The organism is Methylobacterium sp. Leaf399 (assembly GCF_001424525.1).
Lineage (GTDB): Bacteria > Pseudomonadota > Alphaproteobacteria > Rhizobiales > Beijerinckiaceae > Methylobacterium.
Genome location: NZ_LMQK01000006.1, coordinates 1 through 56,505, shown reverse-complemented (window position 1 = coordinate 56,505; position 56,505 = coordinate 1). Strand labels below are relative to the sequence as shown.

At 71.8% G+C, this 56,505-nt stretch carries 45 protein-coding genes, 1 tRNA gene and 1 pseudogene (1 of these 47 only partly in view); 25 read left to right on the top strand and 22 right to left on the bottom strand.

Annotation, left to right across the window (positions count from 1 at the left end):
- A protein-coding gene (locus ASG40_RS21080; protein ID WP_156387603.1) for a hypothetical protein crosses the window boundary here: on the top strand, positions 1–142 show its 3' portion. 29 nt of this gene lie to the left of the window's left edge; only the last 142 of its 171 coding nucleotides appear in the window; the start codon falls outside the window, past its left edge; it ends in the stop codon at positions 140–142.
- A gap of 173 nt (positions 143–315) precedes the next feature.
- Here the strand turns inward: ASG40_RS21080 and ASG40_RS06700 are convergent, their stop codons facing one another.
- Entirely contained in the window at positions 316–1,665 is a 1,350-nt protein-coding gene (locus ASG40_RS06700; protein WP_055882842.1) for an Nramp family divalent metal transporter, read from the bottom strand.
- Positions 1,666–2,087: 422 nt separating this feature from the next.
- On the opposite strand from ASG40_RS06700, the gene ASG40_RS06695 reads away from it, so the two are divergent.
- Positions 2,088–3,041 carry a DUF2865 domain-containing protein gene (locus tag ASG40_RS06695; protein ID WP_055882774.1) on the top strand — a complete coding sequence of 318 codons (954 nt, stop codon included), beginning with the start codon at positions 2,088–2,090 and terminating at the stop codon, positions 3,039–3,041.
- An 88-nt stretch (positions 3,042–3,129) separates the two neighbouring features.
- On the top strand, positions 3,130–4,068 hold the full coding sequence (locus tag ASG40_RS06690; protein ID WP_055882772.1) for an MBL fold metallo-hydrolase: 939 nt from the start codon (positions 3,130–3,132) through the stop codon (positions 4,066–4,068).
- A 112-nt stretch (positions 4,069–4,180) separates the two neighbouring features.
- Here ASG40_RS06690 and ASG40_RS06685 read toward each other — a convergent pair whose 3' ends face one another.
- Positions 4,181–4,960, bottom strand: coding sequence for a DUF1499 domain-containing protein (locus ASG40_RS06685; protein ID WP_055882769.1), 780 nt, complete (start codon positions 4,958–4,960; stop codon positions 4,181–4,183).
- Positions 4,961–5,170: 210 nt separating this feature from the next.
- On the opposite strand from ASG40_RS06685, the gene ASG40_RS06680 reads away from it, so the two are divergent.
- Positions 5,171–5,662 (top strand): MarR family winged helix-turn-helix transcriptional regulator, encoded by a 492-nt coding sequence (locus ASG40_RS06680; protein ID WP_055882840.1) that lies wholly within the window; start codon positions 5,171–5,173, stop codon positions 5,660–5,662.
- Between the two features lie 11 nt (positions 5,663–5,673).
- On the opposite strand, the gene ASG40_RS06675 is transcribed toward ASG40_RS06680, so the two are convergent.
- Entirely contained in the window at positions 5,674–6,390 is a 717-nt protein-coding gene (locus tag ASG40_RS06675; protein ID WP_055882767.1) for an HAD family hydrolase, read from the bottom strand.
- Positions 6,387–6,932 carry a hypothetical protein gene (locus ASG40_RS06670; protein ID WP_055882765.1) on the bottom strand — a complete coding sequence of 182 codons (546 nt, stop codon included), beginning with the start codon at positions 6,930–6,932 and terminating at the stop codon, positions 6,387–6,389. Before ASG40_RS06670 ends, ASG40_RS06675 begins: the two co-directional genes overlap by 4 nt.
- 117 nt (positions 6,933–7,049) lie before the next feature.
- On the opposite strand from ASG40_RS06670, the gene ASG40_RS06665 reads away from it, so the two are divergent.
- The 3 genes from ASG40_RS06665 to ASG40_RS06655 all read left to right on the top strand — a co-directional run bounded on the left by ASG40_RS06665 (position 7,050) and on the right by ASG40_RS06655 (position 10,147).
- Positions 7,050–8,438, top strand: coding sequence for an aminotransferase (locus ASG40_RS06665; RefSeq protein WP_055882763.1), 1,389 nt, complete (start codon positions 7,050–7,052; stop codon positions 8,436–8,438).
- 286 nt (positions 8,439–8,724) lie between these two features.
- Positions 8,725–8,937 (top strand): hypothetical protein, encoded by a 213-nt coding sequence (locus ASG40_RS06660; protein ID WP_055882760.1) that lies wholly within the window; start codon positions 8,725–8,727, stop codon positions 8,935–8,937.
- 268 nt (positions 8,938–9,205) lie between these two features.
- Positions 9,206–10,147, top strand: a complete 942-nt coding sequence (locus ASG40_RS06655) for a metallophosphoesterase (protein WP_055882758.1) — start codon at positions 9,206–9,208, stop codon at positions 10,145–10,147.
- 53 nt (positions 10,148–10,200) lie between these two features.
- Here ASG40_RS06655 and ASG40_RS06650 read toward each other — a convergent pair whose 3' ends face one another.
- The 5 genes from ASG40_RS06650 to ASG40_RS06630 form a co-directional block, all read right to left on the bottom strand.
- Positions 10,201–12,624 (bottom strand): penicillin-binding protein 1A, encoded by a 2,424-nt coding sequence (locus ASG40_RS06650; protein WP_055882756.1) that lies wholly within the window; start codon positions 12,622–12,624, stop codon positions 10,201–10,203.
- Between the two features lie 177 nt (positions 12,625–12,801).
- Positions 12,802–14,046, bottom strand: coding sequence for an N-acetylmuramoyl-L-alanine amidase (locus ASG40_RS06645; protein ID WP_055882754.1), 1,245 nt, complete (start codon positions 14,044–14,046; stop codon positions 12,802–12,804).
- 101 nt (positions 14,047–14,147) lie between these two features.
- Positions 14,148–15,545, bottom strand: a complete 1,398-nt coding sequence (locus ASG40_RS06640) for an amino acid permease (RefSeq protein WP_055882751.1) — start codon at positions 15,543–15,545, stop codon at positions 14,148–14,150.
- Positions 15,546–15,749: 204 nt separating this feature from the next.
- Positions 15,750–16,340, bottom strand: coding sequence for a GNAT family N-acetyltransferase (locus ASG40_RS06635; RefSeq protein ID WP_055882749.1), 591 nt, complete (start codon positions 16,338–16,340; stop codon positions 15,750–15,752).
- 308 nt (positions 16,341–16,648) lie between these two features.
- Positions 16,649–17,884 (bottom strand): glycerophosphodiester phosphodiesterase family protein, encoded by a 1,236-nt coding sequence (locus tag ASG40_RS06630; protein WP_055882747.1) that lies wholly within the window; start codon positions 17,882–17,884, stop codon positions 16,649–16,651.
- 283 nt (positions 17,885–18,167) lie between these two features.
- On the opposite strand from ASG40_RS06630, the gene rpsO reads away from it, so the two are divergent.
- The 3 genes from rpsO (at position 18,168) to ASG40_RS06615 (ending at position 21,709) form a co-directional block, all read left to right on the top strand.
- Positions 18,168–18,437 carry a 30S ribosomal protein S15 gene (gene rpsO, locus ASG40_RS06625; RefSeq protein WP_055882745.1) on the top strand — a complete coding sequence of 90 codons (270 nt, stop codon included), beginning with the start codon at positions 18,168–18,170 and terminating at the stop codon, positions 18,435–18,437.
- 218 nt (positions 18,438–18,655) lie between these two features.
- Complete coding sequence (pnp, locus tag ASG40_RS06620) at positions 18,656–20,863, top strand: polyribonucleotide nucleotidyltransferase (protein ID WP_055882743.1); 2,208 nt, start codon at positions 18,656–18,658, stop codon at positions 20,861–20,863.
- 201 nt (positions 20,864–21,064) lie between these two features.
- Positions 21,065–21,709 carry a glutathione S-transferase family protein gene (locus ASG40_RS06615; RefSeq protein WP_055882741.1) on the top strand — a complete coding sequence of 215 codons (645 nt, stop codon included), beginning with the start codon at positions 21,065–21,067 and terminating at the stop codon, positions 21,707–21,709.
- A gap of 33 nt (positions 21,710–21,742) precedes the next feature.
- On the opposite strand, the gene mutL is transcribed toward ASG40_RS06615, so the two are convergent.
- Positions 21,743–23,701: a DNA mismatch repair endonuclease MutL gene (mutL, locus tag ASG40_RS06610; protein ID WP_055882739.1), complete on the bottom strand. Its 1,959-nt coding sequence runs from the start codon at positions 23,699–23,701 to the stop codon at positions 21,743–21,745.
- A 91-nt stretch (positions 23,702–23,792) separates the two neighbouring features.
- Between mutL and ASG40_RS06605 the strand changes: the two genes are divergently transcribed.
- Entirely contained in the window at positions 23,793–24,113 is a 321-nt protein-coding gene (locus ASG40_RS06605; protein ID WP_055882736.1) for a type II toxin-antitoxin system RelE/ParE family toxin, read from the top strand.
- A complete protein-coding gene (locus ASG40_RS06600) occupies positions 24,110–24,400 on the top strand; it encodes a helix-turn-helix domain-containing protein (protein ID WP_055882734.1) in 291 nt (96 codons plus the stop codon). The genes ASG40_RS06605 and ASG40_RS06600 overlap by 4 nt, the downstream gene beginning before the upstream one ends.
- A gap of 47 nt (positions 24,401–24,447) precedes the next feature.
- On the opposite strand, the gene ASG40_RS06595 is transcribed toward ASG40_RS06600, so the two are convergent.
- Positions 24,448–25,266, bottom strand: a complete 819-nt coding sequence (locus ASG40_RS06595; protein WP_055882733.1) for a hypothetical protein — start codon at positions 25,264–25,266, stop codon at positions 24,448–24,450.
- On the bottom strand, positions 25,263–25,712 hold the full coding sequence (locus ASG40_RS06590) for an ABA4-like family protein (protein WP_055882730.1): 450 nt from the start codon (positions 25,710–25,712) through the stop codon (positions 25,263–25,265). The genes ASG40_RS06595 and ASG40_RS06590 overlap by 4 nt, the downstream gene beginning before the upstream one ends.
- Positions 25,713–25,751: 39 nt before the next feature.
- Here ASG40_RS06590 and ASG40_RS06585 point away from each other — a divergent pair, with 39 nt between their 5' ends.
- Positions 25,752–26,381: a TetR/AcrR family transcriptional regulator gene (locus ASG40_RS06585; protein ID WP_055882728.1), complete on the top strand. Its 630-nt coding sequence runs from the start codon at positions 25,752–25,754 to the stop codon at positions 26,379–26,381.
- A gap of 40 nt (positions 26,382–26,421) precedes the next feature.
- On the opposite strand, the gene ASG40_RS06580 is transcribed toward ASG40_RS06585, so the two are convergent.
- Positions 26,422–27,441, bottom strand: a complete 1,020-nt coding sequence (locus ASG40_RS06580) for a KpsF/GutQ family sugar-phosphate isomerase (RefSeq protein WP_082494338.1) — start codon at positions 27,439–27,441, stop codon at positions 26,422–26,424.
- A 206-nt stretch (positions 27,442–27,647) separates the two neighbouring features.
- Between ASG40_RS06580 and ASG40_RS06575 the strand changes: the two genes are divergently transcribed.
- Positions 27,648–29,342, top strand: coding sequence for an outer membrane beta-barrel protein (locus tag ASG40_RS06575; RefSeq protein ID WP_055882727.1), 1,695 nt, complete (start codon positions 27,648–27,650; stop codon positions 29,340–29,342).
- Positions 29,343–29,354: 12 nt separating this feature from the next.
- Here ASG40_RS06575 and ASG40_RS06570 read toward each other — a convergent pair whose 3' ends face one another.
- Entirely contained in the window at positions 29,355–29,927 is a 573-nt protein-coding gene (locus ASG40_RS06570; RefSeq protein WP_055882725.1) for an AprI/Inh family metalloprotease inhibitor, read from the bottom strand.
- Between the two features lie 329 nt (positions 29,928–30,256).
- Between ASG40_RS06570 and ASG40_RS06565 the strand changes: the two genes are divergently transcribed.
- The gene (locus ASG40_RS06565; protein WP_055882724.1) at positions 30,257–30,520 is read left to right on the top strand and encodes a hypothetical protein; all 264 of its coding nucleotides are present in this window, start codon (positions 30,257–30,259) and stop codon (positions 30,518–30,520) included.
- Positions 30,521–30,607: 87 nt separating this feature from the next.
- Here ASG40_RS06565 and ASG40_RS06560 read toward each other — a convergent pair whose 3' ends face one another.
- On the bottom strand, positions 30,608–30,982 hold the full coding sequence (locus ASG40_RS06560; protein ID WP_055882722.1) for a DUF6481 family protein: 375 nt from the start codon (positions 30,980–30,982) through the stop codon (positions 30,608–30,610).
- A gap of 675 nt (positions 30,983–31,657) precedes the next feature.
- On the opposite strand from ASG40_RS06560, the gene ASG40_RS06555 reads away from it, so the two are divergent.
- The 6 genes from ASG40_RS06555 (at position 31,658) to ASG40_RS06530 (ending at position 39,736) form a co-directional block, all read left to right on the top strand.
- A complete protein-coding gene (locus ASG40_RS06555; protein WP_244472263.1) occupies positions 31,658–33,595 on the top strand; it encodes an autotransporter assembly complex protein TamA in 1,938 nt (645 codons plus the stop codon).
- The gene (locus ASG40_RS06550; protein WP_082523938.1) at positions 33,595–37,968 is read left to right on the top strand and encodes a translocation/assembly module TamB domain-containing protein; all 4,374 of its coding nucleotides are present in this window, start codon (positions 33,595–33,597) and stop codon (positions 37,966–37,968) included. Before ASG40_RS06555 ends, ASG40_RS06550 begins: the two co-directional genes overlap by 1 nt.
- Positions 37,969–37,987: 19 nt before the next feature.
- Positions 37,988–38,491, top strand: coding sequence for a peptide deformylase (locus tag ASG40_RS06545; RefSeq protein WP_055882718.1), 504 nt, complete (start codon positions 37,988–37,990; stop codon positions 38,489–38,491).
- 95 nt (positions 38,492–38,586) lie between these two features.
- Entirely contained in the window at positions 38,587–38,934 is a 348-nt protein-coding gene (locus ASG40_RS06540) for a hypothetical protein (RefSeq protein ID WP_156387601.1), read from the top strand.
- Between the two features lie 88 nt (positions 38,935–39,022).
- Positions 39,023–39,316: a hypothetical protein gene (locus ASG40_RS06535; protein WP_055882714.1), complete on the top strand. Its 294-nt coding sequence runs from the start codon at positions 39,023–39,025 to the stop codon at positions 39,314–39,316.
- A 201-nt stretch (positions 39,317–39,517) separates the two neighbouring features.
- Positions 39,518–39,736: a hypothetical protein gene (locus ASG40_RS06530; protein ID WP_055882834.1), complete on the top strand. Its 219-nt coding sequence runs from the start codon at positions 39,518–39,520 to the stop codon at positions 39,734–39,736.
- Between the two features lie 9 nt (positions 39,737–39,745).
- Here ASG40_RS06530 and ASG40_RS06525 read toward each other — a convergent pair whose 3' ends face one another.
- The 6 genes from ASG40_RS06525 to ASG40_RS06500 all read right to left on the bottom strand — a co-directional run bounded on the left by ASG40_RS06525 (position 39,746) and on the right by ASG40_RS06500 (position 43,330).
- The gene (locus ASG40_RS06525) at positions 39,746–40,048 is read right to left on the bottom strand and encodes a hypothetical protein (RefSeq protein ID WP_055882712.1); all 303 of its coding nucleotides are present in this window, start codon (positions 40,046–40,048) and stop codon (positions 39,746–39,748) included.
- A 167-nt stretch (positions 40,049–40,215) separates the two neighbouring features.
- On the bottom strand, positions 40,216–40,716 hold the full coding sequence (locus tag ASG40_RS21610; protein WP_055882710.1) for a DUF2934 domain-containing protein: 501 nt from the start codon (positions 40,714–40,716) through the stop codon (positions 40,216–40,218).
- A gap of 100 nt (positions 40,717–40,816) precedes the next feature.
- Positions 40,817–41,191: a hypothetical protein gene (locus ASG40_RS06515; RefSeq protein ID WP_055882708.1), complete on the bottom strand. Its 375-nt coding sequence runs from the start codon at positions 41,189–41,191 to the stop codon at positions 40,817–40,819.
- Between the two features lie 127 nt (positions 41,192–41,318).
- Complete coding sequence (locus ASG40_RS06510) at positions 41,319–41,621, bottom strand: hypothetical protein (protein WP_055882706.1); 303 nt, start codon at positions 41,619–41,621, stop codon at positions 41,319–41,321.
- A gap of 117 nt (positions 41,622–41,738) precedes the next feature.
- Positions 41,739–43,040, bottom strand: coding sequence for an arsenic transporter (locus ASG40_RS06505; RefSeq protein WP_082523937.1), 1,302 nt, complete (start codon positions 43,038–43,040; stop codon positions 41,739–41,741).
- Positions 43,041–43,255: 215 nt separating this feature from the next.
- Positions 43,256–43,330: transfer RNA gene (locus ASG40_RS06500), tRNA-Val, on the bottom strand.
- A 288-nt stretch (positions 43,331–43,618) separates the two neighbouring features.
- Between ASG40_RS06500 and ASG40_RS06495 the strand changes: the two genes are divergently transcribed.
- The 4 genes from ASG40_RS06495 (at position 43,619) to ASG40_RS06480 (ending at position 56,227) form a co-directional block, all read left to right on the top strand.
- Positions 43,619–44,668 (top strand): hypothetical protein, encoded by a 1,050-nt coding sequence (locus tag ASG40_RS06495; RefSeq protein ID WP_055882705.1) that lies wholly within the window; start codon positions 43,619–43,621, stop codon positions 44,666–44,668.
- Positions 44,669–44,745: 77 nt separating this feature from the next.
- Positions 44,746–46,854 (top strand): glycosyltransferase family 2 protein, encoded by a 2,109-nt coding sequence (locus ASG40_RS06490; RefSeq protein WP_082523941.1) that lies wholly within the window; start codon positions 44,746–44,748, stop codon positions 46,852–46,854.
- Positions 46,855–47,438: 584 nt separating this feature from the next.
- The gene (locus tag ASG40_RS06485) at positions 47,439–54,851 is read left to right on the top strand and encodes a type I polyketide synthase (RefSeq protein WP_156387600.1); all 7,413 of its coding nucleotides are present in this window, start codon (positions 47,439–47,441) and stop codon (positions 54,849–54,851) included.
- The gene (locus tag ASG40_RS06480; RefSeq protein WP_055882698.1) at positions 54,848–56,227 is read left to right on the top strand and encodes an aminotransferase class I/II-fold pyridoxal phosphate-dependent enzyme; all 1,380 of its coding nucleotides are present in this window, start codon (positions 54,848–54,850) and stop codon (positions 56,225–56,227) included. The genes ASG40_RS06485 and ASG40_RS06480 overlap by 4 nt, the downstream gene beginning before the upstream one ends.
- A 127-nt stretch (positions 56,228–56,354) precedes the next feature.
- Here ASG40_RS06480 and ASG40_RS22065 read toward each other — a convergent pair.
- Positions 56,355–56,505, bottom strand: a pseudogene (locus ASG40_RS22065) (polysaccharide biosynthesis/export family protein); the annotation flags it as partial.

The window sequence follows — 56,505 nt, the reverse complement described above, 5'->3', positions numbered from 1 at the left end:
GACCGGCCTCGGACGCCTCATCAAGGCTTTGGATTCGGCCTCCGAGGCCCTCGTGAAGGGCCTCGACCGGATGCTGGGCGGCGCCGTGGCGACGCCGCAGCCCATTCCCGTCCGGGTGTCGCGCGGGCGTCGCATCCGTTAGGCTGCCGCGGTCCGGATGCCCCGGCCGGGCGAAAAGGGGCGACGGTGAGCGCCACTGGCTCGCTCGACTGATGTCGATGACGGAACGCTCGGCTCGGATGGTATCCGGGCCGAAGTGCTGTTCGAGGGGTCGAAATGACCCTGGGCGGCGTGGCGCGATCGGGCGCCCGTGAATCAGGCGCCCATGAAGGTGTCGAACAGGAGCTTCAGGTTGAGGGTCACGATCAGGCCCGCGATCGACCAGGACAGTCCCTTGAGCCAGCCCGGGATGACGAGGGCGCCCATCTTGCTCCGATCGGACACGAACCGCACCAGGGGGATCACCGCGAACGGCAGCTGCATCGAGAGCACCACCTGGCTCAGCACGAGCAGCCGCGCGGTGCCCTGCTCGCCATAGAGGGCGGTGACGACCACCACCGGGACGATGGCGATGCCGCGGGTGATGAGCCGGCGCGCCCAATCGGGAATGCGGAGCCGCAGGAAGCCTTCCATCACGATCTGGCCGGCGAGGGTCGCCGTCACCGTCGAGTTGAGGCCCGAGGCCAGCAGCGCCAACGCGAACAGGGTCGAGGCGATCCCGACCCCGAGCAGCGGCGAGAGCAGCTCGTAGGCCTGCTCGATCTCCTCGACGTTAATGCGGCCGTTGGCATGGAACACCGAGGCCGCCATGATCAGGATCGCGGCGTTGACGAACAGCGCCAGCATCAGGGCGATGGTCGAATCGGTCACCGCGAAACGCAGCGCCCCGCGCCGCCCCTCCTCGGTGCGCGGATAGGCGCGCGTCTGGACGATGGAGGAGTGGAGGTAGAGGTTGTGGGGCATCACGGTGGCCCCGACGATGCCGATGGCGATGTAGAGGGCGGCGGGGTTGGTGACGATCTCGGCCGAGGGCAGGAACCCGGCCAGGAGGTCCTTCATCACCGGCGCCGCCATCGCGATCTGGATGGCGAAGCATACGAAGATCACGACGAGCAGCGCGATCACGAAGGCTTCGAGGGCGCGAAAGCCCCGGCGCAGCAGCAGCAGGACCAGGAAGACGTCGAGGGCGGTGATGACCGCGCCCAGCACCAGGGGAATGCCGAACAAGAGCTTCAAGGCGATGGCGGTGCCGATCACCTCCGCGAGATCGCAGGCGATGATCGCCGCCTCGCACAGGAGCCAGAGCACGAAAGCGACGGGGCGCGAATAATGGTCGCGGCAGGCCTGCGCGAGGTCGCGTCCGGTGGCGATGCCGAGGCGGGCGGCCAGCGCCTGCAGCACGATCGCCATCAGGTTCGAGAGCAGGATGACGAACAGCAGCGTGTAGCCGAACTGCGAGCCGCCGGCGATGTCGGTGGCCCAGTTGCCGGGGTCCATGTAGCCCACCGAGATCATGTAGCCGGGGCCCATGAAGCCGAGCAGGCGTCGCAGCCACGAGCCCGTGGCCAGGACCGGCACGCTGCCGTTCAGCGCGCCCAGGCTCGGTACGGCCTCCGTCCCACGGTCGAATTGCCAGGCCTTGTCCCGGTCCGCGCGGTCCGTCATGCCGAAGGTCTTCCAAAGAAAGCGGGTCGGACGTGCCCCGGGCGCGCCGTGGCGGTTCATAGCATGGGCTATAATCAAGGCAAGCGGCTAAGTCTGTCGCCGCCGGCGCTCCGGAAAGGCACGATTCGCGCCCTTCCGCCGGAGCGGCGCCGGCCTGGGTCCACGAGGCGGCTCCCGCGCGCGGGATCGGCGGGGTGACGCTAACCCAACCACGTAACCACGTGACCTAACCAAGATTTCGCATCGCCGCGATTGTCCTCCCCCTCGGTTGTCCTGCCCCATTGCAAGAGGCGTTAAGCTCCCCTTAATCGTCTTCGAGATGCGCGGGATCGCGCGAGGCGTCGGCCCGGCCGGCACTCCGGAAGAGGAATATCCCGAGGATGGATTGGCAACGCTGGGCACCGTCGAAGACTGGCCGGCAGATGCTCGGGACGGCGACCGCCGGGCTGATCCTCGGTCTCGGCGGCATGACCGTCGCCACGAGCTTCGTGCAGGCGTCCGAGCGCGGCGGCATCGGCGCGTTCTTCGAGTCGTTGTTCGGCGTAGCCCCCGGCCCCGCCCCCGCACCGGTCCCCGTTGTGCGTCCGTCGCCCCGCCCGGGCCGGTATTCGTCGCTGCCCGACGCCCGTCGCGTCGGTGCCGCGGCCACACCGCGCTGGACGCCGCGCCCGGTGGCCGCAGCCCCGAGCCGGACACGGCCGCGTCCTCCACGCGCCGAGCGCGCCTCGGCCGCCCTCACGGCATCGGCCCTGGGCTCGCGCACCGTCTGCGTGCGGGCCTGCGACGGCTACCTGTTCCCGGTGGGCCGCCTGAGGGACAAGCGCGACCTGCCGGTCCACCAGGCCGCCTGCGCGGCCGCCTGCCCGAATGCGCCGACCGCCCTCTACACCCTCGGCGGCGGTGAGACGGAGCTCGACCGCGCCGTCAGCCTCACCGGGCAGCCCTATGCCAGGCTGGCCTCGGCCAACCTGTTCCGGGTGAAGCGGGTGGACCAGTGCTCCTGCCAGCCCGAGGGCGTGGCCGCCGCTCCCCTGCCCCTCGATCGCGACCTGACCCTCCGGGCCGGTGACGTGGTGGCGACGAACGCCAGCGCCCGTGTCGTCGTCAAGGCTCGCAGCGGCGGCTTCGAGGTGGTGGACTTCCGCCAGGCCAAGGGTCTGTCGCGCCGCGCCCGCCTGGAGATCGACGCCAAGGTCGACGTGATCCGCCGCGAGGCCGACGCGCGGGCCTTCCGCAAGACCCTGCGTACCGCCGAGCGCGGCGCCCGCGTCCAGCTCGCGCAGGTCGGCGGGTTCCAGCCCCTCGCTCCTCCGATCGAGGTGGAGCCGGCCTTCAGCGCGGTGCGCGTGGTGGTGCCCTCGCCGTTCAAGCCCTGAGGGCGAGACCCCTGCTGCCGACCGGGCGGCCTTGATCTCGTCCGGCATCTGCGCCCAAGGCTGGCGAGAGGATGCGGGCCGAGGCGTGATGACGAACGAGCGACAGGATGGGGACGCCGCGCCGGATCTCGACGCCGGGCTTCCGCGAAGCGGCGTGACCGAGCGGGTCTCCCCTTTGGTGCGGCGGCTGGTCTGCCCCAACGGCAGCCCGTTCACGGCGAGCGGCACCTGCAGCTACGTCGTCGGGTCCGGCGAGGTCGCGATCGTCGATCCCGGCCCGGCCGACGCCGGCCATATCGATGCGCTCCTCGCCGCGATCGCCGGCGAGCGGCTGACGCAGATCGTCGTCACCCACACTCACCGCGACCATTCGCCGGGTGCACGCCTGCTCCAGGCCCGTACCGGCGCCCCCGTCGTCGGCTGCGGCCCCCATGTCGCGGCCCGGCCGCTCGCCGAGGGCGAGATCCGCCTCGATGCCGGCGCCGACCGCGACCACCGCCCGGACCGGGTGCTGGCGGACGGCGAGGCGGTGGAAGGACCGGGCTGGACCCTGCGGGCCGTGGCCACGCCCGGCCACACCATGAACCACCTCGCCTTCAGCCTCCCCGAGGATTCCGCCCTGTTCTCGGGGGACCACGTGATGGCGTGGTCGACCACCATCGTGGCGCCGCCGGACGGATCGATGCGAGCCTACATGGCCTCCCTCGACGCCCTGCGCGAGCGGGAGGAGACGGTGTTCTGGCCCGGCCACGGCGGCCCGGTGCGCGAGCCCCGGCGGTTCGTGCGGGCGCTCTGGGGCCATCGGCGCCAGCGCGAGACCGCCATCCGCGCCCGCCTCCTAGCCGGCGACCGCGACGTGCTGGCCGTCGTCCGTGCGATCTACCAGGGACTGAGCCCCGCGCTCGTCGGCGCGGCGGCGCTGTCGGTCTTCGCCCATCTCGAGGATTTGTGCGAACGCGGCCTCGTGGCCACGGACGGCCTGCCCCGCCTCGACGGCCGCTACGAGCCGGTGGCGGAGGCCGGCTGACGGGACGCCTCATAATTTCCCGTTCATCGCTTCGTGATGCGGAAATGGGCTTCGCTCAGGCGCCGCGCGGGCTTGGTGATACGGTTCCCGCGTGAATCGAGCGGGAACCGTATCACTTCACCGCGATGGCGAGTTTCGTCACCTCGTCGAGATAGGCGCGGATGCGGTCGGCATTGGCGCCGAGGTCGCGCGGCCCGATGCGCGAGGCGGAGCGCACGTCGATGCGGGCGCCGTCGGCGCGGGGCCGCACCCGGACCGTGACGTCGTCGGCGAGGTTGAGGACGAGGCCGCGCGCCACCGCCTCGATCCGGCCGTTGCCGACCCTGCCGCCGGGACGGATCGCCTCGACGATCTGCCACTTGCTGTTCACCGCCGCCTTGCGGGCGAGCTCGAAGGCCTCGTCGGCGCCGATGTCGAGGGTCAGCGGCGCCACCTGGGGATAGGCCGCCCGCTGCCTCGCCCGCACCGTCGCCCCGGGGTCGGGCGGATAGCGTCCCGCGCGCGCCGCGAAGGCTGCGCGCGACCGCGAAAAGGCCGGTGGGTTGTCGGTGTCCGTGCTCACGTCGGTCAGCGCGGGCAGCCGCAGTCCGCGGATCGCCGCGAAGGCGGGATAGGCGAGGACGAGGCTCGCCACCACGAGGCCGGCGATGGCACCGCCGAGCCCCTGCGCGCCCTCGCGCCAGACCCGCAGCAGGGCGAACCCCGCCAGGACCACCGCCGCCAGCGCCAGCAGCGGGCCCGTCGACAGCGCCACCAGGGCGGGGCCCGCCTCGGCGCGTTGGTCGCGCACCAGCACCACCGCCAGCAGGGTGACGAGCAGCGCCAGCCATGCCGTCAGCCGGGCCATGGCGCCGGCGCGGGTCACGGGAACCTCGATGTGCAGGCGACGCATGGGAGAAGCACGAACGCTGGTGGACGGGATCGGTCGTGTCGGCCGGACGGAGGGGGCCGTGGTCGACCCTGCTTAGCGCCCCGTCGGCGCGGAGGCCAGCCGCGCCGGTCCGCATCCCGGTCCACCGTATCCTGGAGACACCGCCCTGGACATCCGGCTCAAGCCCATGCGGCTATCGGCTTGTACCGGTTCTGCTATAGCGGCCAGATCATGAACGCACCGCTGGTCCAGACCGCTTCGACCTCGCCCGTGACGGCGTCCGCCGATCCGCTCCGCGTCTGGTTCCGCTTCATCCGCCTGAACCGTCGCGTGTCGGCCGCCGTCGCGGTGGAGCTGCGCGCGATCGGCCTCTCGATTCCGCAGTTCGACGTCCTGTCGACGCTCACCGAGCGCGAGGGTCTGACCCAGCAGGACCTGGCCGCCCGGCTCTACGTCACCAAGGGCAACGTCTCGGGGCTGATCGATCGGCTGGTCGAGGCGGGGTCGGTGGAGCGCCGGGCGATCCCCGGTGACCGGCGCTCCTATGCGCTCCACCTGACGCCGGCCGGCAGCGAGCTCGCCGGGCGGGGCATCGCCATCCAGGAGGCCTATGTCGCCCGCACCCTCGGGCGGCTGGCGCCGGAGGACATCGCCGAGTTCGAACGGCTCGTTCTGAAGTGGCGGGACCTGGCGCGCAGCGAAGGGCCGGGCCACGGCGGCTGAACGGAATGGCCCTAGCCGAGTGTCGCCAGGAGATCGGGCAGGTCCGCGATGGAGCCGATGACGTGGTCGGCGAGGGACGCGAGCGAGCCGCGTGCGGCGTCCCCGGCCGGGCCGGTCAGGACGGCGACGGCCATCGCCCCGGCCGCCCGCGCCGCCAGGAGGTCGTCGGCCGAATCGCCGACCACGGCGATCCGTCCGGGGCGCACCGAAAGATGCGCGGCGAAGGCGTCCACCATCCCCGGGCCTGGCTTGCGCCCGTAACCGGAATCGTGGCCGGCGACGAAGGCGCAATGCGGCGCGAGCCCCAGGGTGCGGGCCTGCGCCCGTGCCGAGGCCTCGGCGTCGTTCGTGGCGATGCCCACGCCGAAGCCGGCGGCCACGAGACGGCGCGCGATCACGGCCGGTTCGCCGATGGGCGTCAGGAAACGCAGGCCCTCCTTCCGGAACAGGCGTTCGATCTCGGCGAAGAAGTCCGCGCCCGCCGGGCGCTCCAGTGCCGCCGCCCATAGCGGCCCGAACACCGCCGCCGCGCCGGTCAGAAGCGGCGAGGTCGGCAGGAAGCGGCGCTCGTCCACGACGAAGTGGCTCGCGGCGACGAGGCGATCGAGGGCGGCGCCCTCCCCGCCCGAGAGGCGGATCATCACCGCGTGCGCCGCGGGCCCCCACGTCCGGTCGACATCGACCAGCGTGCCGTCCTTGTCGAACAGGATGCCGGCGAGCCGGCTCACGGCGGGGAACCATCGGCGACCCGCTCGACCTCGATCACCATCCCCGCCGGTGTCATGCGCTCGCGGGTGACCACGCGGTCGCCCGCCTCCATCACGCCCAGGGCCACGTCGCGGTCGGGCAGCACCACCGTGGTGGCCTTGTCGAGGTGGACGAGGACATGGCGCTTCTGGGCCAGGGACGCCGCCGCCCAGCGCCGGAGCTGGCCGAGGTAGGGCTCGCGCCGCCACGCCGCCGGCTGGCCCGGATCGACCTGCACGTTCATGTTGCGGGTCACCGGATCGAGGCTGAGCACCATCTTGGCCTTGTCCGGCTTCCATTCCGGCCCGAGCCAGGCCTCCGTCATCCAGAGGCAGTGGAAGGCGCGGCAATGGTCGGGCCGGGTCTCGTGGATGGCGCAGCCCCTGCCCTGCTTCGTATGCCGGCACCATTGCCCGGCCCGGCTCTCCACGGCGGGCACGTCGTAGACCTTGCAGCACAGGGTGCAGGTGCCGCAGGCCCGCCCCGGGGCGGGCGTGGCGACGTAGGCGGCGGGATCGAGCATGGTTTCTCGGGTCATTCGCTGCGCTGAACGGACGTGTTGGTGCCGGGACGGCGGGTCGTTACTGTGGCGGGACGACGGGGCCGAGCCGGCCCGCATCCTCCAGGCATGGGCGACCCAATGCTCTCGAACCTCGCGGCCCGCGACGTCGAAACCCTGATCCATCCCTACACCAACCTCGCGACCTTCCGCGAGACCGGACCGCTGGTGCTGGAACGCGGACACGGCGTCTGGGTCTACGACAGCGACGGCCGGCCCTATCTCGAAGGCATGGCGGGCCTGTGGTGCACTGCGCTGGGCTATTCGAACGAGGAACTGGTGGAGGCCGCCAGCGAGCAGATGTCGCGCCTGCCCTTCACGCACCTGTTCTCGGGCCGCAGCCACGACCCGGCGATCGAACTCGCCGAGACCCTCAAGGAGCTGATGCCGATCCCGACCTCGAAGGTGTTCTTCACCTCCTCGGGGTCCGAGGCCAACGACACCCAGGTCAAGCTGACCTGGTACATGAACAACGCGCTCGGCCGGCCGAGGAAGAAGAAGATCATCGCCCGCCAGCGCGGCTACCACGGCGTCACCGTCGCCACCGCCTCGATGACCGGCCTGCCGGCCAATCACGCCGACTGGGACCTGCCCCTGCCCGGCTTCCTCCACACCGCCTGCCCGCACCACTACCGGTTCGCCGAAGCGGGCGAGACGGAAGGTGCGTTCTCGCAGCGCCTGGCCGACGAACTCGAGGCGCTGATCCTGGCGGAGGACCCGGAGACGGTGGCCGCCTTCATCGCCGAGCCGGTGATGGGGGCGGGCGGCGCCATCGCCCCGCCCGCCGGCTACTTCGCGGCGATCCAGGCGGTGCTCGCCCGCTACGACGTCCGCTTCATCGCCGACGAGGTCATCTGCGGCTTCGGGCGGCTCGGCACCTGGTTCGGGTCCGAGGCCCTGGGGATGCGCCCCGATACCCTGTCCTTCGCCAAGGCGGTGACCTCCGGCTACATGCCGCTGGGCGGCATCAGCATCGACGAGCCCCTCTACAGGCTGATGGTCTCGCAGAGCGCCAAGCTCGGCACCTTCGGTCACGGCACCACCTACTCCGGGCATCCGGTCGCCTGTGCGGTCGCCCTCAAGACCATCGCGATCCTCAAGCGCGACCGCATCGTCGAGGGCGTGGCGCAGAAGGCGCCCCAGTTCCAGGCGCGGCTGTCGGCGCTCGCCGACCACCCCATCGTCGGCGAGGCCCGCGGCATCGGCCTGATCGGCGGGGTCGAGATCGTGGCCGACAAGCGCTCCAAGCGGCAGTACGAGCCCAAGGCCGGCGTCGCGGCCCGCTGTGTCGCCTTCGCGCAGGCCGAAGGCCTGATCGTGCGCTTCCTCGCCGGCGACCGGGTCGCGGTGTGCCCGCCCCTGGTGATCTCCCGCGAGGAGATCGACACCCTGTTCGACCGGCTCACCCGTGCCCTCGACCGCACTGAGGCGTGGATCGCCGCCGAGGGCCTGCAGGCGGCCCCGCTCTGAGGTCGCGCCCCGCCACGATGTCGCCGCGATCGTCCGGGTCGCGCAAGTATAGTGTGCAATGCATCATCGGCCTTCCGCAATGCAGCAGCGTGCCTCTACGCACTCGTCGCCGGCTGTAGTCTCGGGCGAAGCGTATCACCTTAATCTTTCGTTCATCTTCCAAGGCGGCTAATGAACGTCTGGGTTGCCGGTCGGTGAGCGGCGACCCATCGCATGATCCACGATCGCCGGAACGGATGCGAGGTTCCGACGGCGGTCCGGCCAGGCCATACAGGACACGTCTTCCATGTACCCCTCAGCCCAGACCCCGAGCGACACCGCCCAGGGCAAGCGCCGCTCGACCGCCTCGAACCTCGGCCGCGACGGTTTCCGGCCGGTGGCGCTGCCGGCCCTCGCCGCCGCCGTCCAGGCCTCGGCCGCGGTCAAGCCGGCAGTGCGCAAGGACGGCTGCGCGGTCATCGCCGCCCGCCTCCTGCACGAGGACGCGCCGCTGGTCTGACGCGCGGACGCTCCCTCCCCGCGCGAGCCCTCCCCCCGCGCGTGCCCTCCCCCGCGCGAGGCCTCGCCGGGCGATGGGTGAATGCGCGGGTTTCGCGACGCCGCGATTGTCGGTTCGTCAAGGTTTGGCTCGCTAGCGTCGCTCGCGGTCCATCGGCTCGACCTGCCGCGAATCAGCCGCGATGGCAGGCGATGTCCTGCGTGAGCGGTCGAAGGGATCGGCGGTCGGATCGTCGGCTGCACCACATCTGACACGGGGTTGAGGGCCGATGCTGATCCTGCCGAGCCGGCGGCAGTTCCTGGGTGGCCTCGGCGGCGCGGTGGCGCTCGGGGGCGCCACGGGTGCCTACGCCTTCGGGATCGAGCCGCGTTTCCGGCTCGTCGTCACCCCCTATGCGCCGGTGCTGCCGAACTGGACGCCCGGCCTGAACCTGCGCGTGGCGGTGCTGGCCGATTTCCATATCGGCGAGCCTTACATGCCCCTCGACCGGGTCGCCGAGATCGTCGAGACCACCAACGCCCTCAAGCCCGACCTCGTGCTGATGCTCGGCGACTATCCGGCCGGGCCCGGCGTCGCCTGGCGCGACGTGCCGCTGCCGGAGTTCGCACGGGTGGTCGAGGGCCTGAAGGCGCCGCTCGGAACCTACAGCATCCTGGGCAACCACGACTGGTGGGAAGACCCGGTGGCCCAGGCCAACCGCCGCGGTCCCGTCGCCGCCCGCCGGGCGCTGGAGGCACGCGGCATCCCGGTCCTGGAGAACGACGCCATCCGCCTCGTGAAGGACGGCCGCCCGTTCTGGGTCGCGGGGCTCGCCGACCAGCAGCCGTTCCACATGGTCCACGACTGGCGCAACCCCAGCGACATTCCCGGCACGCTGGCCCAGGTCACCGATGCCGCGCCGATCCTCCTGATGATCCACGAACCGGACGCCTTTCCGAAGGTCCCGGCCCGCGTCGCGCTCACCATGGCCGGCCATACCCACGGCGGCCAGATCCGGCTGTTCGGGCGCTCGCCGGTGATCCCCTCGCGCTACGGCCAGCGCTACGGCTACGGCCACATCGTCGAACAGAACCGTCACCTCGTGGTGTCGGGCGGCCTCGGCGTCAGCCGCGTGCCGGTGCGCATCGGCGTGCCGCCGGAGATCGTCCTCATCGACCTCGGCGCGCCGGACCGGACCGCCACCCGGCCCCTCCCCGACATCCCGGGCTGATTGGGGCGCCGGTCAACGACCGACCCCCTTCGGCCCGGCGATTCGGCTCGGCGTCAGTACAGGCCGCCGGCCTGTGCGGCCCGGTCCGCGTCGGCGGGGACCGCGGTGGGTGCGGACGAGGGCGCGGCGATGTAGGCGTCGGGCGGGGCGGTGCCCGGCTTGAACGCCTCCAGGATGGTGCCGGCCCCTTCGCCCGAACCCGAGCGCATGCCACTGGACGCGCTGACCCGGATCAACTTGATGCCCGGCGGCACCCGGAACGGGGTCGGCGGCTTGTCCTTGAGGGCGTTCTTGAGGAAGTCGAGGACGACGGGAGCGGCGAGACCGCCGCCGGTGGCGCGGTCGCCCAGCGACTTCGGCTTGTCGAAGCCGATGTAGACGCCCACCGCGAGGTCGGGCGAGAACCCGACGAACCAGGCGTCCTTGGCATCGTTGGTGGTGCCGGTCTTGCCGGCCAGCGGCTTGCCGATCTGCTTGAGCAGCGTGGCGGTGCCGCGCTGGACGACGCCTTCCATGATCGAGACCATCTGGTAGGCGGTCAGCGGATCGAGCACCTGCTCGGAATCGTCCACCAGCTTGGGCTCGTCCTGTCCGTTCCACTTGTCGGCGTCGCAGCCCAGGCACTTGCGGGCGTCGTGCTTGTAGATGGTCTCGCCGACCCGGTCCTGGATACGGTCGATCAGGGTCGGGCGGATGCGACGGCCGCCGTTGGCCAGCATCGAATAGGCGGTGACCATGCGCATGACGGTGGTCTCGCCCGCCCCCAGCGACATCGGCAGCACGGGGAGCATGTCGTCGTAGACGCCGAAGCGGCGGGCGTATTCGGCGATGAGCGGCATGCCGACGTCCTTGGCCAGGCGCACGGTCATCAGGTTCTTCGAATGCTCGATGCCGTAGCGCAGGGTGTGGGGGCCGCTGGCCTTGCCGTCGTAGTTCGAGGGCGACCAGGCCTCCTGGCCGGGACCGGCCTCGATGGTGATGGGCGAATCCTGCACGATCGAGGACGGGGTGTAGCCGTTGTCCAGGGCCGCCGAGTAGACCAGCGGCTTGAACGAGGAGCCCGGCTGGCGCTGGGCCTGGGTCGCGCGGTTGAACTGGCTCTCGTCGTAGGAGAAGCCGCCGACCATGGCGTGGACGCGGCCGGTGTAGGGGTCCATCGCCACGATGGCGCCGGAGACCTCCGGGCGCTGGCGCAGGCGGTAGGCGCCGCGCCCGCCGTCCATCGCCTCGACGTAGACGACGTCGCCCGCGCTGAGCACGGCCGAGGGCGAGCGGCCGGTCCAGCGGGTGCCGTCGGCGGCGATGGTGCCGGTCTCGCGGTCCTTGGAGACGGCGCCGGAGGCCTCGCGGCGCGGCTGCAGGCCGATCTGGGCGACACCGCCCGAGGTGCTCAGGACCACGGCCAGGCGCCAGGGGGCGACGTCGCCCAGCGCCGGCACCTCGGCCACCGCCGTGCCCCAGTCGCGCCCGACGAGGTCGACCTTGGCCTGCGCCCCGCGCCAGCCCTGGCGCTGGTCATAGGTGATGAGCCCGTCGAGGAGCGCGCGGCGCGCCCAGGCCTGCATCTTCGGATCGAGGGTGGCGCGCACCGACAGGCCGCCCTCGTAGAGCTTCTTCTCGCCGTAGCGCTCGGTGATCTCGCGGCGGACCTCTTCCGTGAAGTAGTTGGCGTTGGCGGCATTGGCGAAGGCGACGCGCGGGTTGACGCCGAGCGTGGTCTTGCGGGCGGCCTCACCCTCCTCCTTGGTGATGTAGCCGTTCTGGGCCATCAGCCCGATGATCTCGTTGCGCCGGCTCAGGGCCTCCTGGGTGCGGCGGTAGGGGTGGTAGTTGTTCGGGCCCTTGGGCAGGGCGGCGAGATAGGCCGCCTCGTTGATCGTCAGTTCGTGGACCGACTTGCCGAAGTAGTCGAGCGCGGCCGCCGCGACGCCGTGCAGATTGCGGCCGGGCACGATCGTGCCGAGGAAGATCTCGTTGAGGTAGAGCTCGAGGATCTTGTCCTTCGAATAGGTCGCCTCGATCCGCAGCGCGATCAGCGCCTCCTTGATCTTGCGGTCGAAGGTCTGCTCGTTGGTCAGGAGGAAGTTCTTGGCCACCTGCTGGGTGATGGTCGAGGCGCCCTGCTTCTTGCCGCTCTTGGCATTGGTCAGCACCGCGCGCACCACGCCCTCGGGGTCGATGCCGCCGTGCTTGTAGAAGTTCTTGTCCTCCGCCGAGAGGAAGGCCGCGACAACGATCTTGGGCATCGCCTGGATCGGCAGGTAGAGCCGGCGCTCGTTGGCGTATTCGGCCAGCAGCGACCCGTCGGCGGCATGGACGCGGCTCATCACCGGCGGCTCGTACTTGGCGAGCGCGGCGTGGTCGGGCAGGTCCTGGCTGTAGGTCCAGTAGAAATAGGCGCCCGCGGCGGCGAACAGCACGAACAGCATCGCGCCGGCACTGAACAGGAAGCCGAAGAAACGAAGGACGAAGCGCATCCGGGTCCTGTCCGTCAAAGCACTGTGGCCGCAGGCCCGGCTTCGCCGGAGCAGGAGCCTTGCCGCCTTACGCCCGGGTGCGCCGCGCGACGGCTCGCGGGATCCCCGACGGGGCCTGTCCGAGCCGTCCACGACCGGCGAACCGGGTTGGCGTGGAGCCCCGCTTGCACACCCTTTCTATGGTGAAACTGGGGCGACCGAGGCCGAGCGCCGGGTGCTGTCGGGTCGCGTCAGGGTTGTGCGGTTGCCGAAGAAGGCGTCGATGGCCTTGGCCATACCCCCGGTGACCTCGACGCGCCAGGTGTCCGACTGCAGCAGGTCGAGGTCGCGCTTGCTCGACAGGTAGCCGAGTTCCACCAGCACCGAGGGCACGTCCGGCGAGCGCAGCACCACGAAGCCCGCCTCGCGGTGGGGTTTCGGGCTCATCTCCATCACCGGGCCGAGGTGCGCCATCAGCCCCTTGGCGAATCCGGACGAGAAGCCGCGGGTCTCGCGCAGGGTGAGCTCCTGCAGGATGTCGGCGACCTGGGCCGGGGCGGCGTTCGATTCGGTGCCGGCGGCGGCATCGGCCTTGTTCTCGCGGTCCGCGAGCTTGGCCGATTCGGTGTCGGTGGCGCGCTCCGAGCCGGTGTAGATCGTGGCGCCGCGCACCTGCGGCGCCGAGGAGATCGAATCGGCGTGGATCGAGACGAACAGGTCGGCGTTCGCCTCGCGGGCGAGGCGGACCCGCTCGGAGAGCGGCACGAACACGTCGCGGTCGCGGGTCATCCGCACCCGGTAGCGGCCGGAGGCCTCGAGCCGGCCGACCAGGGCCTGGGCGAAGCCGAACACGATGTCCTTCTCGAACACGCCGGTGCTGGCGATGGCGCCCGGATCGGTGCCGCCGTGGCCGGCGTCGACCATGATCAGCGGGCGCAGGTCGGTCTTCTCGGGGAGGGCTGCGGCCTTGCGGCCGGCCGGGGCCGGGTCGCTCGCCACGGCGGCGCGGCGGAAGGCGTCGCGGTCGGCGCGCTGCACCTCGATGGAGAGCAGCACCGCCCCGTCCCTGGCGCGGGTGGTGGTCTCGATGCGACCGACGGTGGCGGGCTGGGCGAGATCGACCACGATGCGCGAGCGTCCCGGCGCGAACAGGCCGTAGCGGAACGAGGACACCAGCCCCTCGCGCCTGCGCCCGGCCTCCGGGCCGAGCTGGAAGTTCACCTCCGCCAGGTCGATCACCACCCGGTCGGGGCGCTCCATCACGAAGGCGCGCGCCTCCACCGCCTTCGACAGGGTGAGGGTGAGCCTGGTGGTGCCGTTGGCGCCGGCGTTGAGGTCGGCGCCGATGGCGACCGCCGGCGCCGCGCCGGTCTCGGCCGAGGCCGGCCAGGATGCGCACAGGGAGAGCGCCAGGGCGAGGACGAGGCGAGCGCGTGCGGTCATCGGTCCAGCGATCTGGTTCTTGTGCAGCGTGAGTTAAGCGATACCGACGGAATGGTTAACCGGTCCTCAACGCACCTGCGCGGGTTGCGTGCCCCCTGTGGCTAGCGGGTGACGCCGCCGTCCGCGCGCGCTGCGGCCGCCCGGCGATGGAGCGCGTGGACGACGAGGCCGAGACCGAGCCAGGCGGAAAGGCGGGCCCAGGTCTCCCAGGGCAGGCCCGCCATCAGGACGAGGCAGGCGAGGATGCCGAGCACCGGCGTCGCCGTGCCGCCCGGCGCCCGGAACGGCCGCGGATGTCCGGCCCGCCGCAGCATCAGGACCGCGATGCACACGACGATGAAGGCCAGCAGCGTTCCGATGCTCACGAGTTCGCCGAGCAGGTCGATGGGGGTGAACCCGGCCACGCACGCCGTCGACACCCCGACGACGGCCTGTCCGAGGGCGGGGGTGCGCCGGCGCGGGTGGACCCGCGCGAACAGGGGCGGCAGCGCACCGTCCCGGGCCATGGCGTAGAGGATGCGCGATTGCCCGAACAGGGCGGTGAGGGCCGAGGTCGTCAGCCCGAGGATCGCGCCGACCTTGATGACGAGGGAGAGGCCGGCGATCCCGATGGCGTCGGTGGCCTTGGCCATGGGGTCGGCGACGTCGAGGGCGGCGTAGGGCACGAGGCCGGTGAGCACCGCCGCCACCGCGACGTAGAGGAGCGTGCTGATGGCGACGGCACCCAGGAGCCCGATCGGCGCGTCCCGCTGCGGGTTCCGGGTCTCGGCGGCGGCGGTCGAGACCGTCTCGAAGCCGACGAAGGCGAAGAACACGACACCGGCCCCCCGCAGGACCCCGCTCCATCCGAACTCACCGAAGCCGCCGCTGCTTTCGGGGATATAGGGCGACCACAGGGTGGGATTCACATGCCACGCTCCGATGGCGACGAAGGCGAGGATGATGGCGACCTTCACCACCACCATCCCTGCGTTGACCCGGCTCGACCCGCGGCTGCCGCCCATCAGCAGCACCGTCAGGGCGAGCACCACCAGGACGGCGGGCAGGTTCACGACGCCGTCCGCCCCTTCCGCGCCGGCGAGTGCCGGCGGCAGGGCGAGCCCGGCATCGCGCAGGAGGCTCTGGACGTAGCCCGACCACCCCACCGCGACGGTCGCTGCGGCCATGGCGAACTCGAGCAGGAGGTCCCACCCGACGATCCAGGCGGCGAAGGGCCCCAGCGTCGCCTTCGCGTAGGAATAGGTGGAGCCCGAGGCGGGGATGGCGGCGGCGAGCTCGGCATAGCACAGGGCGACGAGGCCGCAGGCGATGCCGCCGAGCACGAACGACAGGGTGAGTGCGGGCCCGGCATGGCGCGCCGCCGCCGTGCCGGTGAGCACGAAGATGCCGGCGCCGATGGTGGCCCCGACCCCGAGGCAGACGAGGTGGAACGCGGTGAGGGTCCGGGGCAGCGGCGCTCCGCCGTCGGTCGGCTCGGTCGAAGGCGAGGGGCCGGTCATAATGGGACTGCCATGGGGTCCGACCCCTTTCGGGTCTTGGGCTCGCGGGTCTTGGGCTCGCGGGGCTTGGGCTCCCGGGGCTTGGGCTTCCGGGGCTTGGGCTCGCTGGTCTTCGGCTCGCTGGGCTTGGGCTCGCGGGGCTCGGATGCCGGCATCGGCGGATCGCTCGTCGCGAGACTCAGGGGCCCCTCCTGCGCGACACCGTTACCGTGGCTTCTCGAGCTGCCACGTCAGATGCGAACGCACCATGGGCCATTCGGGCGCCGTGACGCTGTAGACGCAGGTGTCGCGAAGGGTGCCGTCCGGCATGCGCTGGTGGTGGCGCAGGACGCCGTCGAGCTTGGCGCCGACCCGCTCGATGGCGCGGCGGCTCGCCAGGTTCATGACGTGCGTCCGGAACTCGACGGCGAGGCACCCCAGGCCGTCGAACGTGTGCGCCAGCAGCAGGAGCTTGGCCTCGGTGTTGAGCAGGGTGCGCTGAACGCGGGCGGCGTACCACGTCGAGCCGATTTCCGCGCGCGGCCCCGCGGCGTCGATGTTCATGAAGGTCGTCATGCCGACCGGTCGGCCGCCGGGGCCGTCCAGGACGGTGAAGGGGAGCATGGAACCCGCTGCCCGAAGGCCGAGCCGACGGTCGATCTCGGCCGCCATCGCCTCCGGCGAGGGGATGGCGGTGTACCACAACCGCCAGAGCTCGCCGTCGCGCACGGCCTCCGCGAGGGCTTGGCCATGGTCGGGCGACAAGGGGATGAGTTCGACATGCCGCCCGGACAGGGTGACGGGCTCGAATGGCATCGGCACACCTTCAAAGGCCGTTTGGATATCGGCGGACCGGCATTCGCCTGTCGTGACGCCCTGGGCAGGTGACACCTCACATCGGACCTCGGCGACCGTCAAGCCGATCGCATTCGGTCGTGGAGCCGAGGCCGGTACGGAGGCCGGCACCGGCCGGGCGGTGGCGGGATTCCGGGGCTGGCACGTTCCGGGCCAGCGGCGCGCCCTCGGCAGGTTCGCGTTGGCGAGCCAACGCTTCACCCCGCTCAGGTCATCGGTGTGTCGCAGGTCGTCGACGCGAAAACGGTGGCCGCTTTTGCGAAACCTGCTCAGTCGGCCCCGACGCAGTTGGCGTAGAAGGTGGTGGTGGCCGGCCAGTCCGAGAACACCCCGCGCACGCCGACCTGCCCATGGAGCACGTCGAGCAGGGTGAGCATGTCGCCGTCGCGGTCGATCGCGGGCCGGACCGACCGGTAGTAGGAGCCGCCGCCGGCCGCGAGCGGCCCGGACCGCTCCAGCGACCAGGCGATCAGGTCGAGCCCGGCGCGTTTCGCCTCGCGGGCGTAGGCCGAGGGGACGATCGCCCCTTCCGGCGAGAGCGTCACCAGCATCCACAGGGGCGGCGCCAGGGTCCGCACCCCCTTGGCGACGAGATCGGCCATGCTCGGGCTCCACGTTTCGGGCCTGGCGGGATCGAAGCCTGGGTCGGTCTCGTCGCGGTTGTCGAGGAGGAAGGCCTGGCGGCCGAAGGCGGGATCGGCCTCGAGCCAGAACAGCACGTCGCGCAGCCGGAAGCTCTGGGGGAACACGTCCGTGGCCGGGATCCCCGCCTGCCTGTACTCGTCGATCATCTGCCGGGCGTAGTCGTCCTCGGTGTAGGTTCCCGCGAACGGCATCGGCACCTCGGGCGCCTTCAGTTCGGGCGTGAACCGGCGGCCGAGCGATTTGACGAGGGCGATGTACTCCTTGTGCGTCATCAGGGTGGTGCCGGCGGCATGGAGATCCGTGCGCCAGCGCGGGGTCGCGTTCATGTAGCCGGCCAGCGTGGTGGCGTCGGGGTCGGCCGCGTCCATCTTCGGTTTCAGGGACTTGAATTCGGCCAGCGTCAGGTCGCTGGTGCAGCAGGTGGCCGAGGCCTTGGCGCCGGTGGCCGGATCGGCGGGGGTGAAGGCCTTCGTGCATCGGGCCGCCAGGTCCGGCCGGGCCAGGATGTCGGTGGTGGTGTGAAGGTCGCACTGGGCGTGCCGGCACACGAGCTGCCGGTCCCTCGTGAAGGTGACGTCGCACTCGATGATCCCCGCCCCCATCCGGGCCGCCGCCAGCACGCCCTCTCGGGTGTGCTCGGGGAACTGGAGCGGGGCGCCCCGGTGCGAGATCGAGAAGCTTTTGGCGGTGTAGGCCCGGTCCGTGCCGCAGGCGGCGAGCCTGTCCTTGAGGGGGCCGGGCTTCATGGTGTCGACGAGGTGGAACGGGCGCGGCCCGATCTGGGCCGCTCGGGAGCCTTGAGCCGCCGCCGGCAGCAGCAATGCCAGGAGGAGGACCGTCGCCTTCGCGAACGCACGCATCGTTGATCCCTCTTCGCCGGCATCGGCGGCTAGCGCGACGGGATGACGGGAGCATGAAGGCACGTCCGCTCCCCGGGGGACGCGTCCCGCGCCCGGGGGTGGCGTCCCGCGTGGTTTCGTGTATGACCGGCGCAGCCTCGACCCGGCAACGGGCACGGGGCCGAACCTGCTTGTGGCGCGACCCTGCTGGACGACATCCCGGCAGCGGCCCGACCCGAGCGTCGCATGGCCTCCCGTTCGCGTGGCCGCGCAACCCGACCCAACCCAACCGAAGGGGATAGCGATGTCGATCACGGCAGAGCGCAAGACCGCGCTCATCAAGGAATACGCGCAGGGCGGCAAGGACACCGGTTCGCCGGAGGTCCAGGTGGCGATCCTCACCGAGCGGATCACCAACCTCACCGGCCACTTCAAGACCCACGGCAAGGACAACCACTCCCGTCGCGGCCTCCTGAAGATGGTCTCGCAGCGCCGCTCGCTGCTCGACTACGTCAAGGGCAAGGACGAGGCCCGCTACCGCAGCCTCATCGAGCGTCTCGGCATCCGCCGCTAAGGCGGTTTTTTCCACGCGGTCCCGAGTTCGACTCAGGGCCGCGTTTTCGTAACCGCGCTGCCGGAATGGGTCCGGCCGCGCGACCCTCGGGCGACTTGGAGGCGCAAGAGCCGGGGACAGGATCGCAAGGGACTTTTCGTCATCGCGAAGAGCCCCTCGCCGTCTTGCCCCTGGCCGCGCCGGGTCCGCCCGACCGCATGATGGCAAGGAAAAACGATATGTTCGACGTTCAACGTGAAGAGCTGATCTGGGGCGACCGCAAGCTCGTCCTCGAGACCGGCAAGGTCGCCCGCCAGGCCGACGCCGCCGTGATGGCGACCTACGGCGACACCTCCGTGCTCGCCACGGTCGTCTCCGCCAAGGAGCCCAAGGCCGGCATCGACTTCCTGCCGCTCACCGTGAACTACCAGGAGCGCGCCTATGCCGCCGGCCGCATCCCCGGCGGTTACTTCAAGCGCGAAGGCCGTCCCTCCGAGAAGGAGACCCTGGTTTCCCGCCTCATCGACCGGCCGATCCGCCCCCTCTTCGTCGAGGGCTGGCGCAACGACACCCAGGTCGTCATCACCGTCCTGACCCACGACCTCGAGAACGATCCCGACGTCCTGGCGATGGTCGCGGCCTCGGCCGCCCTCACCCTGTCGGGCGTGCCCTTCACCGGCCCGATCGGCGCGGCGCGCGTCGGCTACATCGGCGGCCAGTACAAGCTCAACCCGCCCGTTCCCGAGATGGAGACCTCCTCCCTCGACCTCGTCGTGGCCGGCACCCAGGACGCCGTCCTGATGGTCGAGTCCGAGGCCAAGGAACTCGACGAGGACGTGATGCTCGGCGCCGTGATGTTCGGCCACAAGCATTTCCAGCCGGTCATCGACGCCATCATCCGGCTCGCCGAGAAGGCCGCCAAGGAGCCGCGCAACTTCACCGCCCCGGAGAACGAGGAGGTCGAGAAGGCCGTCCTGGCGATCTGCGAGACGGAACTCCGCGCCGCCTACAAGAACACCGTCAAGCAGGAGCGCTACGCCGCCGTCGACGCCGTCAAGGCGACGGTGATGGCCGCCCTCTGCCCCGCCGAGGGCGAGGCCAAGTACGCGCCCGAGAAGGTCAAGGCCGCCTTCAAGGAGGCCCAGTCCAAGGTGGTGCGCTGGAACGTGCTCGACACCGGCAGCCGCATCGACGGCCGCGACGTCCGCACCGTGCGCCCGATCGTGTCCGAGGCCGGCGTTCTGCCGCGCGCCCACGGCTCGGCCCTGTTCACCCGCGGCGAGACCCAGGCGCTGGTGGTGGCCACGCTCGGCACCGGCGAGGACGAGCAGTTCATCGACGCGCTGGAAGGCACCTACAAGGAGACCTTCCTGCTGCACTACAACTTCCCTCCCTACTCGGTGGGCGAGACCGGCCGCATGGGTTCGCCGGGCCGTCGCGAGATCGGCCACGGCAAGCTCGCCTGGCGTGCCGTGCATCCCGTGCTGCCGCCGGCCCACGAGTTCCCGTACACGATCCGCGTCGTGTCCGAGATCACCGAGTCCAACGGCTCCTCGTCGATGGCCTCCGTCTGCGGCGCCTCGCTGGCGCTGATGGATGCAGGCGTGCCCCTGCGCCGGCCCGTCGCCGGCATCGCCATGGGCCTCATCCTCGAGGGTGAGCGCTACGCCGTGCTCTCCGACATCCTCGGCGACGAGGATCACCTGGGCGACATGGACTTCAAGGTGGCCGGCACCGAGAGCGGCATCACCTCGCTGCAGATGGACATCAAGATCGCCGGCATCACCGAGGAGATCATGCGGATCGCCCTGCACCAGGCGCAGGAAGGCCGCGTCCACATCCTCGGCGAGATGGCCAAGGCGCTCACCGACGCCCGTCCCGAGCTCGGCGAATATGCGCCCCGCATCGAGACCATGCAGATCCCCACCGACAAGATCCGGGAAGTGATCGGCACCGGCGGCAAGGTGATCCGCGAGATCGTCGAGAAGACCGGCGCCAAGATCAACATCGACGACACCGGCACGGTGAAGATCGCCTCCAGCGACGGCAAGGCCATCAAGGCCGCCTACAACTGGATCCGCTCGATCGTGGCGGAGGCCGAAGTCGGCATGATCTACGACGGCACCGTCGTGAAGTGCATGGAGTTCGGCGCCTTCGTGAACTTCTTCGGCGCCAAGGACGGCCTCGTCCACATCTCGGAGCTCGCCGCCCAGCGGGTCGCCAAGGTGACGGACGTGGTCAAGGACGGCCAGAAGGTGAAGGTGAAGTTCCTCGGCGCCGACGACCGCGGCAAGATCCGCCTGTCCATGAAGGTCGTCGACCAGGAGACCGGCGAGGACCTCACCGAGAAGCTCAAGGCCGAGCGCAACGCGGACCAGGACCGGGTGCGCGGTGGCGACCAGGAGCCCCGCCGGGAGCGCGGCGAACGCCGCAACGCCAGCGAGTAAACCCTCGCCCTTCCTGTGCTCGAACAAGCGCGGTCCTTCGGGGCCGCGCTTTTTTCATGGGCGGGGTTGCCCCGCCGCGCGATCGCCGTCGCCCGGCCTGGCCGCAACGGCCGGCCCGGCGTGTCACCGTCCCTCCTGCCCCGCCCCGATCCGTGGCATCATGGCCGTCCCTCGCGACGACAGCCGGTGGAGCGGATCCCCATGACGCACGACCTCGTCCTCTATACCCACCCGATGTCGCGCGGGCGGATCGCGCGCTGGATGCTGGAGGAGGTCGGCCGGCCCTACCGCACCGAACTCCTCGGCTACGGCGACGCGATGAAGGCGGCCGACTACAGGGCGGTCAACCCGATGGGGAAGGTGCCGGCGATCCGGCACGGCGACACCGTGGTCACCGAAACGGCGGCGATCTGCGCCTATCTCGCCGATGCGTTTCCCGAGGCCGGCCTCGCCCCGCCGTCCGGCAGCTTCGACCGCGGCCCCTATTACCGCTGGCTGTTCTTCGCCGCCGGGCCGGTGGAAGCGGCGGTCCTGAACACCGCGCTCGGCGTCGCGGTGCCGCCCGAGCGCAAGGGCATGGTCGGCTACGGCAGCATGGCCGAGGTGCTCGACACCCTGGAGGGCGCGGTCGCCGGGCGCCGATATCTCGTGGGCGACGCCTTCAGCGCGGCCGACCTCTACGTGGGCGCGCATCTCTCCTGGGGCATGGGCTTCGGGCTGCTGGAACGGCGCCCAGCCTTCGAGGCCTATGTCGCGCATCTCGACGCCCGGCCGGCGGCACGGCGCGCGGCGGCCATCGACGATGCCCTGATCGAGGCCGCAGGCGGAGCCAAGCCTGCAGCCTGACGACTCCGATCCAGCCCGTCACGACGCATATCGTTACCGCCGGCCGAACAGCCGTTCGATGTCGGCGAGCTTGAGCTCGACGAAGGTCGGGCGGCCGTGGTTGCACGAGCCCGAGAGCGGGGTCGCCTCCATCTCGCGCAGGATGGCGTTCATCTCCTCAGGGCGCAGGCGGCGCCCGGCCCGGACCGAGCCGTGGCAGCTCATGCGCGAGAGGATCGCGTCGAGGCGCCGCCCGAGCGGGCCACCCTCGTCGCCGTCGGGGCTGCCCTCCTCCAGGCCGGATTCCGACAGCCCGTCGAGGATATCGATGACGAGATCGCGGATCGCGGCCCCGGCCAGGACCGCGGGGATCTCGCGCACCAGCACCGCGCCCGGGCCGAACGCCTCGATGGCGAGGCCGAGCCGATCGAGGTCGGGTGCCGCCTCGAGCAGTCGCGCGGCGTCGCCGGGCGCCAACTCCACCACGTCGGGGATCAGGAGCCCCTGCCGGGCGATGCCGCCGGCCGCGCGCTGGCGCTTCAGGCGCTCGTAGACCAGGCGCTCGTGCGCCGCGTGCTGGTCGACGATGACGAGGCCGTCGCCGGTCTGGGCGAGAATGTAGGTCTCGTGGATCTGCGCCCGTGCCGCCCCGAGGGGATGCCCGTCGGTCTCGGGCGCCTCGTCCGGCCGCAGGTCGGCGGCGGGCGGCGCCTCCTCGCCGCGGAACAGCGACTGGGCCGTCTCGCCGAAACCGTCGTGACGCGGCGGTTGGCCGTAGCCCGCGGGGGCGCCGAAGGAGGGCATCCCCGGCGGCAGCGGGACGCTGCGACGGCCATGCGGGCCGGCCCCGGAATGGACGCTCATGGGCGCGCGCGCCACCGGGCGAAAGGTCTCTTGGGCGTGCAGGGTCTCTTGGGCGTGCAGGGTCTCGTGGGTGCGCAGGGCCTCCAAGGTGCGCATGGCCGCGGTGGTGGCCGAGCGGGCCCCGGCCTGGCGCAGGGTCTCGTGGATGGCGCTGACGATCAGCGCGCGCACGAGGCCCGGCTCGCGGAAGCGCACCTCGGTCTTGGCCGGATGCACGTTGACGTCGACGAGGCCCGGCTCGCAGGCGATGGCGAGGGCCAGCACCGGATGGCGGTCGGCGCTCATGGTGTCGGCATAGGCGCCGCGCACGGCGCCGAGCAGCAGCCGGTCGCGCACCGGCCGGCCGTTGACGGTGAAGTGGATGTGGCTCGCCGCCCCCCGGTGGTAGGTCGGCAGGCCGATGTGGCCGGTAAGCGAAAAGCCCTCGCGGGCCATCGCCAGGGGAACCGCGTTGGCCCCGAAATCGGCGCCGAGCACCGCGACCAGCCGGCGCAGGGTCGCGGCCGGGCCGGGCTCGGCCTCGGCGGGAAAGACCAGCGGGCTCGCGCTCTCGGTGCGCAGGGTGAAGCGGATCGCCGGCTGCGCCACCGCCAGCCGCCGCAGGATGTCGCCGATGGCGGTGGTCTCGGCCCGGTCGGACTTGAGGAACTTCAGCCGGGCCGGGGTGGCGCTGAACAGGTCGCTCACCTCGACGCGGGTGCCGCGGGCGGCGGAGGCCGGCCTCACCTCGCCCTTCACGCCCGCCTCGACCACGAGGCTCGCCCCGGTCTCGGCCGTGTCCGTGCGCGTGGTGATGGACAGGCGCGCCACCGCGCCGATGGACGGCAGCGCCTCGCCGCGAAAGCCGAGCGAGGCGATCCGCCCGAGGTCGCCGTCGGGCAGCTTGGAGGTGGCGTGGCGCTCCACCGCCAGGGCGAGGTCGTCCGCGCTCATGCCGGCGCCGTCGTCGACCACCCGGATCAGCCGGCGCCCGCCCGCCTCGATGGTCACCTCGATGGCATGCGCGCCGGCATCGATGGCGTTCTCGACGAGTTCCTTGACCGCCGAGGCCGGCCGCTCGACCACCTCGCCGGCGGCGATGCGGTCGACGAGGATCGGATCGAGGCGACGGACGGGGGCGAGATCGGAGCGGGGCACGGGGCCGAGCATAGGGGAGGCGGCGGCGTGTTGCCATCGGATCGATGCCGTAGGGGCGAGGAAGCCGATGGACGGGTCGATATCATTTTTGATATAATGCGGCATATGGAGCGTCGAGACCCTGAATGCGGCGGTCGACGCCGAGATCGAGGATCTGCCCGCGGATCTGAGGGCGCGGCTCGTGCGGATCGCCATGCTGATCGAGGCCGTCGGTTTCGAGGGCCTGCCTCACGACACGGTGAAGCACCTCGACGGAAAGCTGTGGGAGATTCGGGTCAAGGCCAAGAGCGGCATCTCCCGCTCCATCTACGTCACGGTAGCTGGCCGACGCGTCGTGATCGTGCGGGTGTTCGTCAAGAAGACCCAAAAGACCCCGCAGCGTGAACTCGATACGGCCCGCAAGAGGGCGAGTGAGGTTCCATGACCAAGATGACAGACCTTCACGCCAAGTGGATGACGGACGAGGACTATCGCAACGCCTACGTCGACCTCGAAGAGGAGTTTGCCCTGGCTCGCGCCTTGATCGCCGCACGATCAAAGGCGGGGCTGACGCAGGAGGAACTGGCGCAGCGGATGGAGACCTCCCAGAGCGCCATCGCGCGCCTCGAAACCGGACGCTCGAAACCGTCGGCGCGGACACTCGAACGTTTCGCCAGGGCGACGGGGACCAGCCTGCGCATCAGTTTCGAACCCGTCGGACAAGGGTCCTGACGCCCTTTCGTGAGGCCGAGGGCCCCCTCACCGAAACCGCGCCATCGTCATCCGAACGGGACGGCGATCCCGGCTCTCGCCTGCAGGATGGCCGCCAGCGTCAGCCCCGCCCAGGCCAGCGCCGCCAGGGCCACCAGCATCGGCCGCAACGGCAGGCGGGCGCGGAGTGCCAGGGCCGCCAGGATCGGAAGAGCCTGCTCGGCGTGCATCCCGAGGAAATGCCCGACCCTGAGGTCGCCGCCGCCGAGGTTCCAGCCGAGCAGGGGCAGGCGCACACCGGCCGCGCCGACGGACGTCCCCTGGTTCAGGCTGATCAGGATGCCGCCGGCCCCGCCCAGGATCACGGTGAGGGCGAGGCCCAGCACCACGGCGAGGCGAAGGCTCGCGTCGAGCCCCGCCACCGGCCGGCGGGCGATCGCGACGGCGAGCGGGATCTTGGTCGCCAGGAGCGTCAGGGCGCCGACACCCATCAGGGCGTAGAGCAGGCCGTGCACGGGATCGCTGGTGTTGAAATGCGAGGCCTGCCCGAGCCCCGCCTGCAGGGTGATGTAGGCGAGCTCCATCCCGCCGGCCCCGATCAGCAGGGCGGTGGCGATCCGCAGGGGCCGCGACCGGCGCCGGTCGGGCCGCACGTAGCCGGTGAACCAGGCCGAGGTCAGTGCAAACAGGCCGATCGAGGCGAAGAACTTGGCGGGCTTGAGCCAGACCGAAGCACCGCCGAACTGGCGCCCGTCGACGAGCGGCAGGCACAGGGCGATGGCGCCGGCCATCAGGCAGGCGAGGCCGAAGGCGGTGAGTTCCGGCGCTCGCGCGCGCAACGCCGGGATCGGCGACCGCAGGGAGGACGGGGCGGTGAGCGCGGTCACGGGCGGGCCTCCGCACCGAGCGTCCCCGTGCCGGCGCGGATGACGAGGGCCAGCAGCAGCCCGAGGGGACCAACGAGGAAGGTGAGGACGAGGCAGGGCAGGATCAGGAGCGGCGACAGCCCCGCCGCCAGCCCGCTGCGGGCGATCCAGGTGCCGACGACAAGATCGAAGGCGAGGTAGTGGATCCAGCCCGCGGTGAGGGCGTGGTCGTTCGCGAACAGGGCGCGCACGTCTTGAATCGACGAGAACCCGCCGCCGGCCCCGCCGGCCAGCCCGGCGGCGAGGGCCCCGCCATAGGCGATCCCGAACAGCCCCGGCAGGACGAGGCCGGTGACGAGGAAGGTCCAGGGCCGCCACCGGGGCGCGAACAGCGACAGGCCGAGCGCGATCCAGGCGGCCAGGGCGACCGCGTTGGCGAGGGAGAACAGGGCGGGCGCCGCGATCATGGCTTGATCCGATCAATCTTTACGTCGTACAGATCGAACATGAGCGATGATCTTGACACTGTCAAGCGATCGGCGGCCAAGCCCGAGGGCTATCACCACGGCGACCTGCCGGCCGCATTGATCGCCGCGGCGACGGACTGCCTGCGCGAGCGCGGGATCGACGGTTTCTCGCTGCGCGAGACCGCACGGCGGGCGGGGGTCTCGCCGGCCGCCCCCCAGCACCATTTCGGCGATGCGCGCGGGCTGCTCACCGCGGTGGCGACGCGCGGCTTTCACCTGCTCGGCGACGCGCTCGCAGAGGCCGATGCGGCGGCGGGGGACCGCGATGCCCGCATCCGCGGCCAGGGCCGCGCCTACCTGCACTTTGCCCTCGACCATCCGGCCGAGTTCGACACGATGTGGCGCTGCGCGCGCATCGATCCGGCGGACGCCGCCTACGCCCAGGCCTCGGCGCGGGCGTTCGGGCTCCTGGCGGCGGCGGTGGCGGACCGGCCGTTCGTGGCCGCGCAACGGTGGCCCGACGAGCCCGACCCGCGGGCGGTGGCCTGCTGGTCGCTGGTCCACGGCCTGGCGCGCCTCGCCCTCGACGGCGTGTTCGGGCCCGCAGAGGCCGCACGGGCCGGTGTCGACCGCTTGCTCGACCCGGTGATGGATTGCCTGATGGTATGAAGCGCCGGCCGGGCGTGACCGCGCGTCATCGCAGCAGTCTTCAGGCGACGCCGGCGCGCAGCAGGTCGTGGTAGTGGACGAGGCCGACCGGGCGGTCGTCCACCACCACGATGATCGATGTGATCTTCATCGACTCCTGGATCTCGAGGGCCTTGGCCAGCAGGGTCTCCGGGTTCACGGTGCGTGGCTTGGCCGTCATCAGGGCCTCGATGCGCAGGCCGTCGAGGTCGGAGCGGAACATGTTGCGGCGCAGGTCGCCGTCGGTGACGATCCCGGCCAGGCGCCCGTCCGCTTCCACCACCACAACCGAGCCGACGCCCTTGGCGTCGATCTCGGCGATGGCCGCGCGCACCGCGGTGCCCCGCGCGACCACGGGCAGCCGCTCTCCGGCGTGCATGACCTCGCGGACCTGGCGCAGGGAGGCCCCGAGCTTGCCGCCCGGATGATAGATGCCGAACTCCCGCGCCGAGAACCCGCGCGCCTCCAGGAGCGCGATGGCCAGCGCATCGCCCAGCGCCAGCTGCATCGCCGTCGAGGTGGTGGGCGCCAGGCCGTTGGGGCAGGCCTCGCGGGCCTGCGGCAGGGTCAGGCACACGTCCGCCTCCCGGCCGAGGGTGGATGCCGGGTTGGAGGTGACGGCGATGAGGCCGACGCGATAGCGCCGGGCGTAGCCGATGATGTCGGCGAGTTCCGTGGTCTCGCCCGACCACGACAGGGCCACCACCACGTCCTCGGGCTGCACCATGCCGAGGTCGCCGTGGCTCGCCTCGGCCGGGTGGACGTAGAGGGCCGGCGTGCCGGTGGAGGCGAGGGTCGCGGCGATCTTGCGGCTGACGTGGCCGGACTTGCCCATGCCGGTGAGGATCACGCGCCCGCGCGCGGCCACGATCAGCGCCACCGCCGCCGTGAAGGCATCGCCCAGGCCGTTGCCGATGGCCTCCATCAGGGCGCCGAGGCCTTCGCGCTCGGTCTCGATGGTGCGCAGGGCCGAGGCGACCGCGGGGCTGTGCTCCATGTCGCCGCCCTCGGGTGCCATCGTGATCCGGTCCGCCTGTACCATGCCCGCCCGTGTCTCCGCCTTGCGGGTTCCATCGCCGCGATCGCGCTATCGCGCAAGACAATGGTCGGATCGCGGCCGCATCGCCTCGCCCGGCGCCCGTTGACGGTGCATTAACCGCGATCGTTGTAGCTCGGTTAACCACGACGACGCCGGGGACGAGCCCCGGCGGCGGGCGCGAGGGATGAGCGGAGCGACGTCGGCCGGTGATGCGCGCAACGCCGATCCGGAACGGCCAGGCCGTGGCCGCCCTCGCCTTCGCGCTGGCGCTGGCGCCCTCGCAGGCCGTCGCCCAGGCGATCCCCGATCCCTCCGCGCAGACCGGCACCGACGGCCTGCGGGGCATCGCGACGCCGGCCGCCGCGACGCCCGGCAACGCCGCGACGGGCGACGCCTCCGGCGGAGGCGGCCTCGACGGCGGATCGAGCGCACGGGCGGGGGCATCGGCCTTCACCGGCGCGACGCGGGCCGGGACCGGCCGCATCGGCGGGGCCTCGAGCGGCATCAACAACCGGGCGCCGGCCAACCTCCTGCGCCAGCGCGCGGCACCGCCGCGCCGGCTCGGCTCGGCCACGAGCGCGGTCACGCGGCAGGTGACGCAGATCCCGCCGCCGGACCTGCGCCTCTCGCCCGTCGTCCAGAACCCCGTCGTCGGAGTGCCGCTTCCCGTCGTGGCCGGCTCCCCCGGCACCCTGCCGCTGGCCGGGCTGTCGACGCCCGGCGCCGTGCTCAATGCCGCCCTGCGGCGGCCGCTGGTCGTCGACGACGCCTATGCCCCGCTGGGCCTGCGGCTCGGCACCTTCACGGTCCTGCCGAGCGTGCAGCAGAGCATCGGCTACGACACCAACCCGGAACAGGTGGTCAACCGGGCGGCCAGGAGCTCGCTGGCCCTGCGCACCGAAGGCGACCTGAACTTCCGCAGCGACTGGTCGGCCCACGAACTCGCCGGCGAACTGCGGGCCGGCTACAACACCTATCCCGACAACGAGGCCGCCGACCGTCCCAACGGTGCGGGCAACGTGCGCCTGCGCATCGACGCCAACCGCGACACCCGCATCGACGTCGAGGGGCGCTTCCTCGTCGACACCCTGCGCGCCGGCAGCCCGGACCTCAACGCCACCGTCGCCGGCCGGCCGATCGTGGCCAGCTACGGCACGACGGTGGGCGTCACCGAGACCTTCAACCGGCTGCAGGTGAGCCTGCGCGGTCTCGTCGACCGCTCGGAGTTCGAGGACGCGCGGCTGACCAACGGCACGATCCTCTCCCAGGCCGACCGCAACCTGAACCAGTACGGATTGCGCATGCGGGCGGCCTACGAGATCTCGCCGGTGATCTCGCCCTTCGTCGACGTGCTCGGCAACACCCGCGTCTACGACCAGAGGACCGATTTCAACGGGATCCGCCGTGACTCCGACGGGGTCACCCTCTCGGCCGGCGCGGTGTTCGCGCTGACGCGGCTGGTCTCGGGCGAGGTCTCGGCCGGCTTCGAGCACCGCACCTACGACGACCCGCGGCTGCGCGACCTGACCTCGCCGGTGGTGAACGCCTCCCTGATCTGGACGGCGAGCCCGCTGACCACGGTCCGGCTCACCGCCGCCGCCGGCATCGTCGAGACGAGCCTGCCCGGATCGAGCGGCGTGCGCACCCAGGCGGGGACGCTGGAAGTCCAGCACGACCTCCTGCGCAACCTCTCGATCACCGTGGGCGCCGGGTACCTCGCCAGCGACTACGACCGCCTCGCCATCAACGAGCGCGGCTTCTCGGCCACCGCCCGGCTCGACTATCGCTTCAACCGCTGGCTGACGATGCGCGGCAGCTACATCTACCAGCAGATCGACAGCTCCACGAGCGGATCGAGCTTCAGCGGCAACACCTGGCTGCTCGGCCTGCGGGTGAACCCGTAGGACCGAGGGCCCTTATCGGACCATCGACAGCGAGGCGCCCGACTTCGACAGCGCTCCGTCGAGGGCGCCGCCGCCCTGGCGCAGACGCGCCGTCACGGTGCCGCCGGGCTGGTAGAGATAGACCTCGCCATCGCGAAAATCCCAGGCCGTGACCTTGGAGAGGTCCTTGTTCGGGCAGCCCGATGCGGAGGCCTTGTAGAGGTCGAGCGCCGGGGCGCTCGAGAGCGAGACCTTGCAGGTGCCGCCGGTGGCGTCCTTGGCGTTCCAGCTTCCCACCACCGACGAACGCCCGCCCGAGACCACCGGCGGCGTCGGCGGCGGCACGTAGACGGGCTCGGCCGCCACCGGCGGCGGCGCGGCCGAGGCCACCGGCGGGATCTCGGCGGGCACGGCACTGGCGCCCGGCGGCGGGGCCAGGGGCTCGGAGGTCACCGGGCCCGAGGGGATGGCGGGGACGGCGGGTTCGAGGGCCGCCTGGGGCCTCGGCGCCCTGCGGGTCGGTCCGTCGAAGCGCTGGGAGGCGCAGGCGCCCAGGGTGGCGGCGAGGGCGAGGCAGGCGACGGTCGTCGAGAGGGGACGCGGCATCGAGAACGGTTTCCGGCAGGACACGGGTCGGGTTGGCGCTGCCTCACCGGCAATTGCGCTGGCCGCAAGGCGATCTCCGCAGCCGTGTGGATCAAAGCCGGGCGAGGGCGGGTTTTGCCCGCCGGTGTGGCGTCGAGGCCGCACTCGTCTCGGTGCCATCGCCCGCGTACCGAACACCCTCCGGGCGATGCCGATGGGCCGACGTCGCTGACGCCGGCGCGATCGAACGGGGCCCTTGCCATTATAACCGGCACGATCGGTCGAAGCGTGCTATGGCGACCGGGAAGCCCGCACGCCCTTCGTGCCAAGGGCCATCCCGAGAGGCCCCAGTGGCGAATGCCTTCAAGAGCGGCGCATCCCAGTCGCGCAGCACCAACGATTTCAACGAGCGGGCCAAGCAGCTGTCCGAGCGCCTCGGCGCCATCGAGAAGCCGGCCCAGATGAAGCGCGGAAACGCGCCGCGCCGGTCCTTCAAGTCCGGCCCGCGCCCGGAGGCCGAGGCCGTGCCGGCGGAAGCCGAGACCGAGGTCGCCGAGACGGAGACCGAGAACGAAGAGGCCGAGGGCGGCGAGAAGTCCGACTCCGAGTCCTGAACGACGAAAGGCGCGCCCCGATGGAGCGCGCCTTCCGAAATCGACATCGATCCGGGTTCCTGAGATCCCGATGTCAGCGCCTGGGTGTCAGCGCCTGGCCTTGGCCTTGCGCGCGGCGTAGCGGGCATCGCGGGCCGCCTTGCGGGCGATGAGCTCCTCGGCCTTGCGCTCGGCGGCGAGGCGGGTCTCTTCCTCCTCCCGCGCGATCTGGGCGGCGAGTTCGGCCTCTTCCCGGGCCCGCTTCTCTTCCGCCGCGGCCTTCTCGGCGGCGATGCGGGCGGCCTCACGCTCGCGCGTCCGCTCGTCGCGGGCACGGGCGATGGCCGCGCGGGCCTCGGCCTTGGCGATCATGTCCGGGTCATCCGCCGGGGGACGGGCCTTGAACTTCTCCAGCAGCATCTGCTTGGCGCTGGCGGAGTTCTTCCTGCGGTCGTCGAAGTTCCGATAGTCGAAGGCGCCCATATGACCTTTCTCGTGTGGTGAAGCGCGGTGCGAAGCCGCGTGTGACGACGCGCGGCCCTGAGGACCACGCCATGGTGTCTGCTCATGGTTGGAAGTGGGGATGGATATGCCTCAGGAGAGGCCCGAAATCAACGCAGAGCGTGTGTCGTCGACCTGCATTGGGCCCCGTTTCGTCGGGAAAACCACCGGACTGTTGCCTGGCTTCACCGGCCGCCACCTTCGATCGGCCCGCCTCTGACTGTGACCCGATGACGCCGCGCCTGCGACGGGACCGGGTGCCGGGGCTCGTCCCGCCCGTATCCGCTGGCCTTTCCCGTCGTCCCGGCGCCTGCGTCGCGGCCCGCTAGCCGCCTGCCCGCGCACGAAAAATCCCGTGCCGCCCTCCCCCGGAACGGCGTCGTTCCCACAGGCGCGCCCTTCGCCGAGCCGGGAACCGAGGTGTCCGTTTTGGCACCGTTCGGACGCGCGGCGATTTGCTCCCCCGCAACCTTATCGCTACGTTTGGGCCGCTAAATGCAACGACGTGACGAGGGCGACGGCGTCGACACGACGTCGTGGAGGGGGCGGTATGACTGAGCCGACGCGGCCGGGACGATGGGAGCGGTGCGCCGTTCCGATGCCGGCTTGAGGGAGTTCCCGTCCCCCGTGGCACGCTATCGGCCGATCCTCCAGCGCGTGGCGACCTGCGTCGTGGTCGGCTGCGTTCTGGTCGCCCCCCGCCCGGCCGCCGCCTTCGACCTGTTCGGTCTGTTCGGCTCGGAGGAGGAGCCGCCGGCGCCGAGCGTCGCCGCCGTGCCCTACACCGTGAAGTTTCAGGGCGTGGAGGAGGACGACGTCCTCCAGGCGCTCAAGGACACCTCCTCCCTCCACCGCCTGCGCCAGGAGGCCCCCCCCGACGGCGAGGGCGTGGTGCGCCGGGCCGAGGCCGACCTCAAGCGCCTGGGCGACGTCCTGTCCGGCTACGGCTACTACCAGGGCCGCGTCGCCATCGTCGTCGAGGGCGTCACCCTGGGCGGCGAGGCGTCGGTCGCCGCCGCCGCGCGCGCGGCGGAGGCCGCCCGCGGTCGCAGCCTCGTGCCCGTCAAGGTCGTGGTGGAGACCGGGCCGCTCTACACCCTGCGCTCGGTGACCGTCCGGGACCCCCGCGGCGGGGCGATCGCGACGGAGGTGCTGCCCCCGCGCTTCACCGAGGTCGACCCGTCGGTGCCGGCCCGCTCGGCCACGGTGCTGGCCCGCGAGGCGCAGATCGTCGACCGCTTCCGCTCGCTCGGCCATCCCTTCGTCAAGGCCGTGGGCCGCGACCCCGTCGTGGACGATGCCGCCCACGTCATGGACGTGACATTCGTGGTCGATCCCGGGCCCATCGCCGGGCTCGGGCCGGTCACGGTCCGGGGCACGAGCGACATCGACCCGGCGGTGGTGCGCTCCTTCATCTACACCGAGCCGGGCGACCCCTATTCGCCCAAGGCCCTGGCCGACATCCGCCGCTCGGTCTCGCGCGTCGAGGGGCTCGGCTCCGTTCGCGTCCGCGAGGGCGAGGCGCTGGACGCCGATGGCAACCTGCCGATCTTCGTGGACGTGACCGAGCGCGACCGCAACCTGATCGGCGTCTCGGCGCGCTATTCCACCGTCGACGGGCCGGGCGTGCGTGGCTACTACGCCAACCGCAACCTGTTCGGCGGCGGCGAGACCCTGAGGATCGACGCGGACGTCTCCTATCTCGGCAACGACCTCTACGCGACGCAGCGCAAGCTCGCGGGCATCGATTCCAACGGCATCGGCGGGCGCCTCGGGGCGACCTTCGTCAAGCCGGCCCTGTGGGGCACCCGCAACGACCTCGTCGCCAACCTGTTCGTCGGGCGCGAGGCGCAGCAGAGCTACGTCACCGACGCGGTGGGCGGCACCATCGGCATCCGCCACCGTTTCTCGGACACCTTCTTCGCCCAGATCGGCGTCGACGGCCAGGTCGGGCGCTCGCAGGATGCCCTGGGCAAGCTCGACTACCGCCTCGTCGGCATCCCGGTCTCGCTGTCCTACGATTCCACCGACAACCTGCTCGATCCGACCAAGGGCGTGCGGCTCACCGCCTCCGCCACGCCCTATGCGGGCTTCCTCGGATCCGACCCCTCGATCTTCGTCGCCAAGGCGCAGGGCTCGACCTACTACGCCTTCGACGACGCTGGCCGCTACATCATCGCCGGCCGGGTCGGGTTCGGCTCGATCTCGGGCGCCGATCTCGCCGACGTGCCGCCCAACATCCGCTTCTTCGCCGGCGGCGGCGGCTCGGTGCGGGGCTTCGCCTACCGCACCCTCGGCCCGCGCGGGCCCTTCAACCTGCCGGTGGGCGGCCTGAGCCTGCTCGAAGCCTCGGTGGAGGGTCGCATCAAGGTCACCGACACCATCGGCGTCGTGCCGTTCTTCGACGCTGGCACCGCCTTCTCGGGCAGCCTGCCGGACTTCGACGAACGCATCCGCACCGCCGTCGGCCTCGGGCTGCGCTACTACACCGGCATCGGCCCGATCCGGGTCGACGTCGCCTTTCCCCTCGACCGCATCAAGGGCAACAACGAACGCCCGGTCGCCCTGTACATCAGCCTGGGACAGGCCTTCTGATGGGTGTTTTCGGACGGGTTTTCGCTCGCTCCAGTCAGGCCGGCTCCGCCAACCCTCCCCCCTCTGCCGGGGGCTGGAGGTGGCTCGCGATCGTCGTGGTCGTGTGCCTCGCCCTCGCCACCCCCTTCTCCCTCACCCGTGCCGACGAGGCGGAGAAATCCGTGCTCGGGGGGCTGCTCTCGAAGGCGCTCTCGACGCCCGGTTCGCAGGTCTCCATCGGCGCTGTGGACGGCGCTCTGTCCTCCGACGCCACCATCCGCGACGTGGCGATCAGCGACCGCGACGGGGTCTGGCTGAAGCTCGACCGGGCGCGCCTGGTCTGGCGCCGGCTGGCGCTGCTGTCGGGCCGGCTCGAGGTCGAGACCCTGGAGGTCGGCCGCCTCGAAGTGCTGCGCCGTCCCCTTCCCGCCCTGGTCTCCGACGTGCCCGAGCCCGACGGCTCGCTGCTGCCGGACCTGCCGGTGAAGGTCGAGGTCAAGGCGTTCAAGCTCGGTGAACTTGTCCTGGGCGAAGCCGTCGCCGGCCAGCCGGCGCGGCTGGCCGCCACCGGCAAGGTCAAGCTCGGGCCGCCCGCCGAGGGACTCGACCTCGATGTCGCCGTGACCCGGCTCGATGCCGCCGGCACATTCGCCGCCCGCCTGCTCTACGTACCCACGGGCGACCGGCTCGACCTCAAGACCACCCTGGCCGAACCCGCCGGGGGCCTGCTCTCCAAGGCCTCTGGCCTGCCCGGGACACCGCCCATCGACCTCGACCTCGACGGCAAGGGCACCCTCGACGCCTGGAACGCCAGGCTCGACCTCGATGCCGGCCCCTCCCTCAAGGCCAAGGGCTCGGCGCGCATCCTGCGGGTCGGGATCGAACGCCGTCTCACCCTCGATCTCGCCACGCAGGTCGACGGGCTGCTGCCCGGCCCCGCCGCGGCGGTGTTCTCCGGCCAGACCCGCCTCGACGGCGGCCTGCGCTTTTCCGACGGCGGGGCGATCGCCCTCGACCGGCTCGAACTCGCCTCGCGCACCGCCCGGCTGACCATCGGCGGCACCCTCGGCGCCGACCGCATCGCCGACATCACCATCGCGGCCCGCTCCCTGCCCACCGACGGCGGGGTCACCAAGGCCTCCGACGCCGAACTCGAAAGCCTGACCTTCGACGGCAGCCTCAAGGGGCCGCTCGTCGGGCTCACCGTGAAGGGCGCGCTGAAAGCCGCCGGGCTCAAGGCGCAGGGCAGCGCCCTGGAGCGCGTCACCGCCGACCTCGACGTGGCGCCCTTCGTTTCCGGCACCGGTGCGAAGCGTTTCTCCATCGCGGCCGACGCCAGGGTGGAGGGATTGGCGCTCGCCGACCCGGCCCTGCGCAAGGCCATCGGTTCGAAAGCCGCGCTGACCCTGCGCGCCACGCTCGACCCCGACGCGACCCTCGACGTGACCCGCCTCGCCATCGAGGCGCCCACCCTCGACGCGACCTATGCCGGGCGGATCGGCCAGAACGTGCTGACCGGCAAGGTGGCCGCTTCGCTCGCCGACCTCTCCGCTTTCGCGGGTCTGGCCGACCGGCCGCTCGCAGGCAGCCTCGACGTCAAGGCCCTCTTGAGCGGCGACCCGGCCCGGCGCGCGGTGAGCGCCGACCTCGATCTCACCACCCGCGCCCTCGCCCTCGGGACCGCGCCCCTCGACCGGCTGCTCGGACGCGCGCCGACGCTGCGCGGAAAAGTGTTCCAGGTCTACGACGGCTACGGCTTCGAGGGCCTGCGCTTTGAGGGCGCCCATCTCACCGCGGCCCTCGACGGGCGGGCCACCGGGCGCGCCGCGGACGTCCGGGCCAAAATCGACCTGGCCGACCTCGGCCGGATCGACGAGCGCCTCTCCGGCCGCGCCGCCGTCGACGCGCGCCTCGGGGGCACGCTCCAGCGGTCCGACCTGACCGCCACGGTCAGCGCCCCGAGCGCCACCGCCATGGGGCGCCCGGTCAAGGCCCTGCGCCTCGACGCGGCGGTCAGGGATCTCGCCGGCGCCCTCGACGGCACCCTGCGTCTCGGCGGCGAGATCGGCGGCAAGACGCTCACCGGCGACGCCGCGGTCCGCAAGGTCCTGCCGGAGGAGTGGCGGCTCGACCGCTTCGCCTTCAATCTCGGCTCGGTGCGGGCCGACGGCCGCGGCACGCTCGACGGCGCCACCGGTCTCGCCGAGGCCGCGGTCACCCTTGCCGGCTCCAACCTCGACGACCTCTCCGCCCTGGCGCTGACCCCGCTCGGCGGCAGCATCGACGCCGCCGTCACCCTGTCGCGGGACGGCGGCCGCCAGGATGCCCGTATCGTCGGCAAGGGCGCTTCGCTCCGGGTCGGCGAGGTCGGCCTCTCGCGGTTCGACGCCGATCTCACGGGGCGCGACCTGCGCGGCCGCCCCGTCCTCGACGGTCGCCTCGAGGCCGACCGGGTGGTGGCGGCCGGGCAGACCATCGACACGGTCCGGCTCGTCGCCACCGGCACGCCGGCGGCGAGCGAGATCGTCCTCAAGGCCAAGGCGCGCGGCTTCGACCTCGACGGGGCCGCCCGGCTCGTGCCCGAGGCGCGGACGCGCATCGAGGTGTCCCGCTTCACCGTGGTGCGGGGCTCCGACAAGGTCGCCCTGGCGGGTCCGGCCACCATCACCCTCGACGGCGGCTCCGTCGTCCTGGACGGCCTCGTCGTCTCGGCCGGCGCCGGGCGCGTCAGCCTCGCCGGCCGTGCCGGGTCGAGCCTCGACCTCACGGTGGGCATCCGCGCCCTGCCCCTGTCCATCGCCCGCATGGCGGTGCCGAGCCTGACGCTGGCCGGCACCCTCGACGGCGAGGCGGTGGTGCGCGGCAGCCCGGCCCGGCCGGAGGGACGCTACGACCTCTCCGTCTCCCGGCTCGTGACGCCGCAGACCCGGCAGGCCGGCCTGCCGCCCATCGACGCCAAGGCCCGCGGCACCCTCGACGGCGGCCGCGCCACCGTGGACGGCCGGTTCTCGGCCGGGCGCGGCGCCGAGGTGACGATCGCCGGCTCCCTGCCGGTGGCGGCCGGCGGCGACCTCGCCCTCAAGGCCAAGGGCACCTTGGACGCGGCGCTGGCCAACAGCCTGCTCAGCGCCGGCGGCCAGCGCGTCACCGGCCGCATCGCGGTGGACGCGGGCGTGAGCGGAACGCTCGCCGCCCCGCGCGCGGAGGGGGCCGCCGTACTCACGGGCGGCAGCTTCACCGACCCGCTCCAGGGCCTGCGCTTCACCGGCATCGAGGGCCGGGTGACCGGGCGGGGCGACACCCTCGTGGTCGAGCGCCTGACCGCCCAGGCCCGCAACGGCGGTGTCCTGCGGGCGCAGGGTCGCGTCGCGCTCGCCCCGGACGCCGGATTTCCCGGCACCCTGACCCTGCTCGCCGACAGGGCGGAGCTCGTCTCCTCCCCCCTCGTCACCGCCACCGCCAGCCTCAACCTCGCCCTGAGCGGGCCGCTGGCGCGGACCCCCAAGGTCTCCGGCCGCATCGACCTCGTCTCGGTGGACGTCTCGGTACCCGACCGCCTGCCGGCCACGGTGCAGCCGCTGCCGGGCATCCGCCACGTCAACCCGACCCCGGAGATCCGCCGGCAACTGGCCGCCAAGGCGCGCCAGGAGCAGGCTGTCCGGCGCAAGGGCAAGGCCGCCCCGCCGTTCGATGCCAGCTTCGACGTGACGGTCAGCGCCCCCAACCGCATCTTCGTGCGCGGGCGCGGCATCGACGCCGAACTCGGTGGCGACCTGCGCCTGACCGGCTCGTCGCGCGACCCCGTCGCCACGGGCGGGTTCGACATGCGCCGCGGCCGCCTCAGCATCGTCGGGCAGCGCCTCGATTTCACCCGCGGGCGCCTGACCTTCGGCGGCGAGATCGCGACCCCCGACCTCGACTTCGTGGCCGAGACCAGGGCCAGCGACGTCACCGCCCGGGTCGCCGTCTCGGGCCCGGCCAACCGCCCGACCTTCGACCTGACCTCGACCCCGAGCCTGCCGCAGGACGAGGTGCTGTCGCGCCTGCTGTTCAAGAAGGCGGCCGGCGGGCTCTCGGCCTTCCAGGCGCTGCAGCTCGCCCAGGCGGTCGCGCAGTTCTCCGGCAACGCCGGCGGGCCCGACGCCTTCGAGCAGGCCCGCAAGGGCCTGGGCCTCGACAGTCTCGACGTCTCCACCGGCGCCAGCGGCGGCCCGGCGCTCGGCGCCTCGCGCTACATCGACGAGCGCCTCAGCGTCGGGGTGAAGGCCGGCGCCAAGCCCGCCGACACCGCCGTCACCATCGACTACGACGTCACCCGCCGCATCAAGCTGCAGGGCGAGGCCGGCAGCGACGGCCGCACGGCGGTGGGGGTGGGCGCCGAATGGGAATACTGACCGCACCGGGCCTGTCGGGATGACCGACCCCGATCTCGTCCTCTATCCCGACCCGCGCCTCGGCCGGGTGGCGGCCCCCGTCTGCGTCTTCGACGAGGCCCTTCGCGAGCGGGTCGAGGCGCTGGTCGGGACCCTGCGACGGGTGGCGGCCATCGGTCTGGCCGGGCCGCACATCGGTCTGTCCGAGCGTCTCGTCGTCCTCCGAATGGAGCCGGGCGAGGATGTGCGGATCTACGTCAACCCGGTGGTCGCCTGGGCCTCCGACGAGCGCGCTGTCTTCGAGGAGGGCAGCGTCTCGATGCCCGGCATCCGCGAGGAGGTGGAGCGACCCGCCGCGATCCGCCTGGCCTACCGGGCCGTCGACGGCACCGCGCACGAGGAGGAGGCCGACGGCTTTCGCGCCGCCTGCCTCCAGCACGAGATCGACCAGCTCGACGGGATTTTCTGGATCGAGCGGCTCTCGCGCCTGCGCCGCGACCGTGCCCGCAAGCGGTTCGCCAAGCTGCGGCGCCCCGAGCCGTAGCCGCCGGCGCCGCGATCGCCCCCGCTGGCGGGGCGCACCGACCCCGTGATAGGCAAGGCCGCATGCGCGCGATGGTCCGAACGTCGGTTGTCTTGGTGGCGGGGCTTGCCGTCTCGGCCGCCGCCGCGGCCCCTGCCCGTCCCGTCCAGACCGCCGGCTGCCCGTCCCTGGCCAACCTGCGCATCCTCGCGCAGCGCAGCCAGGACGATGCCGCGGCCGCGGCGGCCATCCTGTCCGATCCGAAGGCCGATCACCTCGGCTGCAGCCTCCTCGAACCGGCCCGCATCGTGGCGGTGAGCGAACGCCTCGCCCTGGGCGGACGCGAGTACGAATGCCTCACCCTCCAGGGCACCGGCGTCTGCTACTGGATCCCGGCCGGCGCCGTGGCGCCCGGCCCCGCATCGCCGCCCGTCCGGGCTCCGGCCGAACGGACCAAGCGCTGAACCCCCTCCCCCGATCCGCACGGAGAAACGAGAGCCTATGGCGACCACGTCCCACAGCCGACCCACGACCCGTCGCCCCGCGCGGCCGATGGCGTCCCTGGCCCTGGGGTTCACCCTGGGCCTCGCCATCGCCGGGCTGGCGGTCGCGCAGGAGCCGGCGGTGGATGTCGTCGGTTGCGACACCCTCGTCGCGCTGCGGGTCCTGACCGCGGGGGCGACCTCGGCGACGGATGCGGCGGCCCATCTTTCCGCCCATCCGCAATGCCGGCTGATTCCGAAGGCCGGTCTCGGCGCCGTCAGTCAGCGCACGATGATCGGAGGCGCGCCCTTCGAATGCCTGGCGGTGAGCGGGTCGGACGCCTGCGTCTGGGTCGCCCCGTAACGGGAAAGACCGGATCCGGTCGCTCCGGCCACGCAGTTTTCGAAAAGACCGTCGTTTTTTCGCGACCCGGTCTCCTGCGATCGCTTTACCGGCCCGCCCGAACCGATCACCCTGGGTCGATCATCGGGGGGCGTGGAAATGGCGCGAGGAACGCAGCGGATGTCCATGGGCGGCCTATGGGCGGTCGGAGCGGCGATCGTGATGGCTGGCATCGTCGTCCCGGACGTCGCCCTCGCCCAGTCCCAACCGATCCGCAGTGCCCAGGACGCCGCCTGCCGGGACGAGGCCCGCAGCCGCGTCTTCACCGCGCCCGACCCCCAGGGCATCGGCCTCTACGCGGTCGGGCGCCAGATCTACACCGCTTGCATGAATAAACAGCGCCCCTCCGGCCGCACCAGGAGCCGCCGCGCCGGCCGCTGACGGCCCGCCTCAGCGCGGGATCAGGTGCAGGCCGTCGTCAGGGAGCAGGTTGCGGGCCGGGCCGCCGGTCTGCTGGCCGCGGCCCTGCTGGTAGTAGGGCAGTTCCGGCCGGCGGTCGTTGTCGCTGCCGGAGTCGTATTCCCAGGGCCGGTTCCAGGCGGCCCGGCCGCCGACTCCGGCCACGGGCCCGGCATCGACGAGTCCGCCACCGTAGCCGCCGGCGGCGACCGGCGAGGACGCCGCCACCGTCGCGACGGCGACGGCGACCAGCGCACAGGCGCCAAGGCCAAACAGGGTCGGTCTAGGGGGCATCGTCGGTGTCCTTCGCGCGCAGCGGTATCGATCGTTCTACTGTGTCTCGACAACGGCCAAGGTCGTCGCCCGTTCCTGATCCGGGTCGGGGGGCCGCGCAAACGAAACCGCCCGCCTTCCGGGTGGAAGGCGGGCGGTCCGTCGCCATCGATCCGAGATCGCGGCGATCAGTGCAGCGCGGCGCTCGCGGGAGCGGAGCGCTGCGACGTGCTTTTCGCGACCGCAGACTTCGCAACCGCAGACTTCGCAACCGCGGACTTGGCGACCGCAGACTTGGCAGCGGAGGCCTTGGCAGCGGAGGCCTTGGTGGCGGAGGCCTTGGCCGAATCGGTCTTCGCCTTGGCGACCTTCTTGGTGGCCTTGTCGTCGGTCTTCGCCTTCTTGTCGGTCTTGGACTTCGCTGCCGCCTCGATGGCGGTCACGGCCTTGGCGCCGACGCCCTCGCCCCGCGCGGGGCGGACCTTCAGGGTCTTGGCCGGGCTCGGCGCCGCACTGGTGGCCGGCACCGAGGGCTGCACCACGAGGAGGTGCGACTCGACCGTCGCGACGCGGGCGCCGAATTCGGCCTCCGCGCGCAGCCAATGGTCCTCGGCCCGTCCGAAGACCCGGCCTTCGTTCTCCCAGATGTGGTAGGCGCGCTCACGCACCCGCTGATCCAAGGCTGTCATGTCCGCTCTCCTGTCCGGAACCCTTCGGAACGATGGAAGCGGCTGGTTAACGAACGCTTAAATCCGGTTCCCGAAGGACCACCGCTCAAAGGACTGCCGCTCAATCGAAGCTGCGGCCCTTCGCGGAGGAACCGCCGAGGCTGATCTTCTTGGGAACCGGCGCGGCGGCGGGGCTCGGCGTCGGGGCGCGGGCCGGCTTGAGCTGCGACTGGCCGTGCACCACCGAGCCGATCTCGCCGGCCACCCGCACCAGGTCCTCGCGCTCGCAGGCGCGCGCCACGGTCAGGCCGAGCTGGTGCATGTGGCTCTTGCCGTAGAGGTAGACCGCGAGCTTCGCCCGGGTCGTGGCGGGGATCGCCGCCAGGATCTCGGGCAGGTCCTCCGGATCGGCCCGGTAGACCGAGCCGAGGAGGTCCAGGGGCACCGGGCAGTCCGGATCGGCCACGGGGCCGCTGGTGGGGTGCGATTGGGTCATGGGGTCACCTCGAGGGCGTGGGACGATGTCTGGGCGCGAGGGGGACGATTCCCGGCGCGCGATGCGCGGTGGATCGCATGGAGCCGCGGCCGATGGCCAGGGCACGCATGTCGCAAGGCGACCCGGCCTACGGGGGCGGGCTGGTCCGGGGCTGTGGCTGCGCCGCGCTCCGGTCCGGAACGGCGGGCGGGAGGTCCTTGAGGCAGCCCCGGCAGATGGAGGCGATGACGATGCGGGCCCTGGCATTGCTGCGCTCCCAGATCGCCTCCCGCGCCTGGAAGGCGCGGCGCGCGGCCTCGTCGGCCTCGCCGCGTCCGCTGCCGATGCCCTCGGGCGCCTCGCTGTGCGGACGGATGCGCAGGACGAGGGGCTCCTCGGCGGAGGCCGCCTGGGGCATCGCCAGGACGAGGGCGAAGAGAACGGGCCGCATGGTTCCCTCCGCATGTCCGGCCGACCGGTCCGCCGCCTGACGATCGTCGCGCCAGGGTTAACGCACCATGAACTGTCGCGCGCCGATCCGCTGGGTCGGCGCGCGGGGATCGGGCGTTCAGGGAACGAGGAGCAGCCCGCCCAGCGCCAGGAGCAGGGCCGGCGGCATGACCAGGATACCGAGCTTGAGGAAGCTCCATGCGCCCACGTCCAGGCCCTCTCGACGGATCGCCGTCAGCCAGAGGATGGTCGCCAGCGAGCCGGTCACCGAGAGGTTCGGGCCGATGTCGATGCCGATGAGGATCGCGCCCGCCACCCGTTCGGAGACGTCCGAAGCCTGGACCGCGGCCCCGGCGATCAGGCCGGCGGGCAGGTTGTTGACGGCGTTGCTCACGAGCGCCACCAGGACGCCGGCCCCCCAGGCGGCCTCGGCGGGCGCGGTGGCGGCGGCTCCCTTGAGCGCGTCCGACAGCATCCCGAGGACGCCGGTCCGTGCGAGGGCTTCCACCAGCACGAACAGCCCGGCGACCAGCGGCAGCACGCTCCAGGAGACGTCCTTGGCCACCGCCACGAGGCCGCCGCGCCGGATCGCCAGGACGAGGAGCGTGGTGGCGAGGCCGGCCACGAAGGTCGGCGGGCCGAGGTCGCGCCCGTAGGCCGAGGCCGCGATGAGGACGCCGGCCGTGGCGACGATGCCGAGGCCGGCGAGCTTGCCGGTCCCCGACAGGGGCGCGGCCGCCACGTCGGTGGCCACCGTCTGCGCGGCCAGCACGCGGCGCTGGGTCAGGCGCAGGACGACGTAGGTGGCCGCCACCGCCAGCAGCGAGGGCAGCGCGAAGCGGGCGAGCCACTCGCTCAGCGGCGGCATGTGGGCCGCGTAGACGACGAGGTTGGCCGGGTTGGAGATCGGCAGCACGAAGCTCGCCGCATTGGCGATGAAGGCGCAGATCAGCAGGTAGGGCAGCGGGTTCTCGACCCTGGCCGCCTGGGTCGCGGCGAACACGGCCGGCGTCAGCACCACGGCGCAGGCGTCGTTCGAGAGGAACACCGTCACCACGACGCCGACGAGGTAGACGAGGGTGAACAGGCGCGTCGCCGAGCCCCTGGCCTGCCGCACCGCGATGCCGGCGAGCCAGTCGAACAGCCCTTCCTTCCGGGCGATCTCGGACAGCATCATCATCCCGACGAGAAACAGGTAGACGTCGGTGCCCTTGAGGACGCCGGCCCAGGCCGAGGCCGGGGCGATCAGGCCGAGGGCGACGAGGGCGGCGGCTCCCAGCACCGCCCACACCGCCTCCGGCCACGCGAACGGGCGCAGGATGATGCCGAGGGTGGCCAGGGCGGCGATGCCCCAGGTCGCCAGATGCGCGCCCGGCACGGTCGAGACCAGGATGTGGGAGGCGAGGCCAGATGCGCCCATCCGCGGGGATGCCTTCGACGAGAGGGGATGGCCGGGCGGCGTCGGGTCGATCGTCCGGGGAGCCTATCTAGCGAGGTCCGCCGCCGCTGCAATCCTGCCGTGCGAGGCCTGCGCGGTCCGAAGGGCCGGCGCGGTCGCGTGCGACGGAAACCGGACAAGAAAAAAGGGCCCCGTCGAGGGACCCCGTTGTCTTCGGCCATTCCCGAGGAGGGGAATGGTGGGCGCGACAGGGATCGAACCTGTGACCCCTACCATGTCAAGGTAGTGCTCTCCCGCTGAGCTACGCGCCCGCACCGGAGCGATCCGCCCCGGCGAGGTGCGGCCTATAGCTTCTGCCCGATGGCGTTGCAAGCTCAAGCTGGCCGGGGATGGCAAGATAATCGGCGGCGGTCGTCCGAGCGAAGGCCGGCCGCCTCCCCTGGCGGGTGCCTCGCTGCATCCTGCGCGAAAGTGCGCTATGGGCTCGCGGGAGCGGCACGAGCCCCTGCGCACGATCCCCTGCGCACGACGGGGGATCGATGGCCGGGCGTGATGCGATGCCCACGAGGCGGGTGATGCGATGGGTCAGCGGCTGAGGAATGCGGTTCTACGTCGATCATGATCTCGGCCATGCCGTCCGCGGCTGGGTCGTTCCCGACAACCCGACCGCGATCGGTCGCATCGCCGTCGTCATCGAGGGCGAGCGCGTGGCGGAGATCCCGACCCGGGTGACGGACGACGCCATCCGGGCGGCCGGCTGGCATGCCACCGGGCAGTGCGTCTTCGTCGTGGAGGAGGCCGAGTTCCCCGGCCTGGCGCAGGCGCGGCGCGTCGAGATCTACGACGTCGAGACCAACGTCCTCGTCTATCGCCGGGCGCCCCACCCGAACGTCGTCCGCAAGAAGGTCGTCCTCGTCAACACGAGCATCCACCCCGAGACGGTGATCGAGACGGCGCTGTTCGACCACTTCCAGCAGAGCTACTTCGGCGTCGGCCGGTTTTCGGAGGAGGTGGCCCGGGTCCTGTTCGAGAGCCCCTGGATGACCTCCTCGTTCCAGTCGGGCGCGATCATCCTGCCGCGCTACGAGGGCTTCCTGCAGGGCGACGACACGCTGACGACCCTCCTCGTCCACGATCCCTTCATCGAGATGGCCACCCGCCTCCTCTGGCTGCAGGACCGCGCCGTCGTCGCCGCCGACCCGAGGCAGCGCTGGCGCCTGGGCAGCGTCGCCGAGGCGGCCGAATACGTGGCGGGGCACGCCCTCGACGACGCCAAGAGCCTCAAGCGGCTGTTCAGGATGCTGCCCGAGCCGGCCTACCACCTGCTCTTCAACCCCCTCACCCGGCTTTGCGGGACCAAGCTGCCCGACGACCGCGTCCATCCGGGCAATTCCATCGTCGCCATCGAGGTTCTGTCCCGCGTCGGCATCGTCGGGCACCGCCGCTTCTTCAAGGCGTTCATGACCACCCTCTACGACCGCCTCGGCATCCTGGAGCCCGTGCCGACGCCGGCACCGATCCCCGATGCGGCGCGCGCCCTCGCCGAGCGCCTGAGGGCGGTCAAGCTCGCCGAAGACATGCTGGTCTTCGACATCGCCATGTCGGACGCGGTCCTCAACGCCGTCTCCAAGGGCTGGACCGACTCGTGACGAACGGTCCGGTCGTGGTCCGGTCGCCGCCCTCGGTGCGGTTGTCCCGCGGCGTCGGGCGGCGCGAAGCCCTGTCCATGAGCCGCGACGGGCAGACCTTCTGGCTCGACCTCGCCGGTCGCCGCCTCGCCGGGACCTGGGTGACGATCCGCCTGCGCGACGCCGGCAGCGGCGGCGTCGGGCGCTTCCTGCTCGATGCCGTCTCTTCGGGGCCCGACGGCAGCGTCGTCCAGAACCTGCCCGAGACGGCCCAGGGCAACGACAGCTTCGGCTGGACCGGACGCCTGCCCGGCGCCCTGCTCGGCCTGCGCCTGACGCCGCTCTCGCGCGACCAGCCGGTCTCGGTCTCGGACCTGTCGATCCGCCGTCGCCGGCGCCCCTCGCTCCTGCTCCAGGCCTTCCTGCGCCAGCCCACCCTGACGTCGAAGGCGCTCTACTGGCGCTGCCTCGGTCTCAAGGTGCGGGCCCGCGGCTTCCTCGCCCGCGCCCTCGGCCACCGCGGCGAGACCGCCTATCGCGAATGGATCCGCCGCTTCGACACGCTCCACGAGGCCGACCGGCGGCGGCTGCGCCGGGAGATCGCGGAATGGCGGGATCCGCCGCTCCTGTCCGTGGTCATGCCGGTCTACGATCCGGCACCCCGCGTCCTGGCCGCGGCCCTGCGCTCGGTGCGCCGGCAGATCTATCCGCACTGGCAGCTCTGCCTCGTGGACGACGCCTCCACCGACCCGGCGATCCCGCGCCTGATCGCCCGCCACGCCGCGCGCGACCCTCGCATCCGGGTCCTTCGGCGCGACGAGAACGGCCACATCGCGCGGGCGACCAACGACGCCATCGCCATGGCCGAGGGCAGCCACGTCGCCTTCCTCGACCACGACGACGTCCTGGCCGAGACCGCCCTCTATCAGGTCGCCGCGGCCCTGCGGGCCGATCCGGCCCTCGACCTCGTCTACAGCGACGAGGACAAGATCGACGGACGCGGCCGCCGGTTCGAGCCGCATTTCAAGTCGGACTACAACCGCGAACTGCTCTACGGGCAGAACTACATCAACCACCTCACCGTGGTGCGCCGCGAGACGCTGCTGGCGGTGGGCGGACTTCGGCCGGGCTTCGAAGGGAGTCAGGATCACGACCTGCTGCTGCGGCTGTCGGCCGGGCTCGACCCCGCCCGGGTGCGGCACATCCCCAAGGTCCTCTACCACTGGCGGGCGGCGGGCGGCTCGGGCACCTTTTCGGACAGGGCCCTGGCCCGGGCCGAGGCCGCACGCCTGCGGGCGCTGGCGGAGGTGGTGGAGCCCTCGGGCGGGCGGGCCGAGCGCGGCCCCTACGGCTTCAACCGGCTCGTCCGGCCGGTGCCGCAGCCGAGCCCCCTCGTCTCGGTGATCGTGCCGACGCGGGACCGCGCGGAACTGCTCGCGGTCGCCCTCGACGGCCTGCTCGAGCGCACAGCCTACGGCCCGCTCGAGGTGGTGGTCGTCGACAACGACAGCCGCGAACCGGCGACCCGCGACCTGTTCGCGCGCTACGCGAACGAGCCGCGGGTGCGGATCGTGCGCGTGCCGGGGGGCTTCAACTTCTCGGATCTCTCCAACCGCGGCGCGGCCGCGGCGCGGGGCAGCGTGCTGCTGTTCCTCAACAACGACATCGAGGTCGTCGAGGAGGGCTGGCTGCGCGAACTCGTCTCCATCGCCGTCGATCCCGAGGTCGGGGCGGTCGGCGCCAAGCTCCTCTATCCGGACGGCACCCTGCAGCACGGCGGCATCGTGCTCGGCATCGGCGGGGTCGCCGGCCACAGCCACCTCGGGCTCGATGGCGACGACCCCGGCTACTTCGCGCGCATGACCCTGTCGCAGGAGGTGTCCGGCGTCACCGGGGCCTGCCTCGCCATGCGGGCCGGCGTGTTCGCGCAGGTGGGGGGGTTCGACGCCGAGCATCTCGCCGTCGCCTTCAACGACGTCGATCTGTGCCTGCGGGTCAGGCAGGCGGGCTACCGCATCGTGTGGACCCCGCACGCCCGGCTCATGCACCACGAGTCGAAGAGCCGCGGACCCGAGGACACGCCCGAGAAGCGGGCGCGGTTCGAGGCAGAGATCCGCGTGATGCACGACCGCTGGGAGCCTCAGTTACGGTCGGACCCGTTCTATAATCCCAATCTGTCGCGGGTCTCGGCGCATTTTCGCCTCTGAACGGCCCCTCGGAGCGGCGGCGTTGCGTCGCAACACGCTCGCTCCGGCATTCGCGGGGGCACCGGGCATCGCGATCTCGCCAGGCTCGGACCGATCGTTCGTCCTGCATCGACACTACAGCGGCGGCTTCGGGCAGAGTTGCGCGATATCCCCGCCCTGTTCGGGATGCCGCCGTCCGGCCAGTGCCAGGGCCGCCGTGTCATCGCGCCAATGAGGCCGCCGCATCCATGTCCTCGTCGATGCCTCGACTGCGGCTCGACGGCTGACATCGCCCATCCGCCTGTGGACGACGGCGGCGCGACGGTCGCGGAACCCGACCGGGTCGGAGGATTATGGCCGTTGTTAGGTTTCGGTGAGGTCGAAACCTGAAATTACAGTGAAGATCGGCGCTGTCGATCCTGCAATCCCCCGGGGGTACCATTGATGAATACGTGCCACAGGTCTTTCGTTTCATCCACCGAATGGGCTTGGCTATTCGGACCCGGGTTGGACAGCGTCGTGAGTGCATACTAAGGGTGACGGTGATCGCCACCTTGGGGGGCGGTCGGCTTTGTTCCCCGTTCAAGAGCGTGTGCGAACCGAACGTGACACAACGTACAGACATAGCGATCATCGGCCGGTCGTGCCGCCTGCCCGGTGCTCCGAGCGTGGACGGCCTCTGGCAGCTCCTCTCCGAAGCCCGCTGCGCCGTCAGCCGCATTCCGGACGATCGCTGGGTCCTCGACCGCTTCGGGCACCCGCGTGCCCAGGAGCGCGGCAAGAGCTACACCTGGGCCGCGGGCGTCCTCGACGACATCTGGTCGTTCGATCCGGCGGTGTTCGGCATCTCGCCGCGCGAGGCCGAGCAGATGGACCCGCAGCAGCGGCTCCTGCTCGAACTCACCTGGGAAGCCCTCGAGGATGCGGGCCTGCGTCCCTCGGGCGTGGCCGGCAGCGGGATCGGCGTCTTCGTCGGTGCCTCCTCCCTCGACTACGGCAACCTGCGCGTCCTCGATACCGCGTCGGGCGACGCCTATGCCGCCACCGGCAACACGCTCTCGATCCTGTCGAACCGTATCTCCTACATCTACGACCTCAAGGGCCCGAGCTTCACGGTCGATACCGCCTGCTCGTCCTCCCTCGTGGCGCTCGATGCCGCCGTGGCGGCCATCGCCAGCGGGCGGATCGACACGGCGGTCGTGGCCGGCGTCAACCTGCTCGCGAGCCCGTTCAACTTCATCTGCTTCTCCAACGCCCAGATGCTCTCGCGCCGCGGGTTGTGCAGCGCGTTCTCGGCCCAGGCCGACGGCTACGTCCGGTCCGAGGGCGGCGTCGTCCTCGTGCTGCGCTCGGCCAAGGCGGCCGCCCGCGACGGTAATACCGTGCGCGGCGTCATCGCGGCCAGCGGCGTCAATTCCGACGGGCGCACCACCGGCATCTCCCTGCCCTCCGGCTACGCCCAGGGCGAGCTGCTGGAGGCGGTCTACCGCGACGCGGAGGTCGATCTCGACCGGCTCGTCTTCGTCGAGGCCCACGGCACCGGGACCCAGGTCGGCGATCCGATCGAGGCCGGCGCCATCGGCGGCCGGCTCGGCCGCCCGCGCCAGGCGCCGCTGCCGATCGGCTCGATCAAGAGCAACATCGGCCACACCGAGCCGGTCTCGGGCCTCGCCGGCCTGCTCAAGGCCAGCCTCGCCCTCGAGCACGACCTGCTGCCGGCTTCGCTCCACGCCGATGCCCTCAACCCCGACATCGCCTTCGACGACCTCAACCTGACGGTGGCGACCAAGCCCCTGGCCCTGCCGCGCAACGGCGCCGAGCGGTTCGCGGGCGTCAACTCCTTCGGCTTCGGCGGCACCAACGCCCACGTGATCCTCACCGACGCCGCCCCGGTGGCGGCGACGGCGGGCGAGACGCGGGCCCCGGAGATCCTGCTGCTGTCGGCCCAGAGCCGGGCCGCCCTCAACGAGCTCGCCCTCGACTACGCCGAGCGCCTCGATGGGGCCGAGCCGGCCGAGATCGACCGGGTCGCGGCCGGCGCCGCCCATCGCCGCGAGCGCCTGTCCGCCCGTGTCGCCGTGCCGCTGCGGGCCAACGTGGTCGGCGCCCTGCGCGGCATCGCCGAGGGCGAGGAGCACGAGGCGGCCGTGGTCGGCACCGCCGTGGACCGCTCGGCCGAGGTCGCCTTCGTCTATTCCGGCAACGGCAGCCAGTGGGCCGGGATGGGCCGCGAGGCCTACGCCGAGAACCCGGTCTTCCGCGCCGCCTTCGACCGCATCGACGTGCTCTTCGTCGCGTTCTCGGGCTGGTCGCTCAAGGAGGCCTTGTTCGCCGAGGATCTGGAGGAGCGCCTCGTCCAGACCCGCGTCTCCCAGCCCCTGATCTTCGCGATCTCCAGCGCCTCCACCACCGCCCTGCGGGCCTCGGGCCTGAATCCGAGCTACGTGCTCGGCCACAGCGTCGGCGAGATCGCCGCGGCCGAGGCCGCCGGGATCCTGAGCCTCGAACAGGCCGTGCGGGTCATCTTCTACCGCAGCCTGCACCAGGAGACGACGCGGGGGCTCGGCACCATGGCGGTGCTGCTGGCGCCGGTGGAGGAGATCGAAGTCTTCCTCAAGGACTACCCGACCCTCGACATCGCCGCCTACAACAGCCCCAAGGCCGTCACCGTCGCCGGCCCGGTGGCCGCCATCGACGCGGCCATGAAGGCGCTGGCGCGCAAGCGCCGCCGCGGGCGCAAGCTCGACCTCGAATATCCCTTCCACGGCCGGTTGATGAACCCGACCGAGAAGCCGCTGCTGCGCGATCTGGCCAGCCTCAAGACCCGCGCGGGCACCACCGCCATGGTCTCGACGGTCACCGGCACGATCCTGGCCGGCAACCAGTTCGGCGCCGGCTACTGGTGGCGCAACATCCGCGAGCCGGTCCGCTTCTGCGAGGCGGTGCAGGAGGCGACCCGCCGGGGTGCGCGCATCTTCGTGGAAGTCGGCCCGCGCGCCGCGCTGCTCTCGCACATCGGCGACGCCGTCGAGCCGCTCGGCATCGAGATCGCCACCGTCGGCGTCATGAACCGCAAGCCGGCCGGCGGCGATCCGATCGCCCGCGCCATGGCGCTGGCCCTCGTCCAGGGCGCTGCCGTCGACGAGGCGTCGGTGTTCGGCGAGAACCCGGCCGGCGACGTCGCGCTGCCGCTCTACCCCTGGCAGCGTCGCAGCTTCCGGCTCGCCGAGACCACCGAGGGCGTCGGCGGCCTCACCGCGCGCCAGTTCCATCCCCTGGCCGGCTCGCGGGTCGCGCCCGACGGCCTCGACTGGCACGGCCACGTCGACGTCGCCACCGTGCCCGAACTCGACGACCACCGCATCGAGGGGCAGGCCATCCTGCCCGGCGCCGCCTTCGTCGAGATGGCCCTCAGCGTCGCCCGCGAGGCGACCCGCAGCGACGCCGTGGTGCTGGCCGAGCTCGAGATCCAGTCGCCGATGGTGTTCGGCGAGGACTCCCTGCGCGAGGTCACGGTCCGCCTCTCGGGCAGCGGCAACCAGATCCAGATCCTCAGCCGTCCGCGCCTGACCGCGTCCCCGTGGCAGCTTCATGCCTCGGCCAAGATCGTCGACGGCGCCTATGCGGTGCCGAAGCGGGTCGACATCCATGTCCCGGCCGACCATGCGGTGTCGGGCGCCGAGCTCTACCGCCGGGCGGCGGCGTCGGGCCTCGGCTTCGGCCCGAGCTTCCGGCAGGTCGCCCTGAGTGCACGCATCGACGAGACCACCATCGTCTCGGAGCTGGTGCCGGCCGAGGCCGACCCGCGCTTCGCCCTGGTGCCCTCCCGGCTCGACGCCTGTTTCCACGGGTTGATCCTGCTGTTCGCCGATCTCCTCGGCGAGGATTCCAACAAGGCCTACGTGCCGGTGCGGTTCGGCGAGATCCGGCTCGTGAAGCCCGGCGCGGTGATCGCCCGTGCGATGATCAACACCCGGCGCTGCAACGAGCGCAGCATCCTGGCCGACTTCACCCTGGTCGACGCCGAGGGCGAGGTCGTCGCCACCATCCGCGAAGGCCGGTTCCAGGCCCTGCGGGCCAAGGGCGGCAACGATCTGGCCGCCTTCGCGATCGCCCAGCGCCCCGAACTCGCCACCGAGCCGACGGCCATCGCCGCCTCGCGCCTGCCCGGCATCGCCGAGATCCTGCGGCCTCAGGCCAAGGCCGCCCGTGCCGCCGCCGAATCGCCCCTGGCGCCCGGCCACCTCCTCCTCGAAGGCTGGGCCACCTCCCTCGCCTATCGTCTGGCCGAAGGCCTGCAGCGCGCGGGCGCCGTGGCGGTGGACGAGCGCGTACCCGAGGCCATGCGTCCGTGGGTCCACAACGCGCTGTTCGCCCTGGAGAGCAGCGATCTGGCCACCCTCGACAACGGGCGCTGGACCCTGCGCAAGGACGTGTCGCTGCCCGCGCCCGACGAGATCATGCGCTGGATCGCGTCCGATCATCCCGAGCTCTCGGCCGAACTGGTCCTGGTCGCGGACATCGGCGCCGTGGTCGGCCGGCTCCTGGCCAACGAACTCGATACCGTGCCGACCCTGTCGCAGAACGCCCTCGATGCGTTCGTCCTGCGCAGCGCCACCGCCCGCGCCTCGGCCGACGTGATCGCCGGCATCGTCACCGCCTGCCGCGACCACCTGCCGCGCGATCGCGCCCTGCGCCTCCTCCAGGTCGGGTTCGGGCCGCTCTCGGCCCAGGTCGCCGCCTTCGCCGACGGGATCGAGGCGCAGCTCACCGTGTTCGAGGCCGACCGGCGCCTCGCCGAGCGTGCCCGCCTCGCCCTGCCGCGCGGTGTCACCGTCGTCGAGGATCCCGCCGAACTGGCGATGGCCGGCTTCGACCTGATGCTGGCCAGCGACGTCCTCCACCGGGGCGACCGCGGCCTCCTCAACCGGCTCGCCGAGACGCTGGCCACCGGCGGCGTGCTCCTGGCCGTGGAGCCGGCCGCCTCGCTGTTCCGCGACCTCGTCTTCGGCCTGACGCCGGGCTGGTTCCAGTCCGACACCGACATGCCGGTGGGACGCCTCGACGACATCACCGGCTGGCAGCGCTCCTTGAGCGACACCGGGCTGGTGCGCGTGGCCGTCGACCGGGCGGTCTCGGCCAACGGCGACGACCTCCTGCTCCTGGCCGAGGCGCCGCCCCGGCAGCGCCCGGCCGCGGGCCAGAGCTTCGCCTTCGTCATCGGCTCGCACGACGCCTTCGCGGCCGAGACCGCCTCCTCCCTGGCGACCCTGCTCGTCGCCAGCGGCGTCCACGTCTCGATCATCCTCGATTCCGAGCAGTCCCTGCTCGAACTCGAGCGCGAGACCCCCGATACCGTGGTGTTCCTCGCCGGTGCCTTCGGGCGCGAGGGCGAGGCCTCCGACCGCCTACGCGACCGCTGTCTCAGCCTCAAGCGCTGCGTCGAGCATCTCGGCTCGCGCCAGACCCGCCTGTGGGTGATCTGCCCCGGCGCCACCCGCGACGGGACGATCGAGGGCAGCGCCGTCGAGACCGGCGTCTGGGCCTTCACCCGCACGCTGGCCAACGAGGTCGCCAACCTCGACGTGCGCCGGGTCGACCTCTCCGCGGAGAGTTCGTCGAAGCGCTCGGCAGAGCGCCTGCGCGACCTCATCCTGTCGGGCACCCCCGAGACCGAGATCGTCCTCGACGACGACCGCACCCGCGTCATCCGCTTCACCCCCGGGCAGGCCGCGCGGCGGCCCGGCGCCGACGCGGTGCCCTCCCCGGCCGCGCGGCTGGAGCGCAGCAACACCGGCGGCCTCAACGAGATGGCCTGGGGGCCGGCCGAGCGCCGCGCCCCCGGCCTCGGCGAGGTCGAGATTGCGGTGGAGGCCACCGGCCTCAACTTCCGCGACGTGCTCTGGGCGCTCTCGATGCTGCCCGAGGAGATCCTGGAGGACGGGTTCGCCGGTCCGCGCCTGGGCCTCGAGGTCGCCGGCCGGGTCGTCTCGATCGGTCCGGGCGTCAAGGCGTTCAAGCCCGGTGACCCGGTGGTCGCCTTCGCGCAATCGGGGTTCTCGACCCATATCGTCGCCCCCGAACTCGTGGTGGCCCCGAGCCCGCCCGGCCTCGACGCGCAGGCCGCCGCCACCGTGCCGGTGGCCTTCCTCACGGCCTATTACAGCCTCGTCACCTGCGCCCGCCTGCGGCGGGGCGAGTGGGTGCTGGTCCACGGCGGCGCCGGCGGCGTCGGCCTCGCCGCGCTGCAGATCGCCAAGCTGAAGGGCGCGCGCGTCATCGCCACCGCCGGCTCGCGGGAGAAGCGCGCCCTGGTCAAGGCGCTGGGCGCCGAGCACGTGCTCGACTCGCGTTCGCTCGCCTTCGTCGACGAGGTCCGCCGCATCACCGGCGACGGCGTCGGCGTGGTCCTCAACAGCCTGTTCGGCGAGGCGATGGAGCGCAGCCTCAACGTCCTCAAGCCGTTCGGCCGCTTCATCGAACTGGGCAAGCGCGACTACGTCGCCAACACCCACATCGGCCTGCGCCCGTTCCGCCGGAACCTCTCCTACTTCGGCGTCGACCTCGACCAGGTGCTCCAGCACCAGGGCGAGGACGGAGCCCGCCTCTTCCGCGAGGTGATGGCGCTGTTCAAGGAAGGCGGCCTCAAGCCCCTGCCCTACCAGCCCTTCACGGCCGACGAGGTCTCGGACGCCTTCCGCCTGATGCAGCAGTCGGGACACGTGGGGAAGATCGTCATCGCGCCGCCCAAGGCCGGCAGCGTGATGGTGGCGCGCACGACACCGTTCACGGTCTCGGCCGAGGGCGTGCACCTCCTCACCGGCGGTCTGGGCGGCTTCGGCATCGAAGCGGCGCATTGGCTCGCCGACCGCGGCGCCCGCCGCCTCCTCCTGGTCGGCCGCAACGGCGCGGCGAGCGACGAGGCCAAGGCCGCCGTGGCCGCGCTGCAGGCCAAGGGCGTCACCGTCGAGGCGCGCGCCTGCGACATCACCGATCGTGCCGCCGTGGAGGACCTGGTGGCCGGCATCGAGGCGGACGGCGGCCGGCTCGCCGGCGTCATCCACGGCGCCATGGTGCTGCAGGACGGCCTGATCGCCAACATCGACGCTCCCGCCCTCGACGCGGTCCTGCGTCCGAAGGTGGTGGGTGCCGAGCATCTCGACGCGGTGACCCGCGGGCGCGACCTCGACTACTTCGTGCTGTTCTCGTCGGCCACGACCTTCATCGGCAACCCGGGACAGGGCGCCTATGTCGCCGCCAACGGCTTCCTCGAAGGCCTCGCGCGCCAGCGCCGCCGCCTCGGCCTGCCGGCCCTGGCCGTCGCCTGGGGCGCCATCGGCGACGTCGGCGTGCTCGCCCGCAACCGCGCCGTGATGGAGACCCTTGCCGGTCGTGTCGGCGTCACGCCGATGGACGCCCGCCGCTGCCTCGACCTGATGGCCGAGGCGCTGGAGAACCAGGGCCGCGAGTCCGACGACGCGGTGATCGCCATCGCCTCGATGCACTGGGGCAAGGCCCGCGAGCGCCTGGCGACCATGCGCTCGCCGAGCTACGCCGAACTCGGCTCCGACCAGCAGATGGACGCGGGCACCGTCACCGCGATCCACATCGGCGCCCTGCTCAAGACGCAGGATCTCGACACGGTGCGCAAGACGGTGGCCGACGCCATCGTCGAGGACATCGCCCGCATCCTGCGCCTGCCCAAGGACGACATCAGCCGGGTGCGCCAGCTCTCCGAAATCGGCCTCGACTCCCTGATGGGCGTCGAACTCGGGGCGAGCCTGCAGGAACGGTTCGCCCTCGAGGCGCCGCCCTCCGGCATCTCGTCGGGCCTCACGGTCACGGAGCTGACCGAGACGCTGATCCAGTCGGTCTCCGCCCCGGTGGACGATGCGGCCGCCGCCGTCATGAGCCTCGCCCAGCGCCATGCCAGCGAAGGGGTCGACGTGCGCAGCCTCCAGCCCTTCCATGCGCTGGTGGAAGAGAACAGCCTCGACATCAAGGAGATCCTGATATGACCGACACGGCGAGACCGGACGGCGGTCGTGCGGCTCTGGCGGGCTTCGTGACCAATCGGCTCGGGCGCACCGCCAACGCGGTCCGCCCGGCGGCCAAGGCCAACGAGGCCGGCTCCGGCGATGCGGCGGTCCAGCGCTTCGAATCGCTGCCGGGCTACCGCGAGCTCAAGCTCCAGCGCTCGGCCGCCAACCTGATCGGGCTCGGCAACCCGTTCTTCCGGGTCCACGACACCCGTGCCGGCGCGACCACGCGCATCGACGGGCGGACCTTCATCAACTTCTCGTCCTACGACTACCTCGGCCTCAACGGGCACCCCGACATCAACGAGGCCGCCCGCAAGGCGCTCGACGAGTTCGGCACGTCGTCCTCGGCGAGCCGGATCGTGGCCGGCGAGCGCCCCGGGCACCTCTCCCTGGAGCGGGCCCTGGCCGAGCATTACGAGACCGACGCCTGCGTCGTGATGGTGAGCGGGCATGCCACCAACGTCACGACCATCGGCGCCCTGATGGAGCCGGGCGACGTCATCTTCCACGATGCGCTCATCCACAACAGCGTCGTCACCGGGGCCAAGCTCTCGGGCGCGCAGCGCCGCTCCTTCGCGCACAACGACCTCGATTCCCTCGAGACCCTGCTCGGCGCCACCCGGCACGAGCACCGCCGCGCCCTGATCGTGGTGGAGGGCCTCTACAGCATGGACGGCGACGCGCCGGACCTGGCCGCCCTCGTCGCCCTCAAGGAGCGCTTCAACGCCTGGCTGATGGTCGACGACGCCCACGGCCTCGGCGTGCTCGGGCGGACCGGCATCGGGCTGGCCGAGCATTGCGGCGTCGATTCGCGCTCCGTCGACATCTGGATGGGCACGCTCTCGAAGACGCTCTCGGCCTGCGGCGGCTACGTCGCCGGCCCGGCCGCCCTGATCGAGTACCTGAAGTGCACGGCCGGCGGCTTCATCTACAGCGTCGGCATGTCGCCGCCGCTCGCCGCCGCCGCGGAAGCCGCCCTGGGCCTGATGCATGCCGAGCCCGAGCGGGTGGAGCGGCTGCGCCAGAACGGCCAGCTCTTCCTCGCCTGCGCCAAGAAGCACGGCCTCGATACCGGCACGAGCCTCGGGCTCGCGGTGATCCCGGTGATCGTCGGCGATTCCCTGAAGTCCGTCACCCTGTCGGACCGCCTGTTCAAGCGCGGCATCAACGTGCAGCCGATCATCCATCCGGCGGTGCCGGAGCGGGCTTCGCGGCTGCGGTTCTTCATGACCTCCGACCACACGCCCGAACAGATCCGCGAGACGGTGACGGCGGTGGCCGAGGAACTCGCCGACATGGAGAAGGGCGGATCGCTGATCGAACGTCTGATGGCCAAGCGCGGCGGCGCCTGAGCGAAGCCCATGTCCGCATCACGAAGTGATCAGCCGGAAATGGTATGACGCACAGGCCCAACGCCTGGCCTCGCCGATCAAAGGCTCCCGGTCTCCGGGAGCCTTTTTCGTTGGGGGCCCAACTTTCTCAGCGCACGCCCGAATAGACCGCCGCGCCGGCCGTCAGCGGGCTCGCGACGGTGGAGAACACGGAGAGGACCTTCTGGACCTCGGAGAAGGGTGCGTTGGAGACGTAGATGAGGTCGCGGTTTCTCATGCGGAAGGCCTGGGTGAGGAAC

Bases quoted from the DNA above. Each gene is read 5' to 3' on its own strand.
- ASG40_RS06655 (WP_055882758.1), top strand. From the start codon at position 9,206: ATGCTGATCCTGCCGAGCCGGCGGCAGTTCCTGGGTGGCCTCGGCGGC.
- ASG40_RS06580 (WP_082494338.1), bottom strand. From the start codon at position 27,441: ATGGTACAGGCGGACCGGATCACGATGGCACCCGAGGGCGGCGACATG.
- ASG40_RS06560 (WP_055882722.1), bottom strand. From the start codon at position 30,982: ATGGGCGCCTTCGACTATCGGAACTTCGACGACCGCAGGAAGAACTCC.
- ASG40_RS06660 (WP_055882760.1), top strand. From the start codon at position 8,725: ATGTACCCCTCAGCCCAGACCCCGAGCGACACCGCCCAGGGCAAGCGC.
- ASG40_RS06600 (WP_055882734.1), top strand. From the start codon at position 24,110: ATGACCAAGATGACAGACCTTCACGCCAAGTGGATGACGGACGAGGAC.
- ASG40_RS06615 (WP_055882741.1), top strand. From the start codon at position 21,065: ATGACGCACGACCTCGTCCTCTATACCCACCCGATGTCGCGCGGGCGG.
- ASG40_RS06570 (WP_055882725.1), bottom strand. From the start codon at position 29,927: ATGCCGCGTCCCCTCTCGACGACCGTCGCCTGCCTCGCCCTCGCCGCC.
- ASG40_RS06700 (WP_055882842.1), bottom strand. From the start codon at position 1,665: ATGACGGACCGCGCGGACCGGGACAAGGCCTGGCAATTCGACCGTGGG.
- rpsO (WP_055882745.1), top strand. From the start codon at position 18,168: ATGTCGATCACGGCAGAGCGCAAGACCGCGCTCATCAAGGAATACGCG.
- ASG40_RS06695 (WP_055882774.1), top strand. From the start codon at position 2,088: ATGCTCGGGACGGCGACCGCCGGGCTGATCCTCGGTCTCGGCGGCATG.
- ASG40_RS06685 (WP_055882769.1), bottom strand. From the start codon at position 4,960: ATGCGTCGCCTGCACATCGAGGTTCCCGTGACCCGCGCCGGCGCCATG.
- ASG40_RS06585 (WP_055882728.1), top strand. From the start codon at position 25,752: ATGAGCGATGATCTTGACACTGTCAAGCGATCGGCGGCCAAGCCCGAG.
- ASG40_RS06490 (WP_082523941.1), top strand. From the start codon at position 44,746: ATGAGCCGCGACGGGCAGACCTTCTGGCTCGACCTCGCCGGTCGCCGC.
- ASG40_RS06515 (WP_055882708.1), bottom strand. From the start codon at position 41,191: ATGACCCAATCGCACCCCACCAGCGGCCCCGTGGCCGATCCGGACTGC.
- ASG40_RS06495 (WP_055882705.1), top strand. From the start codon at position 43,619: ATGCGGTTCTACGTCGATCATGATCTCGGCCATGCCGTCCGCGGCTGG.
- ASG40_RS06480 (WP_055882698.1), top strand. From the start codon at position 54,848: ATGACCGACACGGCGAGACCGGACGGCGGTCGTGCGGCTCTGGCGGGC.
- ASG40_RS06550 (WP_082523938.1), top strand. From the start codon at position 33,595: ATGGGTGTTTTCGGACGGGTTTTCGCTCGCTCCAGTCAGGCCGGCTCC.
- ASG40_RS06670 (WP_055882765.1), bottom strand. From the start codon at position 6,932: ATGCTCGATCCCGCCGCCTACGTCGCCACGCCCGCCCCGGGGCGGGCC.
- ASG40_RS06510 (WP_055882706.1), bottom strand. From the start codon at position 41,621: ATGCGGCCCGTTCTCTTCGCCCTCGTCCTGGCGATGCCCCAGGCGGCC.
- ASG40_RS06535 (WP_055882714.1), top strand. From the start codon at position 39,023: ATGGCGTCCCTGGCCCTGGGGTTCACCCTGGGCCTCGCCATCGCCGGG.
- mutL (WP_055882739.1), bottom strand. From the start codon at position 23,701: ATGCTCGGCCCCGTGCCCCGCTCCGATCTCGCCCCCGTCCGTCGCCTC.
- ASG40_RS06545 (WP_055882718.1), top strand. From the start codon at position 37,988: ATGACCGACCCCGATCTCGTCCTCTATCCCGACCCGCGCCTCGGCCGG.
- ASG40_RS06680 (WP_055882840.1), top strand. From the start codon at position 5,171: ATGAACGCACCGCTGGTCCAGACCGCTTCGACCTCGCCCGTGACGGCG.
- ASG40_RS06650 (WP_055882756.1), bottom strand. From the start codon at position 12,624: ATGCGCTTCGTCCTTCGTTTCTTCGGCTTCCTGTTCAGTGCCGGCGCG.
- ASG40_RS06690 (WP_055882772.1), top strand. From the start codon at position 3,130: ATGACGAACGAGCGACAGGATGGGGACGCCGCGCCGGATCTCGACGCC.
- ASG40_RS06665 (WP_055882763.1), top strand. From the start codon at position 7,050: ATGCTCTCGAACCTCGCGGCCCGCGACGTCGAAACCCTGATCCATCCC.
- ASG40_RS06525 (WP_055882712.1), bottom strand. From the start codon at position 40,048: ATGCCCCCTAGACCGACCCTGTTTGGCCTTGGCGCCTGTGCGCTGGTC.
- ASG40_RS06590 (WP_055882730.1), bottom strand. From the start codon at position 25,712: ATGATCGCGGCGCCCGCCCTGTTCTCCCTCGCCAACGCGGTCGCCCTG.
- pnp (WP_055882743.1), top strand. From the start codon at position 18,656: ATGTTCGACGTTCAACGTGAAGAGCTGATCTGGGGCGACCGCAAGCTC.
- ASG40_RS21610 (WP_055882710.1), bottom strand. From the start codon at position 40,716: ATGACAGCCTTGGATCAGCGGGTGCGTGAGCGCGCCTACCACATCTGG.
- ASG40_RS06640 (WP_055882751.1), bottom strand. From the start codon at position 15,545: ATGACCGGCCCCTCGCCTTCGACCGAGCCGACCGACGGCGGAGCGCCG.
- ASG40_RS06630 (WP_055882747.1), bottom strand. From the start codon at position 17,884: ATGCGTGCGTTCGCGAAGGCGACGGTCCTCCTCCTGGCATTGCTGCTG.
- ASG40_RS06505 (WP_082523937.1), bottom strand. From the start codon at position 43,040: ATGGGCGCATCTGGCCTCGCCTCCCACATCCTGGTCTCGACCGTGCCG.
- ASG40_RS06645 (WP_055882754.1), bottom strand. From the start codon at position 14,046: ATGACCGCACGCGCTCGCCTCGTCCTCGCCCTGGCGCTCTCCCTGTGC.
- ASG40_RS06635 (WP_055882749.1), bottom strand. From the start codon at position 16,340: ATGCCATTCGAGCCCGTCACCCTGTCCGGGCGGCATGTCGAACTCATC.
- ASG40_RS06530 (WP_055882834.1), top strand. From the start codon at position 39,518: ATGGCTGGCATCGTCGTCCCGGACGTCGCCCTCGCCCAGTCCCAACCG.
- ASG40_RS06575 (WP_055882727.1), top strand. From the start codon at position 27,648: ATGCGCGCAACGCCGATCCGGAACGGCCAGGCCGTGGCCGCCCTCGCC.